Raw genomic sequence first — 55,627 nt, 5'->3', positions numbered from 1 at the left:
GGATCGCGCCCGCCAGCGCGTCGCTGTCGCCGGGCGGCACCTGAAGCGGGTGGCTCTGCCCCAGCGCCTCGAGATTGCCGCCCACCGCCGTGGCGAGCGCCGGCACGCCGGCCGCCATGGCTTCGAGCAGGGCCAGCGAGAGCCCCTCGAAGCGCGAGGGCAGGATGAAGAGGTTGGCGATGGCGAGGAGATCGGGCACGTCGTCGCGGTGGCCCAGAAGGCGAATGCTGTCGCCCAGCCCGCGGGCGGCGATCGCGGCACCCACCGCTTCGGCCTCGGACCCGCTGCCCACGAAGATGAACTTTGCCCCTTTATGGCGCGCCAGCACGCGGGGCGCCGCATCGATAAGGGCCATATGATCCTTTTGCGGGGTGAGGCGCGCAACGCTGAGCAGCACAGTGTCCGTGGGAGCAAGCCCGAGCCGTTGGCGCGTCTCCTCGGCAGGGCGCGAGGGCAGGCGCGGCGACAGGCCGTTGCGCACCACATAGTGCCGGCCCGGCCCGGTGCCCTCGTGCGACGCGGCGACCGCATCGGAAACAGCAATGCGCCGATCCACCGACATCAGCATGGCCCGATACTGGGCCTGCTGGACGGGGCTCGTCAGCAGATAGGGCAGATGCTCGGTGCGCACCACGGGCACTCCGGCGGCCTTGGCGACGCGCACGAGGTCATGCCCCTCCCAGCCGATGCCGGCATGGACATGGACGAGATCGATGGCCGCTGCCCTGATCCAGGTGCCGAAGCGGTCGAGCCGGTCCAAGTCGATGGCCTTGATGGCGAGCCCTGCCAACGCCGCCTTTCTCAGCAGCGCGCGGCCCGCTTCACCCTCCGGACAGGCAAGGGTGATGTCGAAGCCTGACAGGGCCGCGCCCAGCGTCAGCATGTGCTCGCCCATGCCCGAGGGTTGCGCGCTGTCGGTAGCCAGAACGATCCTTTTCACGCCGACACCGCGTCGGTCTGGCGGAATTCGGGCACGCTGCTCATGCGCCGATAGGTGGCGAGCGCCTGGCCCACGACCTGGTCCATGTTGTAGTAGCGATAGGTGCCCAGCCGCCCCACGAAGGTGACCTGGGGATGCTCATGGGCAAGCGCCTCGTAGCGCTTGTAGAGCGCGGCATTTTCCGGCCGGGGAATGGGGTAGTATGGGTCCCCGTCATCCTGCGGGAATTCATAGGTGATGCTGGTCTGCCGGTGCACCTGGCCGGTCAGGTGCTTATATTCGGTGATGCGCGTATAGGGCACCTCGGGGGCGGGATAATTGACCACGGCGACCGGCTGGAAGCGCCGCTGGTCGAGCGTCTCGTGCCGGAAGGCAAGGCTGCGATAAGGCAGGGCGCCGAAGCGGTGGTCGAAATACTCGTCGATCGGGCCGGTAAAGATGGTGTGGGGCGCAAGGCGCTGATTGCGCAGCTCGCGATGGTCGACGCCCAGTGCCAGCTCGATCCCGTCATGATCGATCATCTTCTCGAACATGGCGGTATAGCCATGCAGCGGCATGGCCTGGAACCGGTCGAGGAAATAGCGATCATCGGTATTGAAGCGCGTGGGCACGCGGGCGGTCACCGCCTTGTCGAGCGCGCTGGGGTCGAGCCCCCATTGCTTGCGCGTATAGCCTTCGAAAAAGGTGCGGTAGAGTTCGCTGCCGACCTGGCTCACCACCACGTCCCGGGCGCTGCTTATGGGGTCGACGGCCTCGGCGCGCCCCTGGAGGAAGGCTTCGGTTTCCGCGTCGCTCGCAAGGCCGAGGCCATAAAGCGTATTGAGCGTCGTGCGGTTGATCGGCATCGGCACCCGATGGTCTCCGACGGCCGCCAGCACGCGATGCTCATAGGGCCGCCAGGCGGTGAAGCGGGAGAGGTAGGCGACGATATCCTCGCTGTTGGTGTGGAAGATGTGCGGGCCGTATTTGTGCACGAGGATGCCGGCGCGATCGAAATGATCATAGGCATTGCCCCCGATATGGGGGCGCCGGTCGCAGAGCAGCACGCGCTTGCCGCCGTCCGAGGCCAGCCGCTCGGCCAGCACGCTGCCGGCAAAGCCGGCGCCGACGATGAGATAGTCATAGGGCCCGTCGCGCCGGGTGCGGCGGATGCGCGGCGCGGTCAGCCATTGCTGGCCATTGGCAACAGCCGCATCGAGGAGGGTTGAGATGCGGCGGAAACTCTCGTCCCAGCCCATCGACGCGATCCGTACGTCCACCGCCGGCAGATAGGCGGCGGGGTCGAGAGCGAGCGCCGCCTCGCAGGCGGCGATGAAGTCCTCGGGACTGGCCGCGATGCGCACGGCATCGATATCGCCATAGGTTTCGACCACGTCGGTGATCGGCGTCGAGACCACGGGCAGGCCGGCGGCCAGATATTCGGGCGTCTTGGTAGGGCTGATGAAGCGCGTCGCGTCATTGATCGCGAAGGGCATCAGCGCCACGTCCCATCCGGCCAGATAGTGCGGCAGATCGGCATAGGCGCGCTGCCCGAGGAAATGCAGATTGGGACGGTTCGGCAGGTCGCGCGGATCGATCTTGGCGAGGGGGCCGACCATGATCACCGACCAGTCGGGCTTCGCTTCCGCGAGCCGGTCGATGAGCCCCAGATCGATGCGCTCGTCGATGACGCCGTAATAGCCGAGCCGCTTGCCCGGCAGTTGGGCAATGTCGGCGGCCGGCGCCAGCCCTTCTCGAACCGCGCCGAAATGCCCGATATCGACGCCCGAGGGAAAGGCGTGGATGTTGTCGTGCCGGTGGCGCCGGGCTTCGAAGAGGCTCGCTCCCCCGGTGAGCACGAGGTCGGCCCGCTCCATGAGATCAGCTTCCAGCGCCTTGAGATTGGGCGGCGCGAAGCGGAAATTGGCGAGCTCGTCCATGCAGTCATAGACCACCGCGGCGGCCTCGACATGCCGGGCAAAGCCGAACATCACCGGGCTGTAGAACCACAGGATCGGCCGCACGATGCCGTTGAGCCGCAGCATCATGTCGAGAAGGCCGGCCAGCCCCGCCTCCCGCCGCGCCTCGTCCCAATGATGCGGGATGCGCGGGCGCAGCGACACGATGCCGGTGCCCTCATAGGGGTGGTATTCGAGATAGGGGGCGTGATGATCGGTGGGGATGTGCTCTTCGAAGAAATAGATCTGCCGGGTGCGTCCGAACCGGCTCATCAGATGCTGGGGCCGCTGCAATACGAAATCCCACCGAAGATGCGAAAAGCAGATCAGCGGGATATCCGGAGTGCTGGCGGCCCGGCCGGAATGGGGTGTGACATGCTCGTTCATGCTGAAATGTCCATAAGGTCCGGCTGCATGGGGACGGGGGCGGGGTGCAGGGCATCGATGGCGGCGCCGAGGTGGCGCACCGAATGCGGCCACGCCCAGTGATCGAGCACGGTCTGGCGGGGTGTGAAATCTGCGCACGCGAGCGCTTCGATGATGGCGTGCTCGAACCGGTCGGCGGGGGCAGCGAGGCCGGTTTCAGGGCGGATATAGTCGAGCCCGCAGCGCAAGGCCGCGTTGGCGACCACCGGCAGGCCCGCGAGCATATATTCGGTCAAGATGGCGGGGGCGCCGTCGTTTTCCCCGCAGACGACGCCGATTTTCGCAGTGTTCATCAGGCGGTTGACCTCGGCATGCGGGACGCCGGGCGGCCCGACGAAATCCACGGCAAGGCCGAGCGCATGTGCTTCGTGTCGCAATCGGTCTCCATCGTCGCCATAGCCCATGACGCAGAGCGCCCTCAGTGGGCGGGGCGAGCGCTGGAGGGCGGCAAAGAGGATATCGTGCCGCTTGTAGGGCTGGGCGGCAGCAACATAGATGAGGTCGTAGGGTTTGGGCCCGGGGATGGGAAAGAAGGTCTCGGGCGAGGCGAAGTCCGGCCCGATCGGCAACACGAGCGTCGGCATGTGCGGATGACGCGCGCGCACATCGGCGCTCTGCCAGTCCGCTCCGGTGATCACGAGGTCGAAATGCCGGCTGATTTCGGCCGGCACCCGCAAGGCCGGCACGTCGATGGAATTGTAGAGGATGAGGCTTTCCCCGCAGGCCTCGAGCACCGCTTCGGAGACGCCGAGCCCCAAAACGCAGAGGATGCGGGGCGCGCCATGGCGATGGATGAACTCCACCATGGCATCGGAGTGAAAGGGGGGGCCGCCGGACCCGGGAAAGGCGCGGCGCGCGAGGGCAGCGTTATCGCGGCGCGCCGTGATGGCTTCGCCCCGGTGATGGTGCCAGATTTCGGCGAAGCGGGCGCGGCCCGCCCGCACCAGCGCCAGGGGCAGGCGCTCGAGATAGCCGCCCTCGACCGATACGTCGCCAGCCGTGTTGCTTTCGAAAACCGGCTCGGAGGCCTCTGGAAAATCGGAGCGGTCCTGCACGAGGTCGCTGATCACCACGACCGCGTCGCGCAGCGGCTGGGCAGAACTGTGCATGCGGTCCTCCGGGCATGGGGTCGCGAGCCGCGGCGGGGTACGCTGCGGGCGGGGAAACAGGATTGAAGCGGCGGGGAATGGGTCTCGGTGCCGTCGGGTGTTCAGCCCGATAACTTGGCTCGATGCGGTTGGTTGCCGGGGCGCACCCCGGCCTCAGGAGGACGTCAGGGTAGGTCGCTGGCTGCCGCGATCAACTGGCTGCGCAGCCATTTGTAGCCCGGATCCTCGTGGATGCGGGGGTGCCAGGCCATCGAGACATTGTAGCTGCCGACCTCGACGGGGCTGGGCAGCACCTTGATATTGGCAAAGCTTTGATACATCCGCGCGATGGAAACGGGAAAGAAGGCGATCATGTCCGATTGCGCGACGATGAGCGGGATGGCCGAAAAATTGGTGATCCATACCCCCACCTTGCGCTCGATGCCCTGGCGGGCCAGCGCCTGATCGGCCAGCGTCTGGTAATAGGGCCGGTCCGTGGCGAGCGCGACGTGGCGGGTGGAGAGGAAGAAGGCCCGGTCGATGGTCTTTGCCGTCACCTCAGCATCGGCCCGCACGATGATGCCGATCTCGTCGTCGATGAGCTTGCGGGTGTACCAGGATTGCGGCAGCGATTGCAGCCAGCCCAGCCGCAGATCGACCCCGGCACGCTCCAGCCGGTCCGGATCGGACCCGCCGGCCTGGACCAGCGAGACGGCGAGCCGCACTTCGGGCGCGGTTTTGCTGATGCGCTCGGTGAGCCTCGGGATCAGCAGCAGGCTGGCATGATCGCTGGCGCCCAGCGCCATCATGGCGGTCGAAGCCTCGGGCGAAAACTCGGGCGGGCGTGTCATCGCCTCGATGCGGGGCGCGACATCGTTGAGCTGTTCGAGCAGGATGCGTCCGCGCGCGGTCAACGCCATGCCCGAAGGACCGCGCACCAGCAGCGCATCGGCGAAGGCGCGGCGGCAGCGCGCCAGGGCATTGCTTGCCGCCGGTTGCGACACCCCCGAGATGCGCGCGGCCGCCGTGATGCTGCCCTCGCTCAATATGGTGCGGACCAGCATCAGGGTGCCGACATCGAAGCGGCGGATATCAGCTTGTTGAATGATGGACATAATGCTCGCGTTATATCCTCTCTCCACGCAGTCTTGCTAGCGTCCGCCATGGGAAGAGGACCTGACAACGGGCCATCTCGAACGGGAGGATCACGATGCAGTTTTCAACGCGGACGTCACTGCTGGCGCTTGCCTGCACAACCTTTGCGCTGGGTGCCATGCCGGCCGGCGCGGCCGAAGGCTATGTGGTGGGCGAGGCGGCGAGCGCCATTGCCGCCGACCCCGCTGTTGCCGAGCTGGTGCCGCAGGCGATCAGGGATGCGGGCGTTCTCCGGATCTCGGTCTATGGCAACACGCCCTACACCATGACCAATGAGAGCTCGCAGCTCTTCGGCGCCGTGATCGATCTCGGGAGCGCGATTGCCGCCACCATGGGGCTCGATGCGGTGATCGAGGACAATTCCAGCGTCGCGGCCAGCCGTGTCGCCATCGAGAGCGGCCGTTACGAGCTGGGCATGGGCCCCTTCCTCGATTCGGCTGCGACAGAAGAACAGTTCAACATCATCAACTGGATCAAGGTGACGCCGGGCTTCGTCTTCCGCGCCGGCGAGACCTATAGCGATCCGCTCGATTTCTGCGGCAAGAGCCTCGCCATCGTCTCGGGCAGCGTGCCGGTCGAGCGCAACATGGAAGCGCTGAAGGCTGGCTGCGCGGCGGCCGGCAAGGCTGAGCCGATCGTCAACGCCTATGGCGACCAGAACGCCACCATCGTCGCCGTGCTGTCCGGACGCAACGACACGACCGTCATGGGCTCTGCCAGCGCGCTCTACGTCGCCAGCACCCAGAGCGATCGGCTGGCGGCCTTCAGCGCCGAAACCGACATCTTCCAGGTCGGGGTGTTCTCGGGCATGGGCATGTCCAAGCAGAACCCCGAGCTGGCCACGGCCGTGCTTGCAGCGATGGAAAAGCTCGCGGCCGACGGGGCCTATGAGGCGATCTTTGACGCCTATGGCCTTGCGGACCTCCTGGTCGAGGACTTCGCCATCAATCCGATCCGCGGCGGCCTTTGATGGCCATTGCCACTGACATGGGGGGCGCCGCCCGGCGTCCCCTGCCGGCCGACGATGCCTCCCTCGCCATCAGGCGGGACAGGATCGGGCGCATCGTGGTGGGCGCGCTGGTCTTCGGGCTCCTCGCCTGGCTGGTGCTGGCCGCGGCCGCCAATCCCCGCTTCGAATGGGATGTGGTGGCGCGCTATTTCACCGCCCAGGCAGTGATGAACGGCCTCATGACGACGCTCTATCTCACCCTCGTCATCTTCGTCTTCAGCCTCGTGATCGGCACCCTGCTGGCGCTGGCGCGCGAGAGCGCCTACCGCCCCTTCCAGATTCTCGCCTGGGTCTATAGCTGGGTGTTCCGCTCGGTGCCGGCGCTGGTGCAGCTGATCTTCTGGTTCAACCTCGCTTATATCATTCCCTCGATTTCGCTCGGGCTGCCCTTCGGACCGACCCTGTTCGAGGCGCGCGTCAACGATTTGATCTCGCCCTTCCTCGCCGCGGTGCTTGGCCTGGGGCTCGGCGAGGCGGCGTATAAATCCGAAATCATCCGGGCCGGGCTCATGTCGGTGGACAAGGGCCAGCGCGAAGCGGCCCGCGCCATCGGGCTCACCGGTCCCCAGACGTTTTTCCGCATCGTCATTCCGCAGTCGATGCGCTTCATCCTGCCGCCTTTGGGCAACCAGACCATTCTCAACCTCAAGGGCACCTCGCTGGTCAGCGTCATTGCCCTGTCCGACCTGCTCCATTCGGTGCAGTCGATCTACAACCGGACGCTCGAAGTGGTGCCCCTGCTGATGGTCGCGACGCTCTGGTACCTCATCATCGTCTCGATCATGAGCGTGATCCAGATCGGCATCGAGCGCCATTTCAGCCGGGGGCACGGCGCCAGCCGCGCCATCAAGGCGGTCGAGGGGCGGATCGAAGCATGACGGGCGACAGCATGGTTCTTTCCGCGCGCCGCGTGCGCAAGCAGTTCGGCGCGCTGGTGGCGCTCGATGACGTCGATCTCGACGTCGCCGAAGGCTCGGTGGTCGCCATCATCGGGCCGTCTGGCTCGGGCAAGTCGACGCTGGCGCGCTGCATCCACCAGCTCGAGCGCATCGATGCCGGCGCGATCTATCTCGATGGGGAACTGCTCGGCTTCGAGCACAAGAGCGGCAAACTCCTGCCGCTGCGCGATCGGGACCTCTCGAGACAGCGCGCCCAGATGGGCATGGTGTTCCAGCAGTTCAACCTCTTCAGCCACTACACCATTCTCGAAAACCTCATCGAAGGCCCGACCCGCGTTCTGGGCGTGCCCCGGAAGGAGGCCGAGGAGAAAGCTCGCGCGCTGCTCGCCCGGGTTCGCCTTAGCGACAAGGTCGATGCCTATCCGCGCCATCTCTCGGGCGGCCAGCAGCAGCGCGCGGCGATTGCGCGGGCATTGGCCAACGAACCCAGGCTGATGCTGTTCGACGAGCCGACCAGCGCGCTCGACCCCGAACTGGTGGGCGAAGTGCTCGAGGTTATGCAGGATCTCGCCGCCGGCGGAATGACCATGGTCATCGTCACCCATGAGATGAGCTTTGCCCGCGACGTGGCCGACCGCATCGTCTTCATGGAAGCGGGCCGGATCGTGAAAGAAGGGACCCCAAAGGAGATCTTCGGCGCGCCGCCCGAAAGCCGGCTTGGCCGGTTCCTCGCCACATCGGGCGTCGCCCTAACGAGCCCGGAGGCCACCCTTGCCGACTGATTCTCTTGCGCGCCTCGATGCCGGGCGCTTTGCGCTGGGCTCGTGGCACATCTTCAGCCGCCTCAGCCTTGAAGAGGGCGCAGCGCTGGTGCGGCGGGCGCTTGACCTCGGCATCACGCTGTTCGATGTGGGCGACTACTGGGACCATGAGCTGTCCAACGAGGAGCGCTTCCGCGAGATCGTCCGCTATCTGGGGTTGGGGCGCGACGACTACCGCGTCGGCATCAAGGTGTTCACCAATTCGCTCGAAAGCCGCGACGCGCTGGTCAAGCAATCGCTCCTGCGGCTCGGCATAGCGCATGCCGATTACGTGGTCTGCTCGCGCCCGGCGGTCGGGGAAGCGCTCGAAGACGCCGTCGCGGCCATGGCGGGTCTCGTCTCGTCGGGCCTGACGCGCGAGATCGCGGCATCGCTCTGGGCGCCCGAGATGTTGGGCGAGGCGATGGATTTGATGGTGGTCCGCAACCTGCCGCGGCCGCGCTTTTTGCAACTGCAATACAATGTGTGCCGGCGCTCGGTGGTGGAATCCGAGCCCTATGAAACGCTCTTTGAGAGGACCGGCATCCTGCTGCAGGCCGCCGATACGCTCGAGGGCGGCATCCTGGCCGGGCATCTGCATCGGGATCGCTACAATCCCGGCGACAGGGACAGGGGGCACTGGTTCCCCGACCGCAACATTCCGCGCGATTCGGGCGGCATCCGCCCGGCGATCCGCGCCATGGTGCCCGGGCTCGAAGCCGGCGCGGCGCGGCTGGGGGTGACCCCGGCGCAACTGGCGATGGCCTTCTGCCTCCTCCACCCCGCGCTCGACACGCTCTTGTTCGGGGCGACCCGCCCGGAGCACATCGCGGAAAATCTCGGGGCCCTCGATCTGGCGCGGGAGCGGCCCGACGACGTGCGCGAAGCCGTCGCCGCTCTCGCCGTCGCAGGCGCCGCCCCGCCGCCGATCTTCGATGTCTCGGCAGGCATGCACTGAGGCCTGAGAGGCCGGGCTCGTCTCAGGCTTGCCAGAGGGCGCCCGTCCGCGCTTCGCAATAGGCGATCGCCGCTTCCAGCCCGTCGATGAAGGGCAGGCCGAAGGCGCGGGACAGCGCCGGGCGCCGGCCTGCATAGGCGCCCGAGCCGAGCACGATGGCCCCGGCCCCCGCGGCGCGGGACGCCGAGATGGTGCGGGCCAGTGCCGCCTCTGCCTTCGGGCCGGCTTCTGCCGTCTCCGAAACCCCGATGCCCGTGGCGCGCACCGTGCACCGGTTCGCCATACCATAGGATGCAACCAGCGCCGCGATGGTGGGCACGGCAGCCTCCACGGTGGTGACGACGTCGAACCGATCATGTGCCGCCGCTGCCGCCCTGATGCCGGCCTCGGCCATGCTGATCACCGGGACGGGCACGAGCGCGCGCGCCTCGGCGATGGCGATGTCGTCGAAACAGGCAAGGACATAGCCGTCATGATCGGGGGCGCGGGCGATGAGATCGAGCACGTTGGGCACGGCCATGGCCCGGTGCTCGGGCGTTTCTATCGCCACCGGGCCGCGTTCGGGATTGACGACGACGACCTGCGTGCCCGGTGCCGCGCAGGCCTCGACCGACACGCGCACCCGCCCGGTAACCCCGCTATTGGTGTTGGGGTTGATGACCAAGAGTGTCCTCTCGGTCATCGCTGCAACTGGCACCGGCATCAGCGTCCAGCCAGCCTGTCGGGCAGCCACATGACAATGTCCGGCACGGCCATGATCAGCAGCACGAAACCGATCATCACGAAGACATAGGGCAGGGCGCCCTTCACCACGTCGTTGAAGCTGCCGCCATCGCGCCGCAGGCCATGCACGACGAAGAGATTCATGCCCACGGGCGGGGTGATGAGGGCGATCTCGCACATCAGGATGATGAAGATGCCGAACCAGATCGGATCGACGCCCACGGCCGCGACCATCGGCACCGCGATGGGCACGGTGAGCACCAGCATCGACATGGCATCCATGAACATGCCGAGCACGACGTAAAAAACAATCAGGACCAGCAGCAGCGTGAAGGCGTTGAGCTCGAAGCCCGCGACCCATTGGGTCACCACCTGCGTGGCGCCCAGCATCGAGATGGTGACATTGAGCAGCAAGGCGCAGCTCAGCACGATCACCGTCATGCCGGTGGTGCGCGCCGCCTGCATGCAGCAATTGAGCAGCAGCGCCCAGCTCAGCCGCCTCATGGCGGCGACGATGCCTAAGGCCATGACCACCCCGAGCGCGGCCGATTCCGTGGGCGTCGCGAGCCCGCCATAGATCGACCCCATCACCACCCCGAAAATCAGGAAGGGCGGAAAGAGATATTTGAGATAGCTCAGCTTGGTGCGCAAAGAGAGCCTGGACTGGCCCGCATCGCGCCCGCTGCGACCCTGGAAAACGGCGATATAGAGCGAAAAGCACAGCGCCAGAAGGATGCCGGGGATGAGCCCTGCGGCAAAGAGCTGCCCCACCGAGGCATTGGCCAGCGAGCCATAGACCAGGAGGTTGATCGATGGCGGGATCAGGATGCCCAGCGTGCCCCCTGCGGCCAGCGAGCCCAGCGAGGCGCTGATGGGGTAGTTGCGCTGGTTGAGCGCGGGAAGGGCGATGGTGCCCACCGTCGCTGCGGTGGCCACCGAGGAGCCCGAGGTGGCCGCAAACAGCGCGCTCGTGGCGATATTGGTGTGCAGCAGCCCGCCGGGAAGCCGATCGAGCCAGACCGCGAAGGCGTCGAACATCTTGTCGGCGATGCCGCCGCGCAGCAGCAGTTCGCCCAAAAGCATGAAGAGCGGGATTGCGAGGATCGAGGGCGAGTTGAAACTCGTCCACACCACGCCGCCCATCATGTCGACGAGCGGCATGCCGTAAAACACGAGCCCGCCCAGCACCCCGACGGCGACGATGGCGACGGCCACCGGGATGCCGAGAAACATCAGGGCCAGCATGATGGCAAAGCCGATGGCGACAATGGTGATGCTCATGGCTTGACCTCGTCGGACTGCATTCCGTCGCGGGCCTTAAGATCGGCGAGTTCGGCCTCGAGTTCGTCCTGCGGAGAGCCCGGCCCATAGCGGCGATCGAGCGTCTGCCAGTCGCCGCGGAAGGCCAGCATCACCGTTCGGGCCGCGATCACCAGCGTTCCGATGGCGAAGGAGGCCATTGCGACCAGCCACACCCCCTGTGGGTAGATCAGCGGGGTCGCCCATGGCGTCTGCGCGATGGAGCGGTAGGCCAGCGTGTCCTGCACCGTCTTGAAGGTGAAGTAGAGCAGGAACAGCGCGAGCAGGCTGAGCGAGACCGCAGCGACGACATTCAGCCATGCCCGCGCCCGCAGCGGCAGCTGGCCGTGCAGCACGTTGATGCGGATATGGGCCTGCTCATGGGCCGCCACGATGAAGGCGAGCGGCGCGACGATGGCGACGGCATAGCCGCCCAGTTCATCGATACCGCCCATGGAGTGGGAGAAGAATTTCCGCAGGATGGTCTCCGCGGCAATGGCAAATGACAGCACGATCATGATCGCGCCAAACGTGATGCCCGACAGCAAGGCGATGCGTTTCATCGGTCTTCTCCCACGCAGAGGGCCTCAGAGGCCGAGCTGGACGCCGACCGTCTCGCGCCACTTCGTCTCGCACTCGGCAAAGACCGCATTGCATTGCTGGGCCCAGACGGGCAGCGAAACGTCGGCGACCGCCGAGGCGACGGTGGCGACGTCTTCATCGGACACCGGAGCCTGCTTCAGCGTATAGGAGGTGGCCAGTGCGCAGGGGGTCTGGCCGCTGTTGCAGCGCATGGCGTCGGCATAGAGCTCTTCGGAATAGGCCCAGATGTCTGTGCTGAGCGCCGTGATGGCCGCCTGCAGTTTTCCCTGGTCTTCAGCCGACATGGCGTTCCATTTGTTGAGGTTGATGGCGTAGCCGTTCACCGCCATCTGCAGGGCCAAAGGCAGCACCGTGGTGGTCGCTTCCGGCCAGCCGCCCGAATTGGCAGAAGCCGGACCGGTGACGGCGCAATCGACCACGCCGCGGGCGAGCGATTGCTGCACCTCGCCAAAGGGCATGGGCACGCCGGTGGCGCCGAGCCCGGCCATGAAATTGGCCGCGCTCTGGTCACCGACGCGCACCTTCAGACCCTTGAGGTCGGCAAGGCCGCCGATTTCGGGCTTGCAGAAGATGATCTGCGGCCCCGCCGGCCATACCCCGAGCAGCTTGGCGTTGAACTGGGACTGCAGGCGGCCATCGACCGTCTCGTAAAAGGCCTCGATATGGGCGCGGCCCGCCTCGTAGCTGGTATTGAGCCCGATCAGGTCGAGCCCGAGGATCGACGGCTCGTCGCGGCTCACCTGCGGGCCGCGAATGGAGACGATGTCGAAGAGCCCGGATTTCAGCACGCGCAGCCCGTCGGAATCCGGAATGCCGGCGACATCGACCGGCAGATACTGCACCGATACGTCCATGCCGGCATTGGCGCCGAGGGCTTCGAAGAAGGGCTTCTCCTTGTTCTGGGCGATGAGGCCCGAGCCGGCCGGCTGGCCGAGCACCTTGAGCGACAGCGACTGGGCATAGGCGGCGGGAGCAAACAGCGTGGCGAGGGCCAAGGCTGTCAGGATCGAACGGGTGACCACTTCAATTGCCTTCCGTGTCAGTGCCGCATGCGCCGCAAGAGAGCGGCGGCGGCGGTTAAACTGCTGAAGCCCTGAGGGCCTGCCAAGCCACTCGGCTGACGCAATATGCAATGCAGATTTCATGCCAAGTCAATATGAAATTGTAGTTCCATATTTGGCGCAAAGACTTATCGCGATTTTCCAGATTATGGCATTCCCAGCGGAGCCGTGCTGCTGATTACAGTTTCAGCAAAAGCCGGTCGGAGGCTGCTGATTAATGGGGCAGCCCATGGCTTTCCCGGTGCTGAAAGCCCGTCGCCCGGTGCAGTGCGGCGCTCTCAGAAGCGGCTTAGAGTTCGCCGAGCCCGTCATTGGCCGCCTCGATTCGGCGCAGCCGGGCGCGTCCGGCGGCGCCCGACAGGTCGATGGCGCGGGTGACGATGAGGTGGCAGAGCGCCATCACCGAAACATGGTTGAACAGCGGACCGGTGGAGGCGGTGTGGCAGCGCATGTGCCAGCGGGCGCGGCGCTCGATCTCCACCCCTTCATCGGTGATATAGGCGAGCGCGGCCCGGCTGGCCGAGAGATAGTCGAGCACCGCATCCATCTCGGAGACGCGACGCCGCAGCCCGAAAAGCACGACGCAGTCCTCAGCCCGAACGCTGGCCAGATGCTCGCCCAGGGTTTCCCCGCCCCCGGGGATCGAAATCGCGGTCTCGACCACCTGTATCAGTTGCCACTGGAGGTAGTCGGCGAGCGGATGACTGGCCCGGAAGCCGATGATCCAGACCTTGCGGGCCCCGAGTATGGCGCCGGCCAGCGCATCGATCTCGGCCTGCGTGATGGTGGTGAAGGTCTGGTCGAGATTGGCCTTGCCCTGTGCGATGGCGGCAACGAGCGAGGCCTCGGGGTTCGCGTCCCCCGGGTGGCTGAGAAACAGCCGCGATCCCGAGCGCTGCTCCTCGCGGGCGTGGCGCCGCGCCTCCTCATAGCTTGCATAATCGAGCCGACGCACGAAGCGCGACACGGTCGCCTTCGAGACATTGGCGAGCCGCGCCAGCTCCTGCGCGTCATAGCTCGCCAGCTCGCCGGGAAAGTCGCACAGGAACTCGCCCAGCCGCCGCTCGGCCGGATGAAGCTCCGGCAGGGCCGCACGGATGCGGCCCAGGAAAGACTTCTGCGCGAGCGTTTTCATGCCACCTGCCCTGAAACTGCAGTTTCAGAGCAGCTATAGCATGACCGGGACGAAAAACAGCGGCCGCAGGGTCAGCCTGCGGCAGGGAGGGGGTTGATAAGGGCGTCCACGATCGCGGCATCGCCGCAGATCAGGCCGGTGCGCTGGTGGAGGCCCGTGGGCTGGAGGTCGAGGATGCGCCCGGTGCCCGACACCGCCTTGCCGCCGGCGCTTTCCACGATGGCGGACATCGGGCTGCACTCGTAGAGCACCCGCAGCTTGCCCTTGGGCTGGCGGCTGTCGAAGGGGTATAGGAATACCCCGCCCTGGTGCAGCATGCGGTGGATGTCGGCGATCATCGAGCCCACCCAGCGCTGGTTGTAGCCGCCTTCGGCCATCATGGTGGCGACCGTATCGCCAAGGGCAGGGTCCCATCGGCGCATGTTGGAGATGTTGCCGCCGATCATGCGCGTGCCCGTCGGCATGCGGATATCGGGATGGGTGAGCAGCAGGCGGTTGTCCGTGGGCGAAAGCGTGAACTGCACCACGCGGCCGTTGAGCGCCAGGACCAGAACCGTCTGCGGGCCATAGCCGAAATAGCCGGCGCAGAGCTGGGCGGTGCCGGGCTGGAGGAAGGCGCCGTCGCCCTCGGGCGCATCGCCGCGCGGCAGGATGGAGAAGATGGTGCCGATCGTGACGTTGACATCGATATTGCTCGACCCGTCGAGCGGATCGAAGGCGACGAGATAGCGCCCGTCGGCATGGCCGAACCAGGCGGAATGGTCTTCTTCTTCCGACGCGATGGCGGCGATGCGGGGATTGCGCGAAAGGCCATCGCGCAGCAGGTCGTTGGAGAGGACGTCGAGCTTTTTCTGCGTCTCGCCCTGCACATTGCTGGCGCCGGCTTCCCCGAGCGGGCCCGAGAGATCGCCGCCGCGCACCAGCGCGGAAATCTCGAGGCTCGCGGCCGCGATATCGGCGATCACCGAGGCGAGCTCGGGATCGGCGGCCTCAGCCAGCCAGGCGTCGAGGGAAATGCCGAGTGCGGTCATGCGATCCAGTCCTGTTCAGTGGAAAAGCGCAACACCATGCGATGATCGTAGGATGCGCCGGGGGAGAGCACCGGCGAGGGAAAGGCCGGTTCGTTGGGAGCGTTGGGAAAGGTCTGCGTTTCGAGCGCGAAGCCGGCATGGGCTCCATAGGGCGCGCCGCCCTTGCCCGTTGCGGGCGCATTGGCGAAATGATTGGCGGTATAAAACTGCACGCCGGGCTGGTTGGTGTGGAGTTCTAGGCGCCGGCCGCTGGCCCGGTCCCAGGCCACGGCGCAGCGGCGCATGCCGCTCTCGGCCGGCCTCAGGCACCAGTTATGGTCATACCCGCCGCCCGCAACCGTCGTTATATCGGCGCCGATGGCTCTGGGGCGGGAGAAGTCGAAGGCAGTGCCGGCCAGCGGGGCGATCTCGCCGGTCGGGATCTTGTCGGGATGGGTCGGGGTATAGTGATCGGCATCGAGCTGCAGGACCTGCTCGGCGATGCTGCCGCTCGCATGCCCGGCAAGGTTCCAGTAGCCGTGATGGACGAGATTGACGATCGTCCGGCGATCTGTGGTGGCGGACATCGTGATCGTCAGCGTCCCGTCTGCCGCAAGCGCGTAGCGCGTGCTCGCCTCAAGGGTGCCAGGATAGCCTGCATCGCCATCTTCGCTCAAGAGCCGGAACTCCACGGCATTGCCGTCGGGGTCGGGATAAGGCGTCCAGAAGCGCTTGCCGAAACCCTGGGCCCCGCCATGCAGGTGATGGTCGCCATTGTTGCGCGGCAGCTCGTAGACCGTGCCATCGAGGGTGAAGCGACCATTGGCGATGCGGTTGCCATAGCGCCCGCACACGGCTCCGGCATTGCCGGGGGTGCCGACATAGGCTTCAGGGTCGTCATAGCCGAGGACGATGTCGTCCACCTGTCCGTTTCGGTCAGGCCGGGTGAGCCGTCGAAGGATCGCCCCGAAGCTGATGACCTCGATACTGGTGTCTCCGCCGGATAGCCGGAAGGCCTCGACGGGCGTGCCCGCGATGCTGCCCACGACATGACGCGAGATCGTGCTGCCGATCATCGCCTGGCTCCCTCTTGCCCGGTCAGGACCGGGGCGCTGTTTTCGCTGATCCACTGCGCCGCCGCTTCTATAGCGGCCCGCAGATGCAGGCACTTGTAAAAAAGATTGACTACATGTCAAGCGAGCGGTAAGCCTCCTGCCAGAGATCAACCAGGCCGGGCCGAACCGGCGGAGGATGCATCGCGACGAGGCGCGGCCCGCGTTTCTTTTGAAGCGCGGCGGACCGGTGCCCCGATCGGCGGGCAAAGAGGACTGTGATGGCGCGCAGCCGTATCGTGACCTTGGGCAACGCCTTTCTCGACACGATCGTCTATCTGCCCGAATTGCCCTCGGCGCCGATCAAGCTGCGTGCGCTCGATGTGCGCCGGACAGGTGGCGGCATTGCCGCGACGGCGGCCTACACCATCTCGGCGCTCGGCGCCGACACCATCTATTGGGGCCGGCTCGGTCAGGACGATACCGGCGACCAGATCCTCTCACGGCTCGGGGCGGCGGGGGTCGAGACGGGCGCCGTGCGCCGCGTGCCTGGCGGGGTCAGCCCCATCGGCACCATTCTCGTCTCCCCCGATGGCGACCGCATGGCCTTCGGCTTCATCGGGCGCAATCTGGGTGACGACGCCGACTGGCTGCCGCTGCACGAACTCGACGGCGTCGATGCGGTGATGGCCGATTACAGCTGGGCCGAAGGCGCGGCGGCCGTCTTCGGTGCGGCGCGCGAGCGCGGCATCGTCTCGGTGCTCGATGCCGATGTGGGTGACATGGACGCGGTGCGCCGGCTGCTCGACCTGCCCGACCATGTGGTGTTCTCGGCGGCCTGCCTCGCGCGGCTCGCGGGAACGTCCGATATCGCGGCAGGGCTGCGGCATGCGCGCGGGCTCTGCCGCGGGGTCGTCGCCGTCACCGATGGCGAGCACGGCTTTTTCTGGCTCGAGGGCGATGAGGTGCGCAACGTGCCGGCCTTCCCGGTCAAGGCCATCGACACCAACGGGGCGGGTGACATCTTCCACGGCGCCTATACGCTGGGGCTGGCCGAGGGGCTTGACGTGGAAGGCGCGGCGCGCTTTGCCAGCGCCACGGCCGCGCTCAAATGCGCCGCCGGCAGCGGCTGGGAGAGCATTCCCGACCGCGCCGCCGTCAGCGCCCTGCTCGAGGGCGGGCGGCCATGAACATCACGCCGGGCAAGCTCTGGGGCCTGCGCCGCCTCGCCGATGACGCGGGACGCTTCAAGATGCTGGCGATGGACCAGACCGGCCCCATCGTCAATCCGATCAAGGCGGCGCGCGGGCTCGACCATGCCCCCTATGCCGATGTGGCCTCTGTCAAGCGCCTGCTCGGCAAGCATCTTTCGGCCAAGGCCTCGGCCGTGCTGATCGATCCGCCGCTGGGTTATGCGGCCGCAATCGACGGGCTCTCGCCGCGCGGCGGCCTTCTGGTCGCGACCGAATGGGCGACGTGGGAAGTGACCGAGACCGGGCGCAGATCGCGCAACATTCCGGGCTGGGACCCCGCCGTCATCCGCCGGATCGGGGGCGATGCGGTCAAGGTCAATCTCTGGTATCGCCGCGATGCGAGCCCGGAGGTCAGGGCCCATCAGATCGCCTATGTCGAAAGCGTCAAGGCCGCCTGCGCGCAAAACGACATCGCCTTCGTGCTCGAATTCCTCGTCTATCCGTTTCCAGGGGAGACGGCCGACGCCTTCGCGGCGCGCCGGGCCGACCTGGCCCTCGAGGCGCTGTCGGACCCCGATGTCATGGACCCCGAAGGCGTCGAGCTCTACAAGCTCGAACCTCCGGTGGATGTCGCCGATGTGCCCGATCCCGACGGGCCGGATGCTGCTGCGGTTCAAGCAAGGTTCGACCGGCTGGCGCGGGGCATCGGCCGGCCCTGGGTGCTGTTGAGCGGCGGCGCGGCGCCCGATGATTTCCTGCGGCTCCTGACCTATGCCTATCGCTCGGGCGCCAGCGGCTATCTTGCCGGCCGCGCCATCTGGGCCGAGGCGTTCCGGCGCTTCCCCGATCTCGCCGCCATGGAGGCCGAACTCGCTGCCAGCGCCCCGCGCATCATGGACAGGCTCAACGCCCTGACCGACCGGCTGGCACACCCCTGGCCGACGCATCCGGCCTGGGACGACGGGGTGGTGATGGTGCCCTCGGGCGAGGAATTCGCCCCCGCCTATGGCCGGCTCGCCGCAGCGGGCGTGGCACGCCCATGACCGCGCTGGCCGACATGGGCGCGGAGGCCTGCCGATGAACCCGCTCGATTTTTCGGGCGTGTTCTCGCGCGCCGACCGGCTCGTCGATGGCGTCTGGCTGACGGCGCAGATTTCGCTCGCCGCGATGGTGTTCGCGCTCGCCATCGGGGTGCTTGCCGCCGTGCTCAGCCTCAGCGGCAACCGCCTCTTGCGCCTGCCCGTCTTCGCCTATGTCGAGGTGATCCGGAACACGCCCTTCATCGTGCAGGTCTTCCTCATCTATTTCGGCCTGCCGGCCCTGGGCCTGAGGCTCGATCCGGTCAGCGCCGCCATCCTCGCCATGTCGATCTATGGCGGGGCCTATACCAGCGAGATCATCCGGGCCGGCATCCAGTCGATCAACAGGGGGCAGATCGAGGCGGGCCGGGCGCTGGGCATGTCGCCCCTCACCATCTTCCGCCATGTGGTGCTGAAGCCGGCGCTGGCTTCGGTGTTTCCTTCGCTCGTTGCCCAGTTCATCCTGCTGCTTTTGTCCTCGAGCGTCGTCTCGGCCATTTCGGTGGCCGAACTGACGAGCGTGGGCAACGACATCCAGGGCCTCACCCTGCGCAACATGGAGGTCTATCTCATCATCGCCCTCATCTATGTGGCGCTGGTGGCCGCGCTCAAGGGCGGCATGACGGTGCTGGAACGCCTGCTGTTTCCCTTCAAGTTCCTGAGGCGCTGAACCATGTTCCAGCAATTCAGCCTCAACCACGTCTACTTCATGCTCACCGGCCTCGGCTGGACCATCGGGCTCGCGGCCATCGCGCTCATCGGCGGCTCGATCGCCGGCTCGGTGCTGACGCTGATGCGCGTTTCGGCCAACCCGGTGCTGAGCCGCATCGCGCAGGTCTATATCTTCGTGGTGCAGGGCACCCCGCTGCTGGTGACGCTGTTCATCGCCTATTTCGGCTCGACCTATCTGGGGTTCACCGTGGCGCCGCTGACGGCGATCGCGGTCGCCTTCTCGTTCTATGCCGCGGCGTTCCTGGGCGATATCTGGCGCGGCGCCATCCAGTCGGTGCCCGTGGGGCAGCGCGAAGGCGCCCATGCGCTGGGGCTGAGCGGCGCCGATACCATGCGCCACATCATCATCCCGCAGGCGATCCGCATCGCGACGCCCCCGACGGTGGGGTTCTTCGTGCAGCTGATCAAGAACACCTCGCTCGCCTCGGTGGTGGGCATCGTGGAGCTGACCCGCACCGCCCAGATCGTCAGCAATGCCACCTTCAAGCCGCTCGAAGTCTATCTCACGGCGGCCCTGTTCTACTTTCTCGTCTGCTTTCCCATCACGCTCTTTAGCCGACGCCTCGAAAAGCGGCTGAGCGTCTAGCTCATCACACATGGAGGAGAACCTAAGATGATGCGTTTCGTAAAAGGCCTCGTGCTGGCCGCCGCGGCAACCGCCGCGCTCTCATCGGCCACCCTGGCCCAGGCCACCAACACGCTCGACGAGATCGTGCAGCGCGGCAAGATCGTGGTCGGCATCTCGCTCTCGACCCCGCCCTATGGCATGACCGACGCCAACCTGCAGCCGGCCGGCTTCGACGTGGCCATCGCCAACCTGATCGCCCGCGATCTGGGCGTCGAGCTCGAAATCCTCGACCAGGTCTCGCAGGCGCGCATCCCCAACCTCACCAGCAACAAGGTGGATATCGTCATCTCCTCGCTCGGCATCACCGCCGAACGCGCCAAGGCGATCATGTACACCAACGCCATCTATGTCGATGAGCAGATGATCATCGCGCCCACCAGCGCTGCCATCGCCTCTCTTGAGGACCTCGTGGGCAAGCGGGTCGGCGTGACGCGCTCGACCACCAACGACACCATCATCACCGACAAGGCCATCGAAGGCACCAACATCCAGCGCTTCGAGGATGATGCGGCCACCAACCAGGCCCTGTTCTCGGGCCAGGTCGATGCCATCGTCTCGGGCGTCGCCGCGGCCAACGCCATCAACAAGGAAACCGACCAGTTCCAGCGCAAGTTCGCCGTCCGCCAGTCCCCGATGGGCATCGGCGTGCGTCGCGGCGATTTCGACCTGCATCAGTGGCTCAACACCGAGATCATGCTGCTGTGGAACTCGGGCGAGATCCAGGCGGCCCAGCAGGAATGGCTCGGCATCGTCAACGAAGAACTGCCGCGCTTCTGATCCCTCATCGGCCCCGCGCGATGACGCGGGGTCTCCCCCTTCCGGAAGGCCTCTTTCATGTCCCGCATCACCCTCCGCCAGCTCCTCGATCACGCCGCCGAGCACCAGTATGGCGTCCCTGCCTTCAGCGTCACGAGCATGGAGCAGATGCTGGCCGTGATGGCCGCCGCCGATGCGGTGGATGCCCCGGTGATCCTGCAGGTGGGCACCAAGGCCCGGGCCTATGCCGGCGACATCATGATCGAGCACCTGTTCGCGGCGCTCGAAAAGCAGTTTCCCCATATCCCCATGGTCGTGCACCAGGACCATGGCAACAGCGAAGCCACCTGCGCCACGGCGCTCCAGCATAAATTCACCTCCGTGATGATGGATGGCTCCCTGCTCGAGGATGGCAAGAGCCCGTCCGACTATGACTACAATGTCCGCGTCACCGGCAGCGTCTCGCGCATGGCCCACTGGATGGGCGCATCGGTGGAAGGCGAGATCGGCGTCCTCGGCAAGCTCGAAAGCCGCAATGACGAGCGCATGCTGACCGATCCCGACCAGGCGGTGGACTTCGTGCGCGCCACCCATGTGGATGCGCTGGCCATCGCCATGGGCACCTCGCATGGCGCCTACAAGTTCAGCCGCAAGCCCGATGGCGACGTGCTGGCCATGGATCGGCTCGAGGAAATCCACCGCCGCCTGCCCGAGACCCATCTCGTCATGCACGGCTCGTCCTCGGTGCCCCAGGAACTCCAGGACATCATGAACCGCTATGGCGCTGACATCAAACAGACCTGGGGCGTGCCGATCGAGGAAATCCAGCGCGGCATCAAGCATGGCGTGCGCAAGGTCAATATCGATACTGACAACCGCATGGCGCTGGTCGGGCAGATCCGCCGGGTACTGCACGAGGACCCCAAGGAATTCGACATCCGCAACATGATGAAGCCGGGCATGGATGCGATCACCAGGCTCTGCCGCCAGCGGCTCGAGGAATTCGGCACCGCTGGGCACGCCGGAAAGATCAAGGTCATTCCCATGGCCGACATGGCAAAGCGCTACCAGTCGGGCGCGCTCGACCCCAAGATCCGCTGATCGCGGGCGATCCGCCCCGGGCGCAGGAGGAGACGATCATGGCCGACATCGACGATACCGTGGTCGAGGCCCGCAAGGTCTGCAAGTTCTTCGGAAAATTCCAGGCGCTCGCGGATGTGGACCTCAAGGTCAGCAAGGGCGAGACCATCGTGGTCTGCGGGCCCTCGGGCTCGGGCAAGTCGACGCTGATCCGCTGCATCAACGCGCTCGAACAGCATCAGTCGGGCGACCTCGTGGTCTGCGGCATTCCGCTCTCTGGCACGCGCGCCTCGATCGATGCGGTGCGGCGGCGCACCGGCATGGTGTTCCAGAACTTCAACCTCTTCCCGCACATGACGGTGATCGAAAACTGCATGATCGCGCCAATGAAGGTGAAGGGGATGTCGAGGGACGAGGCGCGTGCCACCGCCGAGCGGTTCTTGAAGCGCGTGCACATTCCCGAGCAGGCCGACAAATACCCCATCCAGCTCTCGGGCGGCCAGCAGCAGCGCGTCGCCATCGCCCGGGCGCTCTCGATGAGCCCCGACGTGATGCTGTTCGACGAGCCGACCTCGGCGCTCGACCCCGAAATGGTGCGCGAAGTGCTCGACACCATGGTCGAACTCGCCCAGGGCGGGGCGACGATGATCTGCGTCACCCATGAGATGAACTTCGCCCGCCAGGTGGCCGACCGGGTGATCTTCATGGATCGCGGGGCGATCATCGAGGCGGGAGAGCCGGAGGCGTTCTTTTCGGCGCCGCGCAGCGAGCGGGCGAGGGAATTCCTCGCGCAGATCCTGCACTAAGGCCGCGCGGTACAGCCTCAGCGCTGCGGGCCGCCGCCCAGCGCCTGGCTGGCTTCGAGATGCTGCGCATCGAGCAGCGCGGCGCGGGCCTGCAGCAGATGGTATTTCATGTAGCTGGCCGAGGCCTCGCCATCGCCCGCGGCAATGGCATCGAGCACGCGGGTGTGCTCCTCAATGATGCGCAGCCTGCGGCCGGCTGAGCGTCCGCGCGCCAGTTCGAGCCCGATATTCATCGTCTGGGTCACCGGCGCGCGCAGATCGTTGAGCAGCGCCCCGAAGAAATCATTGCCCGCCGCCTCGGCAATGGCCTCGTGGAAGGCGATGTCCTGCGCCTGGCCCAGCTCCCCGGCGGCGATCGCCACGCGCAATTCCTCGATGGCCGTGCGCGCCCGCTCGATATCGGCGCGGGTGCGGCGCTCGGCGGCGAGCCGGGCTGCTTCGGTCTCGAGCACGATGCGCGGCTCGAAGGCCCGGAGATACCACGAGAGTTCAGAAGAATCGGCAAGCTCTGTCAGCCGCGTCGAGGGCTTCTTGGACACGAAGGTGCCGATGCCCCGGCGCGACTGCACCAGCCCGTCGCTGCCCAGGCGCAACAGCGCCTCGCGTACCACCGGCCGCGACACCCCGAAGCGCAGCGAGAGCTCGGCCTCCGACGGCAGTTTGTCCCCGGCATTGTGCTGGCCCGAGCTGATCTCGGTGAGGATCTGCCCGTAGACGATATCCGCAAGTCGCTCTTTTCGGGCGGGCGTAAGAGCAAAGGGCGACATGGTTTCTTCCATCTTCGAGTGATGGCGCAAAACTACCATTCAACCCTCGGCTCCGCCACACTTGCCGGCCATCCGCCCTGTCGGGCGGTGTGGGGTTCAGGCGAGCCGGCGGCTGCGCAGCAGGGTCTGGCGCGGCCATTCGCCGAATGCCACGCGGTAGGCATGGGCGAAGCGGCCCAGATGGGTGAAGCCGGCTTCGAGCGCGACGCCGGTGACATCGAGGCCGGGCGCGCCGCTCAGCAGCCTCTGCCGGGCGGAACGCAGGCGGAAGCGGTGCAGCATCTGCCGGGGCGAGATGCCGCGCCGGGCCTGGAACATCATCTGCAGCAGCCGCGGGCCGATGCCCAGTTCGCCGGCAAGGGCGGTGATCGACAGCGGTTCGGCGAGCCGCTCCTCCATCATCGCCTCTACCCGGCTGACCCTCGCCTCGGCCGAAGGATCGGCGGCATGCGCTTCGTCGGGCTCCGGATCCAAGAGCAGGCCGAGAATGTCGAGCAACTGCCCTTCGACATGACCCAGCCGCCGCGAATCGATCCGTTGGGCCTCAGCCTCCATCAGCTCGCCCAGGATCAGGGGCAGGCGCGCAACGAGCCCTCCCGCCGCCATGAGCGTTGCGAACCGCCCGGCAAAGGGCACGGCCCGGTCGCTCCTGGCATGAAGGGTTTGCGCAAGGAACGGGATCGGGATCATCAGCAGCGCGGCCTCGAAGCCCTGGGCGCTGTCGGCAATCGCGGTGGTGCGTCGGGCGCCGGTGCCTACGGCCAGAAGCGTTCCGGGCCTCGTGTCCCAGAAGCGCCCGCGCGTCTCCACCGCGATCAGCCCGCGCAGGGGCAGCAAGAGGCTGAAATGATCCTGTTCGACGAGGCTGATCTCGTGGCCGGTGGACCGGACGCGGCCGAGCCGCAAGCCATGGCGCGGCAGCATGGCCGTCGTGCTCTGCATGCGCCCGCCGCCGCCGGCGAAATCGAAACCGTTGGTCTGCGAGAACAGCACCGACGAAAAGGGGCGCGGCGCCTCCCCGGTGGTGGCTTCATGGCTGCGGGTGTGGACCAGATGCGGGCTCGAGCTGCCGTGCACGGCCATCCGCTTCACGCCAGCCGCGTGAGATAGGGCACCGGGCGCGCCCCGGCGACCTTGGCCGCCAGCCGCGCGACATAGGTGGCAGAGCTGTGGGCGGCGATGTCGAGCCCGTGGTGCTGGCGCCAGATTTCGCCGATCGACAGGCGGTTGGCGTCCTGATGGGTCAGGTAGACATAGTCCGGCCCGTCATGGAGAATGACCTCCTCCCCGAAATGCTCGAAGGGGAAGGTGGGCACCATCGAGACGAAATCATCGGCATTGACCACCCGCGTGATCGGCAGGCGGGAGAGGGCCGCAACGCCGCTGGCATTGGTGACGCGGGGCTGGCCGAACGTGGTGGTGCGCACGAGGTTGTAGCCATCCTCGGCCATATAAAGCGAGAGCACGGCGGCAACGCCCGCGCCCATCGAATAGCCTATGAGATGGGTGCGGTGGGCCTTGTCGAGGCGGGGCTTGAGGTCCTCATAGACGGCAAGCGCCGCATCCTCGAAACCGCGATGCAGCGGAATGCCGTAGCGCGCCTCGGGCTTGAGGAAGATGTCGAAATCCTCGAGCCAGTCAGTGAGGGAGCGCGAACCCGGCATCGAGACATATTGGGTGCGCGCACTGTCGTTGCGCTCGAGGACATAGGTCACATCCACCGACCTGACCGTCGCCACATGTCGCGTATCGGGCCAGTTGCGCCGGATGGTGGCTTCGTCGCGCGCCGCATCGTCGGCCCGCCGCGCGGCCAGATGCAGGGGGCGAAAATCGAGGGAGGCCTGGTCGACGCGGTTGCCCAGCGCCTGCAACTCGACCCCGCTCAGCGACGCGCAGCCGGCAATCGGGGTGGCCAAAAGGCCGGCCAGGACCTGTCGTCGCCCGATGAGCCCCGGAAAAGCTGAAGACTTCGAAGACATGTAAACGCGCTCGCTGAGATGCGTTCTGCTTAGCACGGTGGCATTCAGCGAGCCATGACACGCCGACAATTTGAACGATCACTGATTTCGCATTGTGGATAGTTGCAGGCCGCGCCGCATGCGATGATGAGACCGACGACAGGCGCATCCCGGCGATCGTCGTCTTGACAGGACAAGGCCGGAGCCGGCGCATCCTTGCAGTGGAGAGCATTATGTTTGCAGGCTTTCATCCCTTGAGGGCGCTCATCGCCGCGGCGGCGCTCGCCATGGCCGTGATCGCGGCGCCCATCGGCGCCTCGGCCCAGGAACGGTCTGTCGAGGTCCGGTTTCCGCGCGGCGCCAGCGGCACGACGATCACCGACACCATCGTCGGCAACCAGGCGGTCAATTACCGCATCGGGGTTTCGGCCGGCCAGAAGATGAGCGTCAACCTCGATGTCGACAATGCCAGCGCCTATTTCAACATCACTGCGCCCGGCGCTTCGGCGGCGCTCTATAACGGCTCGATCTCGGGCAATGGCACGAGCGTCGATATCCCCTCGAGCGGCACCTATGTCATCACCGTCTATCTGATGCGCAATGCGGCCCGCCGCAACGAGCGCGCCAATTACAGCCTGACGCTCTATGTCGAAGGGAGGGCCGCGGCCGCCCCGGCCCCGCTTCCCTCCCACGCAGCCAACCCCACCGGCCCGAGCCAGTGGGTGGTGCAGGGGCTCAATGGCGGCACGCTCAATGTGCGCTCGAGCGCATCGACCACCGGCGCCGTCGTGGGCAAGCTGGTCGATGGCGACCGGGCCGACAATCTGGGCTGCCAGGCCGGCAGCGACCAGCAATGGTGCCGCATCCATACCAGCTGGGGCCTGACCGGCTGGGTCGCGGCGCGCTACCTGCACGAGGATTTCCCCCAGGCGGCCCAGCGCCCGAGCCGCCCGCCGCCGCAGCGGCCGGTGGCGCCTCCGGCCGTGACGCTCCCCTCCTACCCCCTCTATCCCCAGCAGGTGGGGCCGGCGGCGCCCGTGCGTCCGGGCATGACGACCGCCGAGATGTCGCGCTATTGCGCCGGCGAAGCCTCGGCGCGCTTCAGCGTCCGTCCGCAGGACATCACCACCAACGCCGCGTTCCAGAGCGGCGGCAACTATGTGGTGCAGGGGTGGTTCGACCGCGGCGGCAGCTCGACCTTCTTTAATTGCTGGTTCGATATCGACGGCAATTTCTCCTACATTCAGGGCTGATGCGATGGCGATGGGACGTTTCCGCAGGGCAGGTCTGCCCGGCTTGCTGGCCCTCTGGCTGGCGGTGCCGCTGGGCATGACGCCGACGGCCGGGCTCGCCCAGGCGGATCTGGGCGTGCTGAGCTTCGTTGCGGGCGCCAACAGCACGGAGATCTCGGGCACGATCGCAGGCGATGGCTATGCCAGCGTCTTCATCGATGCGGCGGCGGGGCAGGTGCTCTCGGTCTCGCTCGCCTCGCCGAGCGCCTCGGTCAATTTCAATGTCCTGCCCGAGGGCAATCCCGAGGCGATTTACATCGGATCGATCTACGGTCCCGACTATGTGGGGCGGATTGCCGAGGCGGGGCGCTATGAAATCCGCGTCTACCAGCTGGGTGCGGCGTCCTCCGAGGGGCGGGAGGCGAGCTTCTCGCTGGCGATCGGGCTCAATGCCGTAACGCTGCCTGAACAGGAGGATGCGCTGGTTGAAGGCACCGACTTTCATGCCACGGGCGCGCTGACCTGCCGCTTCGAAGCCAGCCCGGATGCGAGCGATTGCGCTTTCGGGGTCAGGCGGCTGGGCGGCGGCACGGCAAGCCTTTTCATCACGCTTCCCAGCGGGTTCGTGCGCCAGCTCGACTTTGCCAGCGATGGCGCCGTGACCGCTCCGTCGGCCGCGCTCGCCCTGTCGGCGACGCGCGATGGCGATGAAACCATCGTCACGCTGGGCGCGGACGCGGAAATCTACACTGTGCCGGACGTCGTCATCTCCGGCGACTGAAAGCCTGCGCCCGGCGCACTGAACCACCACCCAACCGCAGGGGCGCGACGCCCAAGGCTCAAGGATTTCGGCGATGGACTACGTGCATCTGATGGCCCTGATCGCGTCGCTGGCCGGCAATCCCGCCCCCACCGGCTTTGCCGAGCTGCGGGCCCTGGCCGCCGCGTCCGGTTCGGCGCTGGCCCTGCATGCCTGTGTGCAACCGATCGGCTATGACGAGATCGAAGGCGAGACTGTGCTCTGCGGCACGCTAACGGTGCCGGAAAACCACGATTTGCCGGGCGGGCGCGCCCTCGGCCTCGAATTTGCGGTGCTCAAGGCCAAGACGCGGTTTCCCGAGGCCGATCCGCTGGTTCACCTCCATGGCGGGCCCGGTGGCGGGGTGGTCGACCAGCTCGCCGGTTATGCGCAGATCTTCGATGCGTGGCGGCAGACGCGCGACATCGTGCTCTTTGACCAGCGCTCGGCCGGCCTTTCGGACAGCTCTGTCGCCTGTGCGCAAGCACTGTCCGCATATGCGCCGGCCATCATGGGCGTGCCGACGGAGGCCGGCGACGGCGAATCCAACGCCATCCGCGACTGCCTCGGCGAGCTCGAGGCTGCCGGCGTCGACCTCAAGAGCTACAACACGCTGCAGAATGCCTACGACGTCCGGACGCTGGTGCAGGGGCTGGGCTATTCGCGCTACAATCTCTACGGCATCTCCTATGGCACCAAGCTGGCGCTCGAGGTGATGCGATCGGCCTCGGAAGGCCTGCGGGCCGTCATCATCGATGGGGTGGTGCCCATGCAGGTGGCCGCCTACGACACGGTGGCCGTGCCCGCCGACGAGGCGGTGGCGCTGCTGGTGGCGCAGTGCAAGGCCGATGCGGCCTGCGACGCGGCCTATCCCGATCTCGGCGGCGTCATCACCGAGCTGCTCGACAAGGCGGTGGCCGGAACCCTGACCAAGGACGGCGCCGCGATCCCGCCCGAGGCGATCGTGCAGCCGATCATCGCGCGCAACGGCCAGCGCGGGCTCTCGAGCCTCACGCCCTATCTCCCGGCCTATGTCTACGAGATCTACCGGGGCAAGGAGACCCCGACCATCGACATGCTGTCGGCCGCCAATTTCCAGTTGCCCGCGCCCGGACCCGAGCTGCCGACGGCGGCGGCCAAGGCGCTCTCGCCCGGCCAGCAGAAACTGGCAGCGGCGGTGATCGCCGATCTCGGCGCGCAGATCGCGGCGACCGGGGCCCTGCAGCAATCGGTGTGGGACCTGGAGGCCATGGTGCGCGCCGACCGCTTCGGGCCCATCGTCGAGCTCTTTGATCGCGAGCTGAGCGCGGCGACGGTCGCGCTGCTCACGGCCGATCCGGCGACGGGGCGGGCGCAGGGCTCGGCGATGATCGTCGACTATGTCGGCCTCTTGGCCGGCGCGCCCAGTCGCGACGCATTGCTGGGCTTTGTCGACCGCCATTTCGAGGGCGAGCCGCGCGATCGGCTGCGCGCACTGGTGGAAGCCATGCGCCAGAGCGAGATCGAAGGATCGTTCGCGCTGATCGGCACGAGTTCGCGGCAGGCCGAGGCCGGGTTCCTGCGCGGCCAGCACCTGTCGATCTATGCCTGCCAGGAGGATATTCCCTTCAATTCGCCCGAAGGCGTCGCCGCCGTCAACGCGACGCTGGACTATCCCGGTCTTGCTGAGGTCTATGCCTCGGCCACGGCCGGGCTCTTTGCGATCTGCCAGTTCTACACCCCGTCGCCGCGCGCGGGCGACCATGTGGCCGTGGTCAGCGACATTCCGACCCTCGCCATCGGCAGTGCCTGGGATACGCAGACGGCCATGAGCTGGGCCGCCACGGCGGTGGAGACCCTGCCCAACGGCCAGTCCTTCGTTGTTCCCGAAGCCGGGCACGGCGCGCTGATCTACCAGCGCTGCGCCGTCGAGATGGGCGTTGCCTTCATCAACGATCCGGCGCGACGGCTCGAGGATGTGTGCGGGCCCGCCCTCAAGCCCAGCTTCTACATGGCACCCTGGGTTGAAGCGGACAGGGCGCCGGGCTCCTGATCGCCCGCGAGTTTTCACCGGTCCTTGAAACGGCACGAAGCGCCTGCGCCTTGAAGACGGCTTAGCCCGGCGCGGGCTGGCTCAGGGCCAGGCTGGTCAGCAACCCCAATGCGATCACCAGTATCGCCGATGCGATGATCGAAAGGATGGCGGTCGATACCGCGCGCAGATGCGAGGTCTTGTACTCCCTGCGGAACCACAGCGCCTGCACCACGACATACCAGCCGAGCCCGGCCAGAAGCGTCACGAGCCCCGGCATGACCTGCCGCGCTGCCAGCAGTTGCAGGCTTGCGGTTATGGCGATGACAAAGGGGATGGCCGCATAGCACTGGCCGTAAAACACCGGCCGCAGCGTCTTGCGCATCAGCCGCGCCTTCATCAGGCGCAGCTGGGCCACCGACAGCAGCAGCGGAAAGAGCCCGAAGGCGACGGCCCGGAAGACCAGCAGGTTGCGGTCATCGGCAAGCGGGCCGGGCAGAGCCGGCGCGTTCGCGCCGACGATCCAGCGCTCGGTCAGATGCAGCAGCACGAGGGTGATGAGCAGGCAGATCGGCGGGCTCAGCGCATCGTCATACTGGTCCTCGACCGCGTCGCGCAGCTCGCGCTCGGCATAGGCCATCATGTGCAAAGGCCGCAACGCGATGCGCACCACGGTCAGGGGATAGAACACCAGCCAGGTGACGATCTCGTAGAGGAGCTCCTCGATCGACTTGAGCAACCGCATGAAGTCCATGGGCTCACCTCCAGGGTGCGAGCTTTGGCGGTTTGCCGAGGCGCGTCAAGTCCTTAAGCCTGGTTGATGGGGGCGGGGAGGGGGCGGGCCAGCGCGTGGCAGACGGCCTGCCCGCGCTCAGATCGGGTGATTGAGCAGGGCCAGGGCCTCTTCGACCACCCGCACCTGTTGCAGCGGGTCGGAGACGGCGCGTTCGAGGCGACCCAGTTCGAGGGACTTTGCCACCACGAGGCTGCACCGCGGATGGCGCCGCGCCATGAAGGCCTCGAGCGCCGCGCCAAGGTCGGCATGGGCGGCAATTTCCTCGCCCAGTACGATGCCGTCCTCGATCGCCATGCCGGCCCCCGAGGCGAGCTGCGGGGTGGTGGCGTGCGCGGCATCCCCGATCAGCAGCACGTTGCCGCGGTGCCACGGCGCAGGCAGCAACAGGGTTTCGAGCGGGCGCACATTGATCTGCGCATCCGCATCGAGCGCCTCGCGCAGTTGCGCGATGGCCCCGCCATAAGGCCGCATGAGCTCGGCAAGGCGCCGCCGCGCCACGTCGGGGGCGAGCCGCCTGATCTCGGAGGCCGGCTCGAGCAGGAACATGTACATCTGCGTCTGGGAAACCGGATTGAGCCCGACCTTGGAGGGCCCGCCGAGGAAATAGGTGCGCCGGTCGATGCCCGGCAGCCGCGGCGTCGTCAGCCGCCAGCAGATCTGGCCGACGAAATGGGGCTGCGGCGCTTCGGGGAAGGCGAGGCCGCGCATCTGCGAGAAGATGCCGTCGGCGCCCACCACGAGGTCGTACTCGCCCTCGCTGCCATCGCTGAAGATGATGCGCTTGCGCTGCGTGCCGGCAATGGCCGAGACAGTGATCCCGAGCCTTAAGGCAAAGCCGAGCGCGCGGCACCGCTCTCCCATGATGGCGTGCAGCACCGGCCGCGTGATGCCGCCCGCCCCCGGAATGCCCGACAGCGCGCCCATCTGCGTGCCGATCTCGGCAAGCACCGAGCCGTGATGGTCGCAGGCCAGCAACCCGTCTGCGGCATAGCCCTGGGCCAGCACCTGATCGAGAATGCCGAGCTGCCCCATGGCGCGAAGCGTGGGGCCGGTGATGGTGATGCCCGCCCCGGCGACCTTCCATTCGGGGTCCCGGTCGATGAGGTCGACGGCGACGCCGGCCTCGGTGAGGCTGATGGCAGCCGACATGCCGGCGATACCGCCGCCGACGATCAGGGCCTTGCGGATGGCGGGCATGGTGCGGGTCCTAGACTGCGAACCGGCCGATGCCGATGCCGGTATACCAGTCGTGCACGGCCCGGTAATAGGTGCGCTCGTAGCGCGCGCCATTGGCTGCGCCCATGGCGGCCATCCACATGCGGATCTCCTCGCAGCCATTGCCGGCGGTGTGCACGAAATCGGTGGCGTATTGAATGGTGCCGTCGATTTCGCCGCTTTCGAGCAGGCCGAGGAAGGTCTGGTCGAACTCCTCGTTGACCATGCCCATGCGCGGGGTGGCGATATCGTGGCTGATGCCGCCGGTGGCGAGGATGGCGACGCGCTCCACCCCGTCGTAAGCGGCGATCGCCTCACCCAGGAACCGCCCCAGATTGTAGCTGCGCCGCATGGTGGGCATGGGCGGCTGCACGCAGTTGATCAGCACGGGCACCACCGGCATGTCGGGATCCATGCCGGCCAGTTCGAGCGGGGTCAGCGAGCCATGGTCGAGCACCATCTCCATCGAGAAGGCCGGATCGAACTCGGCCTTAAGGGCGCGCTGGAGCAGGAAGGCGCCGAAGGCCTGGTCGCCGGCAAAGGTGCGGCGCTTGGCATGCAGCCAGTGCTCGATGGGGCTCTCGTAGCTCTCGGCGCAGCCGATGCAGAAGGCCGGGAAATTGTTGAGGAAGAAATTGTGCAGGTGATCGTTGGACAGCACCACGAGCACATCGGGCTTGCCGGCCATGAAGTCGGCGCCCATGGCGGCATAGGCCGAGAAGATCTCGTCGCGCAGATGCGCCGGGATGCGATCGGGAAAGTTCAGCATCACCGGGGTGTGGCTGGCGGTATAGATGCCGGTAATCCTAGCCATTGTTGTAGTCCTTGCTGTCGAGCAGGCTGCGCAGGGCGGCGAGCGAAACGTCCTCGGGGATGCGCACGCCGATGCAATGGGCGCGCAGCAGATAGGGGTTGACCCCGCTCAGATACATCCGGGCGACGTCGTTTTCCTTGATGGTGCGGGCCAGATCCTCGGGCAGGTCGAATCGGGCGAGATAGGCGTCCGGATCGGCCTTGTAGGCCTCGAGGTGATCGGCGTTGTGGTGCAGCTGATAGAGAACCTTGTCCATCAGATAGGCTCTGGTGGATGGCATCGCTTCTTGCCAATTGGCCATTCATGCGCTCCTTGCGGCGAGGTGCCGGTGTAGCCAGCCGATGATGGTGGGGACGGTCCTGGGGCCGAAGCCCATATGACCGCCGGGAAAGAGACGGACCGATTTGGGATCGCCGTGATCGAGCAGAAGGTCGATATCGGCGTTGGGGCATTGCTGGTCGTTACGGCCATTGACCAGGAGCAGCGGCGCGCAGGGGCCATCGAGCAGGCCCTGGTCGAGCAGCGACAGGGCCCGGAAGCCTTCGCGATAGGCGTCGTCCCCGCTAACCCCAAGCATCCGGCAGCGCGTCTCGACCAGCTCCATCAGATAGCTTTCGGGAAACCGCGAGCGCTCGATCCAGCTGGGCTGGAACATGAAATGCACGCCCCCGCCCCAGTTGACCGCAGCGCAAAAGCGCGCCGGGCTCTGATGGGCGAGCTTGGTCGCCCAGTGCCCGCCAAAGGAGCGACCGATGATCGCGAGGCGGCCGGGGGCAAAGCCGCCCTCGGTTTCGATCCAGTCGAAGATCGGCAGGAACTGCCGTTCGCCATCGGGGCCGGCCTTGATGGGCGATTCTCCCGTGCCGACATTGTCGAGCGCGACCGTTGCGATGCCGGCGGCCAGAAGCTGGTCGCAGAGGATGGTCATCTCCTCTTTCCAGGCATCGACCCCGCCCCACATCGCCACCACGGGCGGGGCGCTAACCCCGGCAGGGCGCCGCACATAGGCGGTGATGCTGGTGCCTTCGCCCGGGCGGCCCGCAAAGGGGATGCGCACGACTTCGAGCGGGGAATCGCAGAGCCCGCCATAAACGATATAGACGGCGCGCGCTTTCTCGTAGCTTTCGAGCTTGCGCGGATGGTTGGGGCAGGGAAAGCGCCCCAGAAAGTAAAAGCCGTAGGCGTCGTAATAAAGTTTTCGCGCAAGGCTGCGATCGCCCGATGCAAGGGCGGCTTCGGCGTCGCGAAGGACCTTGTCGCCCTCGGCCATCCAGTGGCTGGCCCAGCGCTCGCCATCTAGCCCCGGCAGGGTGTCGATCGCCGCAGCCGTAGCCTCGGGCGGGGTCAGGGCCATGGGGTGCACGCGCTGCACGAGGCGCTGGTGCATCCAGGCTTTGGCCTCATTGAGCGTCCGGGGCCGGTTGCGCTCCTCTTCGAGGGAAGCGGTCATCTCCGCGCGTCCTCCAGTATGAGTTCGGCGGCCCTGCGGCCCAGCGCCATGGCTGGTCCGTTGGTATTGGCCGAAACGGGGGTGGGCATCACCGAGCAGTCCGCGACGCGCAGGCCATCAAGGCCATGCACGCGCAGCCGCGCATCGACGACGGCGGTTGTTGCGTCGGGGCCCATCGAACAGCTGCCCGTGCCATGCAGGCCCGGGCTCAGCATCCATTTGAGCTCTTCGGCGATGGCCTCGTCGGAAAGGGCATGGGCGCCCGGCACGGTTTCCTCGGCGACATGGGCAGCAAGGGCCGGGCTGCGCGCGAGGCGCCGGATGAGCCGGACGATGAAGATGGCCATCCTGCGATCGTAATCGTCCGTCCACCAGCCGGCATCGACTTCCGGGTCGGCGAGGGGATCGGGGCTGGTGATGGCGACGCTGCCCCGGCTCCTGGGGCGCAGGTGGAAGCTGTTGAACATGATGCCGGGCTGGTCCTCGATCAGCCCCCGCCCGGGATCGGCCTTGCGCGCCTTGCTCGAATGCATGGTGAAGGGCCCGATGCCGAACTGGATATCGGGCCAGCTCGGGTCGCCCTCGCTCGAGACCAGCGCCGTGACCGGCGGCCCGGTGAAGGCCATCAACCCCTTGAGGCCGAGGAAATAGCGCATCGCGTGCCAATAGACCCGCCAGCCGACGAATTCGCGGTTGAGGCCGGGATGGCCGGTGAGGCGGTAATTCATCGTCAGCATGGCGTGGTCGCACAGCTGCCGGCCCACCTGCGGCAGGTCGTGTTCGACCGCGAGACCCAGCGACTGCAGCAGGTGCCCCGGTCCGATGCCCGACAGCTGCAGGAGCTTGGGTGAGGAAAAGACGCCGGCCGAAACGATCACCTCGCGCCGCGCCCTTATCGTTTCCGCACCGCTGGCCGAGTGTGTCTCGATCCCGGTAGCCCGCCGGTTCGCGACGAGGATGCGCGTGACCTCGGTGTCGCGGAGAACCGTGAGGTTGGGCCGCGACAGGTTTGGCGCGATGAAGGCCCGATAGCTCGAGGCGCGGCGCCCGCGCCGGTCGACGGTGGATTGGGTGTAGCCGATACCCTCGGTATCAGGCGTGTTGATGTCGGCAAGCACGGGCCAGCCCATCTCGCCGCCCGCCGCGAGCACGGCATCGAGCACGGGGGAGCGGTAGGGCGAGGCGGTGATCTCGAGCGGCCCGTCGCGTCCCCGACCGGCATCGGCATCGGGGGCGACATAGCTCTCCATGCCCCTGAAGATGCGGGACATCTCGTCCCAGCCCCAGCCGGGATTGCCGCGCGCGACCCAGCCATCATAGTCCTTCGGCATGCCACGCAGGTACCATGTGCCATTGACGGCGCTCGATCCGCCGAGCCCGCGCCCGTAGCGCCAGGTTTCGGCGTCGCGCCCCAGTTGCGGGCGCACCGGAAAGCTGCGGAAGAACTCCTTGCGCCCGAAGATCTTGATGAAGCCGCGCGGCATCGAGACGAAGGGGTGGGCATTGGCCCCGCCCCCTTCGACGAGAAGCACGCTCACGCCCGGCCGGGCCGAAAGACCCTCGGCCAGCGCGCAGCCGGCCGAGCCGGCGCCCACCACGATGTAGTCGAATTCGCGCATCAGGGGTCTCGTTCTGGCGGCGGCCTAAGGCTCAGGAGGCAGCGAGGATGCCGCGGATCATCGCCTGGTGGCGGTCGACATCGAGAAAACCATCCTCGTCCGAGACCTGGTGGCCTTCCCATTCGCTCGAGATGAAGCCCTCATAACCACCCTCCACGAAGGTGGCGAGAATGGCGCGATAGTCGATCGAAGCCTCTTCGCCGCTGTCGTCGACCTCGTAGAACTTGCCGTGGACATGGACCACCTGCGGCATGATCTCGAGCCAGTTGCGCGGCGGCTGGCGGCTGAACAGCCCGAAGATCGTGTGGATCTCGAGCGCCCGACTGCGCTCGATGTCGTTGGCTGCGGCCCATTCGAGATAGCGCGGCCGCTTGGTGAAGGGATCGCTGTCGTCGCTCCAGAGTTCGAGCGCCGCGGTGATCGCGCGTTCGGGCACGCCATTGGCGCGGTAATACTCGATATAGCGGCGCGGCACGGCGCGGGCCGAACTGCCGAAATCCGGAATGAAGCCGAGATAGGGCGAGCCCACTTGCGCGTACATCTCGCGGAACGCCAGGATTTCGGGGTGATCGACCGTGTGCGGCGCGTGGATCTCGAGGCCGAGGCGCACATCGAGATCGCGGGCCAGGGGCGCGAGCGCCCGCAGCACCTCGGGGCCGGCAGCATATTGGCAGCGCACCACAGGAAAGCCGAGCTTTGCCGCCGAACGCAGCTGGCGGGCGTGGAAGTCCACCAATTCCTGCGTGCTGCGGCTCCGGTGCGGGGTCACATGGGTGTCGGAATTGATGCCGAGGCAGGTGAGGGTGAGCCCGGTGCTCGCCACGAGGTCGCGGAAGCGGGCGGCAGTGTCGTCCGAGACGTCGGGAAAGTCGCGAAAGCTCTGGAAGCCGACGACCTCGAGACCCGGGCCCTGCCCGCGCCGGGCGACTTCGCGCACGAGCCCTTCAAGCCCGAGGCGGCGCTGGTGGAAGGCGTTGGTATAGGCGTAAAGCGTCGCGCCGGTCCTGATGCGCGCCGAAGCGGTGGTGGTGTCCATGGTCAGGCTGCCTTCATCATGCGGGCGACGCGACCGACCCGGCGCAGACCCTTGATATAGGGGGGACGCACCTCGATCTCGGCTTCGATGCGATGCTCGCTGCCGGACGCCAGCGGGGCGCCCTTTACCGAGAGGGTAGCGGTGTCGGTGATGAACCAGGTCTCCTCGATCTCCTCGACGAGCTCTGAAAGCTGCCGCGCCCGGCCATTGAGATGGATGGTGATGGCCTCTGCCGGAACCGCGTGCCCATCGCAGGTCAACAGGTTGACCGAGATGCACGAGAGCGGCAGGGAGCGGTACCAGGGCAGGCGGACGCCGACCGAAAAGCCCTCGGGCGTAGCCCTGAGCGTGCCGTCGTCAATGACCTTGTCGAACATCATGCCAGGGCTCCTCCCGAGATCCATTCCGGCTGCAAGTGATCATGATCAATTTCTTCATGCGCTGTTTTTGTCAAGGGCCTCGACCGGGGGAGGGCGGCAGTGCGGATATAAAGCATTGAAATATGTGGTATTAATTCGTGTTTGGTGGACAAGCTTGACAAAAGCTGCCGACGACGACAGTGTAGCTTCGATTTTTGAACAAGCTCAAAAATCTCTAGGGAGGACATCATGAAGCATCAGACGCGGCTTGGCCGCATCGCATCCATTTGCCTTGCCGGTTGCGCGCTGTCAGTGCTGACAGCCGGCGCGGCCCTGGCCCAGACCCAGGTCCGGCTCCTCGCCCCCGCGAGCGGAAGCGGCGTGGGCTTTGCTGCCATCGCCGAAAAATTCAACGCCGCCCAGAGCGACGTTAAGGTCGAGATCCAGCGCGTGCCTTCGGGTGAATCCTACGCGCAGGCCATGTTCACCCAGCTCCAGGCTGGGGCCGGCGCCGACCTGATCTTCACCAATGCCGGCTATGGCGCCCCGGAATCGATGCTGCCGCTCGCCGAGGCTGGGCAGCTCGCAGACCTCACAGACCGCGCCTTTGCCGCCGAATTCCCGCCCGAGCGCGTCGCCGAGTACTGGTCGGACGGCAAGCTCTATGGCCTGCCGCTGAGCCTCACCAATGTCGGGCTGGTCTATAATGTCGATCTGCTCGCCCAGAACGGCCTGACCCCGCCCGAAACCTTCGAGGAACTGCTCGCGCTCTGCGACAAGGCCGTGTCGCTCAACAAGAGCGCCGTCGGCATCGCCGGCAGCAGCCCGTTCTATTTCTACGAGGCCGTCGCCGTCGGCACGGTGTTCGTGGAGGATCCGGACTGGTCGGAAAAGCGCACCGCAGGCGAGACCACTTTTGCCGGTACGCCCGGCTGGACGGCCGCCTTCGAGCGCGTCAAGACCATGCTTGACCGGCAGTGCTTCCCCGTCGGTGTGCAGGCGATCACCCCGCCGCAGCTGTTTGCCGATATCGCGGCGGGCAATGTGCTGATGGCGGTCGGCCCGACCACGCTGATGGGTGCCGTGGTCAACATGAACCCGGCCATCACCCTCAAGATGCGGCCGTTCCCCAATGATGCCGCCGAGCGCACGGCGGCCATGAGCGTCTATAACGACGCGCTCAGCGTCAACGCCAAGAGTGCCAACCAGGACGCCGCCTTCGCCTTCCTCGACTATCTCTCGCAGCCCGAGCAGATGGCCGAATTCGTCAAGCTGGCGGGCGGCACCGCGCCGGCCGATGCAGCGGCGGGAGCCTTCCCGCCGGCACTCGAGGACATGGTGCCCTTCTATGCCGAAGGGCGCGTGCACACCGTGCCCCATCACGCCTGGCGCGAGCCGGCCGTGCGCGGCGTGCTGATCTCGAGCGGCGGCGCATTCCTGGCGGGCAGCAAGACGGCGGCGGAGTTCGTCGCCGACCTTGACGCCGCCTGGAAGTAAGCGACCATTCTGGCAAGGCGGCGCTCCTTGAGGGCGCCCGCCTTGCCGCAGCGCACCAGGATCGTTCGCCCCGTGTCCCACTCCCTCTCTCCGCCCCGGCCTGCCGCGGGTCTTGCCGGCATCCGCCTCAGCCAGCGGGCCCCGCTCGCCTGGGCCATTCCCGGCATCGTGCTCTGCCTGCTCTTCCACTACGTCGCCGTGGTGGCAGGGGCCTGGTATGCCTTTACCGACTGGAACGGGCTTTCCGCGCCCAGCTTCATCGGCCTTGCCAATTTCGTCGAGATCCTGGGCAACCGGAACGCATTGGGGGCCCTCGTCAACACGCTGCTGCTGGCCAGCGTTTTCGTCGTCGGCTGCAATGTCGTGGGACTGGGGCTGGCGATCGGGCTGCACCGCACGCTCAGATCGCGCTTCGCGCTGCGCAGCCTGTTCTTTGCCCCGGTGGTGATGAGCCCGCTGGCAGTGGCCTATATCTGGCAGTTCATCCTCGATGCCCGCGGCCCGCTCAACGCCATGCTGGGCAATCTGGGGCTGAGAAGCCTGCAGAAGGTGTGGCTCGGCGATCCCAATATCGCGCTCTGGTCGGTCTGCCTCGTGATGATCTGGCAGTTCTCGGGCCTGTGCATGGCCTTTTACCTTGCCGGCCTGCAATCGATCCCGGTCGAGCTCGACGAGGCCGCATCGGTGGATGGGGCGACGGCCAGCCGTAGGTTCTGGCGCATCACCTTTCCGCTCCTCGCGCCGGCCGCCACGGTCAGCATCTCGATGACCACCATTCTCGGGCTGCGCGCTTTCGACCAGGTGATGGCCCTGACCCGCGGCGGCCCCGGCTTCGCTTCCGAAACGCTGGCAACCGCGATCTTCAAGGAAACCTTCGTCAATGGCCGGTTCGGCTATGGCGCGGCCTTCGCGCTCATCCTCACCGTGCTGATCCTCCTGGTCTCGGCGGTGCAACTGGCCGTGCTGCGCGCACGCGAAAAGAGGCTGTGATGGAGAGCACGCGCTATCGTCCGCTGGCGGCCGTGCGGGAGGTCCTGTTCATCCTCCTCGCCCTCGTCTGGTGCATCCCGTTCTATTATCTCGCCATCGTGGCGGTTAAGCCCGACATGGAGGTGTTCACCGCCCCCATGAGCTTCCCCTCGACCATCGTCCTGGGCAATTTTGCCGAGGCCTGGCGCGGCACGGGCGGCGTGGGGCTGGGCGAGGCCCTCCTCAACAGCGTCATCGTCACCGTGGGCACGGTCAGCCTTCTGATCTTTCTGGGCTCGCTCACGGCCTATGTGATCGCGCGGAACACCCAGCGCATCGGGGGCCTGCTCTACGTCTTCTTCGTGGTCGGCATCATCCTGCCCTACCAGATGGCCATCGTGCCGCTGTTCTCGAGCCTCAGGAGCCTCGGGCTCGTGGGCAACCAGATCGGCATGATCGTGCTCTTTACCGGGCTGCTGCTGCCGATGGCGGTCTTTCTCTATGCCGGCTTCATGCGCGCGCTGCCCCATGATTATGAGGAAGCCGCCCAGGTCGATGGCGCCGGACGCGGCAAGATCTTCTTCCGCATCGTGTTTCCGCTGCTGCGGCCGGTCACGGCGACCGTCGCCATCATGACCGGGATGATCGTCTGGAACGATTTTTTCCTGCAGCTGATCTTCCTCAACGGCAGCTCGGCCCAGACCCTGCCGGTGGCCATGTATGGCTTTGTGGGCGAATTCACCGCCCGCTGGAACATGGTGTTCGCCGCCGTCTGCATCTCGATTGCACCCATCCTCGCCTTCTACCTGTTTGCCCAGCGTCGCTTCATGCAGGGCTTCACGGGCGGCATCAAAAGCTAGATCGGAGCGGGATTCCGCCATGTCCTCGGTCGTTTACAACCAAGTCTCGAAATTCTACGCCGATGGCACCAAGGCCGTCGACGCCCTCGACCTCCAGATCGCCGAGGGCGAGTTCATGGTCATCGTCGGGCCTTCGGGCTGCGGCAAGACCACGGCGCTGCGCATGGCTGCGGGGCTCGAGGATATCTCGTCGGGCGAACTCAGCATCGGCGGCAAGGTCGTCAACGCGCTCGAGCCGCGCGACCGCGACATCGCCATGGTGTTCCAGAACTACGCACTCTACCCGCACATGTCGGTGTTCGAGAACATCGCCTTTCCGCTCGAGAACCAGAAGCTCTCGCGCGAGGAAATCCGCAAGCGGGTGGAAGGCGCCGCCGCCATACTGGGGCTCGAGGAGCATCTGGGCCGCCGCCCCAAGAACCTTTCGGGCGGGCAACGCCAGCGCGTCGCGATGGGCCGCGCCATCGTGCGCCGCCCCAAGGCCTTCCTCATGGACGAGCCGCTCTCCAACCTCGACGCCAAGCTCAGGGTGCAGATGCGGGCCGAAATCACCCGCCTGCAGCGCCAGCTGGGGGTGACGACGCTCTATGTCACCCATGATCAGGTCGAGGCGATGACGATGGGCCACCGCATCGCGGTGATGCGCAAGGGCGTGCTGCAGCAGGTGGGCACGCCGCTCGAACTCTATGAGCGGCCCAGCAACATCTTCGTGGCGGCCTTTGTCGGCTCGCCCGCCATGAACCTCTTGCCCGCGACCCTGGCCGCGACGGCCGACGGCCTCGCGCTCGTCATCGCCGGGCAGTCCCTCGCCCTGCCGGCGGCGCTCGTGATGCGGCTCGGGCTTGCGCGGTATCGCGACCGGCAGGTGATCGCCGGCATCCGCCCCGAGCATCTGGTGCCACCTGGTGAGGGGGCCGCAACGCTTCCGGCCCTGAGGCTCGAGATCGTCGGCTCCGAACTCATTCCCCCCGAACAGCTGGTGCAGCTCGAACTCTGGACCGAACCCCTGCGAACCCCCTCGGCGCTCGATATCGTGCGCGATGTCGATCCGGTTGCAGCCGCCGACCTGCCGCGCGGCAGCAGCACGCAGCCGCTGGTGGCCCGCTGCTCGAGCGATCGCGCCTTTGCCAATGGCACAGCCGACTGGGGCGTCGTGCTCGAAAAGCTGCACCTCTTTGACTTCGAGACCGGCAAGGCGCTAGGGCTTTCGGACAGCGCTTCGGCAGGCGGGCACGGGCGATGACCCTGGATGTGGCAGACGAGATGACCTCAGCAGAGGATGGCGAGAAATCGGCCCTGGACATGTCGCGCCGCGAGCGCAAGAAGGCCGACAAGCTCCAGAAGATCAAGGATGCCTCGCTCGCCCTGTTCCTCACCAAGGGCTATGACGAAGCAACCACCCGCGAGATCGCGCGGCTGGCCGGCGTCGCGCTCGGCACCCTGTTCGTCTATGCCGAGAACAAGCGCGACCTGCTGTTCCTGATCTATAATGACGACCTCGAATTCGTGCTCATCGAGGCGGAACGGGCGGTCTCGGGGCGCAAGACGATGGTCGAGAACCTCATGATCATCGCCGAACTGCACCTGATGCATTACGCGCGACGGCCCGAGATTTCGCGCTATGCCCTGCGCGAGATGTATTTTTACGATGCCGGATCGCAGTCCGTGCGCTTCCACGCCATCCGCAGCCGGCTCCTGAAGCTGATCGTCGCCATCATCCAGAAGAACATCGATGCCGGCGTGATCCGGGCCGAGGAAAGTGCCGAAACCATCGGCAACCTCGTCTTCGCGGTCTTCCAGTTCGAGGTGCGGCGATTTCTCGTCGAGCGCAGGCTCGATCTCGAAGCCTCCCTCGATTCCTTCGAGCGGCAGATGCGCGTGGTGATGAGCGGCCTTCATCCGCGCACCACGCCATGACGCCGGGGTCGCGCCGATGAGCATCATCATGGTGGCGCCCAATGGCGCGAGGCGCTTAAAGAGCGATCACCCAAACCTGCCGATGAGCATCGCCGAGACCATCGCGTGCCTCGTGGCCTGCCGCGCCGAGGGCGCCGATGCCGCCCATGTGCATGTGCGCGACGGCCTGGGCGGGCATTGGCTCGATGCCGGTGCCTATCGCGAGCTTCTGGCCGAGGCCAGAGATCGCGTGCCCGGGATGGTCGTGCAGGTGACATCCGAGGCGGCGGGGCGATATGCGCCCGAGGCGCAGATGGCGATGCTGAGGGCGCTCCTGCCGCCTTTCGCCTCATGCGCGGTGCGTGAACTGGCGCTCGACCTGCCGGCGGCCATCGGGTTTTATCGCGAGATGGCCGAGGCCGGCGTCGCGATCCAGCACATCGTTTATGGCCCCGGCGACCTCCTACGGCTCGATGCCCTGCTCGCCGGACTGCCGCCCGCCCGCCCGGCCATCCTCTGCGTTGCGGGCGCCTATGAGGGCCGCGACGCCGGCCCACGCGAACTCGTCGACTTCGTTTCGGCGCTGGGCCGCCGCGACGCCGAAATCATGCTCTGCGCGTTCGGTGCGACCGAGACGCGCCTGCTGGGAGCCGCGCTGGCATTGGGGCTGCATGTCCGGGTCGGCTTCGAGAACGGGCTCGTGATGGCCGATGGCACGCTTGCCGAGGACAATGCCGGCCGCGTTGCCGAAATCGCCGCTCTGCGGCAGCGGCTCGGGCTGGACAGCGCCGAGCGGTTCACGGCGCGCGCGCTCGGAGCCGAGGCGATCGACGCCCGTCCCTGATTGCACTCTCAGGTGCGGGGCGAGGTCAGGCTCTTTTCCATCCGCGTGACGAGGCCGTCCATCGCGTCCCGGAGTTCGGCAGGATAGCTGATCTCGAACGCCGATACAGTGTCGCGGGCGCGGTTGGACATGAACTTGGCATAAAAGATCGTGTTTCCCGCACTGCCGTCGGCATCCAGATAACCCGAAACGACGAACCAGCTGTCGCCGCCGGCCCGGTAGGTGATGACCCGCCGCGGATCGGCCGAAGCGATGCTTTCGGCGAACTGGGCGAACGACATGTCATTGCCATAGACGGCGCTGAACACATCGATCTGGACCCGTCCGTCACCGGACTGCAGCGACAACCGGTCTCCGCGATCCTCGGCGATGAAGTCGCCCGGCACGTCGATCGAAAAGCCCGATGCCGCATCGGTATGGCTTACCCACTCGGCGGCGTGCGATGCGCCGGCAGTCATCAGCCAGAGCCCGGCGAGCGCCCAGATCAATGATCGCTTCATCACGAAACCCTCCCTGCCCGTTACAAGTTCGCGGGCCTCGGGACGTTCCATGCGGGGCGGCAGGCACTTCCCCCTCGGAAGCGGCTAGAGGGCGGCTTCGGCCTTGAGGAGCGTGCGTATGGCGGCGGTGAAGGGTAGGCGATATTTGTCCTTGACGCGCGAGACCATCGGCATCTGCGGGCCCATGGCGGCGATGCCGGCCTCGGTGACGGCATCGTGCAGCACCTGCACGGGCCCCAGCATGGCGCGGATGCGCATGAGCTCGAGGACCGGTGCCATGAGGGCGGCGGCTGCATCGGGTTGGGTGGGCATGAGCCCCACGATCCTGCGCAGGAGCCTGGGGGTCAGCGCGGCGATGCCGGAACTGGTACTTGCCATGCCGCGCACATGCAGATGATCGTAAAGCGCGCCTTCGCCCGCATCCGAGACCACGCAGGCGGGCCCCATGATCTCGAGGACACGCTCGAGATAATAGTCGTCGCCCGGATTGGCGACGCTGTTGCGGTAGCGCACGGCGGTGACCGCGCCTTCATCGACGAGCTTGCGTAAGGTCACCGGCCGGAGGTGGTTGTCGCGCATAAGGTCCACCATCACCCCATGGCCGAGGCGGTGGGCGATATGGCGAATGCCATCGGCCGTGCCATGCGTATCAGCGGGCGCGATGATGGGCAGGACGAGCACCGAGCGCAGCGCGCTTTTCCCCACGATGCCGGCCTGGTCGAGCATGCGCCCCAGTTCCGGGCCGAGGCCGATCGTCACCGGGCCGGCCGCGGCGGCGGTCTCGGCGAGCTCGACGATCGCCTCGAACTGCGAGAGGCTCATCGATTGCAGGTTGGCGTTGCCCGCCACGACCAGCGACCCGATGCCGCCCAGCCGCACATGCCGGGCCAGCGCCAGGGTCTCGTGTGCATTCACCGAGAGATCGGCGTTGAGGGCGACGGGGATGTCGGCGGCGATGGCCTCAGTCGGCGCCATGGCCGAGGCTCGCAAGATATACCGGCGCACCCGTTGCGGCCGACTGGCGAAGGGCGGTGGTGAGGTAGACGCTTTCGAGGGCCTCGAGACCGCTTACCAGGGTGGTGGAGCGGCGGTCGGGGTCGGCAAGCGACCAGGCGAGATCCTGGAACACATTGAGCGGCGGGTGATCCGGCAGCGCCGGCGAAGATGCGGGGCTCTCGATGGACCAGTGCGTCACTTCATTGCCTTCCACGGTCGCGGCGCCATCGCGGCCATGGACCTGCGCCCGCTTGAGCGTGCCGCCCCCGCCATAGCGGCCGGCCGGCAGGCCGGAGGCGAAGGTGGTCGTGACGCTGAGGGTCGCGATGGAGCCATCGACGAAACGGACGACGGCACTGGCGGCGTCTTCCGCCTCGATGTCATGGGCATAGGTGCCCGAGAGCGTCATCACGCTGTCGACCCGGCCCTGATACCAGAGCATGTGGTCGATGGCGTGCACACCCTGGTTGAGCAGGCACCCCCCGCCCATCTCGGCCTTGCCGCGCCAGCCGGAGCCCTCGTCGTAGTAATCCTGCCCGCGCAGGCACTTGTTGGCATATTCGCCCTGGATCAGCGGGCCCAGCCGCCCCTCGGCGATGGCTTTGTGGATGCGATAGGGCGCGGCGAGATACCGGGTGTCGAATTCGACGACCAGCTGCACGCCGCCCGCCCGCGCCGCCCTCAGCATGGCGCGGGCCTCATCGAGGGTCACCGCCGTCGGCTTGGAGACGATCACATGCTTGCCGGCAGCGGCCGCAGCCGCGGCGATGGGGCCGTGCAGGTCGGTGGAGGTATAGACCGCCACGACATCGACGTCGTCGCGCCCGATCATCCGCTCCCAGCTGGTTTCGGCCGCCGCCCCATAGCGGGCCGCCAGCGCGCTGGTGCGGTCGGGGTCGCGTCCGCAGACGACCGTGAGACTGGCCTCGGGCGTCTCGGCGATCATCTTGCAGCGGGTTTCGCCGAACGCGGTGCCCACGATCCCGACGCGCATCACTTGACCTCGTTGGCCGCAATGAAGTCCCAGTCGATGTCCCAGCCCATGCCCGGCCCCTGCGGCACGTGGACATTGCCATCGGCATCCATGGGATCGTCGATGGTGGCGAGCCAGGGCGTACGCTTGGTGTAGTCGATCAGCGGATGCAGCAGGCCGCGCTCGTAATAGCGCCCCGGTATCTGCATGGCGCCGAGCGTGTGCAGCGTGGCGGCGCCGTTCTGGTGCAACTCGATGGACATGCCATTGGCCTCGGCCAGGTGGATGGTCTTCATCACCGGAGTGATGCCGCCCACGTCCAGCACGCCGGTGCGGAGGATGTCGCAGGCGCCGGCGCGGATCCATTCGGCGCGCGTCCAGATCTGACCGGGCGCCGTCTCTGGGCCGCAGATGTCGAGGTCGAGTTCGTTGCACAGCCACTGATAGGAGCTGACGCTGGCCTCGCGCATGGGTTCTTCCATCCACAAAAAGCCCAGTTCCTCGATGGCGCGGCCGATCCTCTTGGCCTGCTGCCGGCTGTACTGATGGTAGGGATCGAGCATGAGCTGCATGCTGTCGCCCACCCGCTTGCGCACCGCGACGCACATCTCGATATCGCGGTCCACCGAGGGCGCGCCGGGAACCGGCGGCATCCAGGGATGCATCTTGAAGGCGGTGTAGCCTTCGTCGCGGCATTGCTCGGCAAAATCGGCATAGGCCTCGGGCGAGTTGAGGCCGCCGGGGAGGTCATGGTCGCCGCACATGGTGCTGGCATAGGCCGGGATCTTGTCGCGGAAGGCGCCGATCAGCTTGTAGACCGGCTGGCCGAAGGCGCGGCCGGCGAGATCCCAGAGGGCGACGTCGACGAGCGCCATCTGCGCATCGGAAAGGGTCGAGCCGTTGCCGCGCTGCAGTTCGGAGAGCTTCTGCCAGATCTTTTCGCGATAAAGCGCATTCTCGCCGATCAGCATCGGCTTGAGCGTGCGCTCGACCAGTTCTGCCGAGAGGCCGAAGGCATAGCCCTTGGCGCCGCCGCGCGTCTCGATCTCGAACAGCGTCTGGCGGGCCTCGTTGGGCGGGGCCGGGTGGGAGTGGCCGAAGCCGCGGCGGATGAAGGACGTGTAGGTGAACGTCCTGATCCCCAGTCGCGCGATTTCCCAATCGCGGTCGGTCCGCGTCGTCTCACTCATGCTGCACCTGCCATTGTCTTGAGATCGTGATGGGACACCTCGTTGCGCAGGGCCTCGCCGCGCATGAGCCGTCCGATATTGTCGCCCACAAGGGCCAGCGCGCGCTGGCGCGTGCCGAAAGTGGTGCCCGAATAATGCGGGGTCATCAGCATGTTGAACTGATGGAACGGCAGGTCGGCGGGATAGCCGTCCCGTCCCGTCCCGTCCTCTTCCTCATGCCACCAGCAATCCATCGCAACTCCGCCGAGGTGGCCGGATCGCAGGGCTTCGAACAGAGCGGCCTGCTCGATGACGGGTGCGCGCGTTATGCAGACGAGATGGCTTCCCCGCTTCATCGTCGCGAGGCGGCGGGCGTCGAACATGGCATAGGTGGTGGCGGTGAGCGGCGCCGTCATCAGCACATAGTCGGCCTGCACGAGGGCCTTCTCGATCTCCTCGAAGCGATAGGCGAAGGCGCGCCCATGCGGCCGATCGGCATAGCTGTCGGGCGTGCGCGTCACGATGCCGACCCGCATGCCCATCGCCTCGGCGCGGCTGGCAGTGGCCTGCCCGATGCTGCCATAGCCGACGATGGCAAGGGTGGCGCCATGCAGTTCCGGCCCCCGGCGACCCTCCCAGCGGCCAAGATCGGTCAGCGTTGCGTGCGCGCGCAGCACCTGCCGCGACAGCATGATCATCGCCATGATGGCGTATTCGGCGATGGCGATATCGCCGCCATCGGCGGTGGCGAGACGGATGTTGCGCCGTGTCAGCAGGTCGGGGATGCCGTCGCGCAGCAGGAGGTCGACGCCATGCCCGGTGAGGTTCACCAGCTTGAGCTGCGTGGCGGCCTCGAGAAACGGCCGGGTCGCGGTGCGCATCAGGCCGGTATGGACATCGAGGCTCGGCGCCAGCGCCAGCTTGTTCTCCCCCGAAAGCCTGCTGCCCCCTTCGATGATCTCGAGACCGGCAGGCCAGTTGGAAAGGACGGAACGTTCTTCGGGAGGAATGTCCCAGTCGACCAGTACGCGCATGGACTTAGCGGCTTTCAACAGCGGAGGGGCCTTCGAGCGAAGGCGAGGACGACAAAAGCAGCCGCGTATAATCATGGGCGGGGGCCTCGAAGATGGCCCGCGTGTCACCCGATTCCACGATCTGGCCGCGATACATGACGATGACGCGGCTGGCGATCAGCCGGACCAGCGCCAGGTCGTGCGAGATGAACATGGCGGTGAACCCGAACTGCAGCTGCAGGGTCATCAAAAGCTTGATGACCTGGGCCTGGATCGAGACATCGAGGGCCGAGACCGGTTCATCGAGAATGAGAAAGTCCGGCGCCAGCGCCAGGGCGCGGGCAATGGCGACGCGCTGGCGTTCGCCGCCGCTGAGCCGCGCCGGATAGTAATCGGCATAGCTCTGGGGCAGCCCGACCTGATCGAGCAGTTCGGCGACGCGGCTGCGCCACTGGGGCCGCTCCACCACGCCGCGATGAACGCGCCAGGGCTCCGAAACGAGTTCGTGCACCCGCCGCCGCGGATGCAGCGAGGCATAGGGGTCCTGGAAGATCATCTGGATGTGCTGGCGGGTCTGGCGCATGCGGCGCCGATCGAGCGTCAAGAGGTTGGTGCCCCGATAGCGCACCTCGCCCGCCGTCGCGTCCAGAAGTCCCAGAATGGTGCGGGCAAGGGTGGATTTGCCCGATCCTGACTCCCCGACCACCGCCAGGATCTCGCCTTCGGCAATGTCAAAGCTGATATCGTCCAGCGCCTTCGCCTGCCCGAAATGCTTGGTCAGGCGATCGACTTCGAGCACCTTGGTGCGGCCGCGATCAGACATGGGCGACCTCCTCGGCAAAGTGGCAACGGCTCTGCCGGCCGGGCATGACGTCCCTCAACTCTGGCGCCTCGGCGCGGCATCTGGGCTCGGCGCGCGGGCAGCGTGGTGCGAAGGCGCAGCCTGTGACCTTTGTGGCCTTGTCGGGCGGGTTGCCGGCAATGGGCTGCAATTGCGACCAGTGGGCCACCGCCCCCGGATTGGAGGCGAGCAGCGCGCGGGTATAGGGATGGCTGGGCCGCGCGAAGATCTCGTCGATCTTTCCGCGCTCGACGACCCGCCCGGCATACATCACCACCAGCGAGGTCGCGACCTGCCGCGCCACGGCCAGATCGTGGGTGACAAAGAGCAGCGCCATGCCGCTCTCTTGGCGCAGTGCGTTGATCAGCCTCAGGATGCCGGCCTGGACGGTGACGTCGAGCGCGGTCGTGGGTTCATCGGCGATGAGCAGCCGCGGCTTGAGCGCAATGGCCATGGCGATGCAGATGCGCTGGCGCATGCCGCCCGAGAACTGATGCGGATAGTCGCCCAGCCGCGTTTCCGCCTCCTTGATCCCCACCTGCTCCATGAGGCGGATGGCTTCCTCACGGGCGCGCCCACGGTCCCAGCCGAGCCGGACCGTGAGGATTTCCATGATCTGGTTGCCCACCGAATAGACCGGATTGAGCGCATCGAGGGAATCCTGGAACACCATGGCGATGCCCGGTCCACGGATGGCGGCGAGGTCGCGCTCGCTGCGGCCCACGAGATTGCGGCCCTCGAAGGCCACGGTCCCCTCGACCCGGCCGGGCCGGTTGATGAGGCCCATGATGGCCTTGCCGGTGACGCTCTTGCCCGAGCCGGATTCCCCCAGCACGGCGACGGCTTCGCCCGGCATCACGCTGAGATCGATGCCGCGCACGGCCTTGGTCTGGCCGAACTGGACCTTGAGGCCGGCAATCTCGAGCAGCGGTTGGGAGGGTGCGGTCATGACCGGGCCGCCTCTTCGCGCGATGAGGTCGGCTCCATGGCGGCAGCCTGCAACGGATCGGCATTGGCCCGCATCCAGTTGGACAGGAGATTGGCGCTAAGGGCGGTGATGAGGATGGCGGTGCCGGGGAAAACGGTCGCCCACCAGGCCCGCGTCAGATATTCGCGGCCCTCGGAAACCAGCGTGCCCCAGTCGACGTCCGGACGTTGCAGGCCGACCCCGAGAAAGCTGAGGCCGGCGGCAGCCAGCATGACGCTCGCCAGTTCCAGCATGGCCACGGTCATGACCGTCGGCACGACGAGCGGGCGGATGTCGCGCCAGATGATGGCGGCGTCGCTGGTACCGAGCGCACGCGAGGATTCCACGAAGACGCGCTCGCGCAGCTCCAGGGTCTGCGCCCGTGACACGCGCAGGTAGACCGGCAGGCGGGCGATGGCGAGCACCAGCACGAGATTGACGACGCTGGGCTCGAGGACGAACAGCACGGCCAGTGCCAGCAGCAGGGACGGCACAGTGACAATGATGTCGCTGATGCGCATCAGGACGGCGTCGACAATGCCGCCGAAATAGCCGCTGACCATGCCGATGGTCATGCCGGTGATCGAAGCGACCGCGACGGTGGCCCCGGCAACGAGGAAACTGGTGCGCGCGCCCACGATCAGCTGGGCCAGGATGCTGCGGCCCAGGGCATCGGCACCCAGCACATAGCCCCAGCCATGCTCGAGCGAGAAGGGCGGGAAAAAGCGCAGGCGCAGATTCTGCGTATTGGCGAAATCGCGCAGCAGCGGCGCCCCGATCACTGCGACGAGCACCAGCGCCACGAGCACGATGGCCGAGATGAAGGCGAGCGGAGAGCGGGAGAGTTGCGCCAGTGTCTCTCCGATCCTGCCGCTCGAGCGCGCGGGCCGCGTAACGGCGAGGTCTGAAATGGCCATGTCAGGAAATCCGGATGCGGGGGTCGGCCACCGCATAGATGAGGTCGACGAGGATATTGAGCAGGATCACGGCGATACCCACCACGAACACGCCGGCCTGGATGACCGCGAAGTCGCGGTTGTAGACGGCGTCGACCAGCACCTGGCCGATGCCGGGCCAGGCAAAGACCGCCGAGACGATGACGGCGCCGTTGACCATGCCGCCGGCGCGGTCCCCGGCAATGGTTATGATGGGCAGGGCGGCGTTGCGCAGGGCATGCCGGAAGGCAAGGCGCTTCCAGGAGTATCCGCGGGCCCGTGCATTCTGCACGTAGCCGGCGTTAAGCGTCTCGAGCATGGCGCCGCGCACCACCTGGGTGATGACACCCACCGGGTGCAGCATGACCGTGGCGACCGGAAGGATCCAGGAGAGCAGGCTGCCCTGGCCCGACGTGGGCAGCCAGCCCAGATTGACCGAGAAGACCAGCACGCACACCAGGGCGAACCAGAAATCGGGAATGCTCGCGACAAACAGCGAAAAGGTCGTGATGGCGCGGTCGATCGCCGAATTGGGGCGCAAGGCGGCGAAGGTGCCGAGCGGAATGGCCAGCAGCAGGGTCAGCCCCATCGAGATCGCAGCCAGAAGGATGGTCTGCGGCATGGCTGAAAGCGCCGCGACCGATGCGGGGCGCTGCTGGGCGATGGACTGCCCGAAATCGAATCGCAGCGCATTGCTGACGAAGTTGGTGAACTGGACGAGGAGGGGCTGGTCGAGACCGTTCTGGCGATTGAAGGCCTCGACCATCGCATCGGTGGCATCAACCGGAAGATAGAGGGCCGCCGGACTGCCGGTGAGCCGTGCGAGAAAGAACACCATCACCATCACGCCGAGCAGCGCAACAAGGCTGGTGGTCAACCGCACACTGAGGAATTTCAGCATTTCTGTCTTCCGGTCGATGAGGCCGTGGCGCTGTTATTTGTGCGTCACGTCCGAGAGGTGGATCTCGATGTCGGTGAAGCCATTGGCCTCGTAGGACACCTTGCCGGAGGTCAAGAGGCGGCTCTGCAGGGCGGCGATCGGTACGATGATCTCCTGCCCATAGGCCGTTTCGGCGATGGCGCGATAGGCGGCCGTGCGCTCCTCGCCGACGAGGGTCGCGGCTTCCATCAGGCGGGCGTGCAGTTCGGCATCCGTCGACATGCTGAGGCGCGCTTCGGTGCCGAAATAGGTCGGGAACGACATCGAGGCGTCGCCCGAGATATTGTCGTGCGTCACGGTCAGCAGGTTGACCGGCTGGGTGAGGGAATCGGGCTTGCGGGCCCAGGGGCTCCAGGCGACCGAGTCCACCGAGACGAGCTTGACCGTGAAGCCGGCCGCCTCGAGCATCTGCTGGATGGCCTGGGACACCTCGCCGACGCCGCTGAACAGGTCGGTGCGCGAGATCAGCTCGATCGGAGTGTCGACGGCCACGCCATCGGCCTTGGCTTCGGCGAGCAGGGCCTTGGCCTTATCGAGATCATAGCCGAGGCCCTCGTAGTCGGGCAGGTAGCCATTGATCAGCGGGCTGACGAGCTGGGAAGCCGGCGTGGCCGAGTTCTCCATCAGCACTTCGGTCAGCAGGTCCTTGTCGATGGCCGAAACGAGCGCCTGGCGCACGCGCAGGTCATCGAAGGGCGCCTTCTGGATCATGGGGCGCAGGAAGAACACGCTGTTGGTGGAGTATTCCTGGGCGTTGGGCTGGCCCTGCGCCTCGTGATAGGGAATGTCGATGGCGATGTCGGCTTCGCCCGTCTTGACCATGGCGGCACGGATCGTCGGCTCGCCGCGCCACACATAGGTGGCCTTGGCGAAGGCGACGGGCTCGCCCCAGTAGCCGTCGATGGCCTCGAGCACGATGGACTGGCCCGGATCGCGCGACACGAACTTATAGGGGCCCGTTCCCACCGGCGTTTCGGCCTTGGCGTTGAGCGGGGTGCTGGGCGAGGGCAGGTCGATATAGGCCATGCGCGCGGGAACGATCGGATCGGGCGCCTCGGTGGTGATGCGCACGACCATCTCGCTTTCCACCGACGCCTTGGTGGGCGTGCGGATGAGCGGCAGGGTATTGCAGTTGAGCTCGGCATTCATGATGCGGTTGATGGCATAGACGGCCGCCTCGGCATCGAGCTTGGCGCCATCATGGAAGGTCACGCCATCACGCAGGGTGAACAGCCAGTTGGTGTCGTCCACCCGCGTCCATTCCGTGGCCAGCAGAGGCAGAACTTCGCCGCCGGCATCGGGATTGAGGCGGGTCAGGGCCTCGACCACATTGCCGCGCAGCACGCGCGCATTGGCGTTGGTGCTGTCGTCGCAGGCGTCGACCGAGGTCGGCGCGGAGGGCAGGGCGATCACCAGTTCGCCCTCGGCTGCGCCGGCCGATCCGGCGATGGCTGCCGTCATGGTCAGGGCAAGGATGCCGCTCGACCAGTTCTTCTTGGTACCCAAAGTCATATTACCTCCCTTTCATGACCACCAGCGCCGCAGAGCCGATCCGGGCAGATATCCCGGTTATCCCACGCATATCGCGGCCGCAGCCTGTGTCATCCCACGGTGAGACTATGGGTGGACAGCTTACATGTCAATGCTTGTAATATGAGTGAGCGAAAATCTGGCTTTCCTGTAAGATAGCCTTGCGCTAGGGTTGGTGGTCAGCGTGGAGATCGATCATGTCCCCAGTCCAGAGTGTGGAGAGCCGCGCGCGCGGCGGGCTGGTCGGGCGGGTCATCGACGAGCTGCGCAGCGACATCGCCGCGGGGCGCTTCGACATCGGGGCAAAGCTGCCCTCCCAGGCGGAACTCTCGGCCCGCTTCTCGGTCAGTCGGCCCGTGATCCGCGAAGCCGTGGCGAGCCTGCAGGCCGATGGCGTGCTCGAATCGCGCCAGGGGGCGGGTGTCTTCGTCCGCGCCCGCACAGCCGCGACGTCTTTTGCTTTCAAGGCTATCGACCAGGCGCGAATTTCATCGATGCTGGAGACACTTGAACTGCGCTCGGCGGTGGAGATCGAAGCCGCCGGGCTCGCTGCCCTGCGCCGATCACCCATGCAGGAGGAGGAGATCTTCCGGGCGCACAATGCGCTGGTGCAGCAGGTGGAGCAGGGCGTGCGTTCGGCCGATGCCGACTTCGCCTTTCACAGGGCCATCGCCGAGGCCACGAACAATCCGCGCTTTCCCGAATTTCTCGATCTTCTGGGCAAGTCGGCTATTCCGCGCCGGGCCGTGCAGGCCGAGCCGGGCACCGACGCGCCGGTGGCGCCCAATTATCTCCATTCCATCCTTGCCGAGCACCAGAGCATCGCCGAGGCGGTCTCCGCCGGCGACGATTCGGCGGCGCGTGACGCGATGCGGCAGCATCTGAGTGGCAGCCAGCAGCGATACCGGGCGCTGCTGCGGGGTGCGACCGCCTAACTTGTAAGATAACAATTGACACATGTAAGACCCAATTGTAGGTGAGAGGCAACTTACCGGTTCTGACTGTCGAGGAGCGCACGCATGGACCCCAACACACTCAAGGACGTGCTCGGATCGGGCCTGCTGTCCTTTCCCGTCACGGCCTTCTCCGCCGATGGTGCCTTCAATCCCGATGCCTATGAAAAGCATGTGAGCTGGCTCTCGGGCTACGAGGCGGCCGCGCTGTTCGCTGCCGGGGGCACGGGCGAGCTCTTCTCCCTGCGGCCCGAAGAAGTCGGCCCGATCGTGAAGTCGGCGAAGGCTGCGGCCGGCGCCACGCCGATCGTCTCGGGATGCGGCTATGGCACGGAAGTGGCCAAGGGCATTGCCCGCGATGCCGAAAAGGCCGGCGCCGACGGCATCCTGCTGCTGCCCCACTACCTGATGGATGCGCCCCAGGAGGGCCTCTTCCAGCACGTCAAGTCGGTCTGCGATGCCATCGGCATCGGCGTGATGGTGTATAACCGCGACAATTCCGTCATCCAGCCCGAGACGCTCCAGCGTCTCTGCGATGCCTGCCCCAATCTCATCGGCTTCAAGGACGGCACCGGCGATATCGGCATGGTGCGCCAGATCACCGCCACGATGGGAGATCGCCTGACCTATCTGGGGGGCATGCCCACGGCCGAGCTGTTCGCCGAATCCTACCTGGCTGCCGGCTTCACCACCTACTCCTCGGCGGTGTTCAATTTCGTGCCGCACCTGTCGGTCAGGTTCTACAAGGCCCTGCGTGCCGGACGGCGCGACGAATGCGAAACCATCCTCAAGCAGTTCTTCTATCCGTTCATGGCCATCCGCAATCGCTCCAAGGGCTATGCGGTATCGGCCGTCAAGGCCGGCGTGAGGCTGCGCGGCTTCGAGGCAGGCCCGGTGCGTCCGCCGCTGGTCGATCTCAGCCCCGAGGAAATGAGCATGATGGCCAAGCTCATCGAGAGCGTTTCGGAATGAAGATCGCCTCCGTCCACACTCACATTCTCGACCATCGACTCGATACGCCCTTCGCCAGTGCGAGCATGCGCTTTGATCGGCGGACCCATTGCCTGGTCGAGATCGTGTGTGAGGACGGAACGGTGGGCTGGGGCGAATGCCTCGGCCCGGCCCTGCCTAACGCGGCCGTAGTGGCCGCCTATGCCAATTGGCTCGTGGGTGCCGACCCCCTCGAAACCGAGAAGATCTGGCTCACCCTCTACAACGCCTTGCGCGACCAGGGCCAGCGCGGGCTGACCATTACCGCTCTCTCGGGCATCGACATCGCGCTCTGGGACATCAAGGGCAAGCATTTCGGCGTACCGGTCTCGACATTGCTGGGCGGCCGCTTCCGCGAGAGCGTACGTGCCTATGCCACGGGGTCGTTCAAGCGCGACGGGGTCGACCGCGTGTTGGACAATGCCCGCGAAATGGCGGGCCATCGCGCCGCCGGTTTCCACGCCGGCAAGATCAAGATCGGCTTTGGCGTTAAGGACGACCTCAAGGTGCTGCGCGCGGTGCGCGACGCGGTGGGCGAGGACATGCGGCTCATGGTCGATGCCAATCACGGCTATGACGTGCTCGAAGCCATCGCCTTCGGCCAGCGCGCCCATGAGCTCGGGGTGGACTGGTTTGAGGAGCCTGTGGTGCCCGAACAGCTCGATGCCTATCGCGCCGTCCGCGCCGGCCAGCCCATTCCGGTGGCCGGTGGCGAGACCTGGCATGCACGCTGGGCCATGCGCGAGCCGATCGCGACGCGCGCCATCGACATCATCCAGCCGGACCTGGCCGGAACCGGCGGCTTCACCGAAGCCCGCCGCATCTCCGACATGGCCGCCCTCCATGGGGTGCGGCTCGTTCCCCATGTGTGGGGCACGGCCGTGCACATCGCCGCCGCGCTGCAATTCATGGCGGCCTTGCCGCCCAACCCGCCGCGGGTCGATCCGATCGAGCCCATTCTCGAGTTCGACCGCACCCACAGCCCGTTTCGCCAGGCGATCGTCACCCGGCCCATCGAGGCTGTCGCGGGCGTGGTGGCCATTCCCGATGGTCCGGGCCTCGGGATTGAGATCGACCGCGAAGCGCTCGACCATTTCAGGCTCAGGGCATGATCGAGCGCAGCTTTTCGGGCGCGCCGCCGCAGACAAAAGCACCGGCCGGCACAATCGACACGCAGATGCATGTCTACATGCCCGGCTTTCCCTCGGCGCCCGGCTTCATCCCCCTGCCCGAGAATGCGCCCGGCCCCGATGCCTATCGCCAGGTGATGGCCTGGCTCGGCATCGAGCGCGTGGTGATCACGCAGGGCAATGCCCATGGTTTGGACAA

Annotated in this window: 55 protein-coding genes and 1 pseudogene (2 of these 56 cut by a window edge); 24 read left to right on the top strand and 32 right to left on the bottom strand. The window is 66.5% G+C overall.

What is annotated here, in order from left to right; translation table 11 throughout:
- The 4 genes and pseudogenes from BT183_RS21280 to BT183_RS10645 all read right to left on the bottom strand — a co-directional run.
- A pseudogene (locus tag BT183_RS21280) lies at positions 1–883 on the bottom strand (glycosyltransferase) (it extends 2,221 nt beyond the left edge of the window).
- Between the two features lie 53 nt (positions 884–936).
- Positions 937–3,150: a UDP-galactopyranose mutase gene (gene glf / locus BT183_RS10655; RefSeq protein WP_084603560.1), complete on the bottom strand. Its 2,214-nt coding sequence runs from the start codon at positions 3,148–3,150 to the stop codon at positions 937–939.
- 110 nt (positions 3,151–3,260) lie between these two features.
- Complete coding sequence (locus tag BT183_RS10650; protein WP_143145763.1) at positions 3,261–4,412, bottom strand: glycosyltransferase; 1,152 nt, start codon at positions 4,410–4,412, stop codon at positions 3,261–3,263.
- 164 nt (positions 4,413–4,576) lie between these two features.
- Entirely contained in the window at positions 4,577–5,506 is a 930-nt protein-coding gene (locus BT183_RS10645) for a LysR family transcriptional regulator (protein WP_072342578.1), read from the bottom strand.
- Positions 5,507–5,601: 95 nt separating this feature from the next.
- Here BT183_RS10645 and BT183_RS10640 point away from each other — a divergent pair, with 95 nt between their 5' ends.
- From BT183_RS10640 to BT183_RS10625, 4 genes are read left to right on the top strand one after another with little or no spacing between them, the layout of a single operon-like run.
- Entirely contained in the window at positions 5,602–6,516 is a 915-nt protein-coding gene (locus tag BT183_RS10640) for a transporter substrate-binding domain-containing protein (RefSeq protein ID WP_072342575.1), read from the top strand.
- Entirely contained in the window at positions 6,516–7,433 is a 918-nt protein-coding gene (locus BT183_RS10635; protein WP_072342572.1) for an amino acid ABC transporter permease, read from the top strand. Before BT183_RS10640 ends, BT183_RS10635 begins: the two co-directional genes overlap by 1 nt.
- Positions 7,430–8,236: an amino acid ABC transporter ATP-binding protein gene (locus BT183_RS10630; RefSeq protein WP_072342569.1), complete on the top strand. Its 807-nt coding sequence runs from the start codon at positions 7,430–7,432 to the stop codon at positions 8,234–8,236. Before BT183_RS10635 ends, BT183_RS10630 begins: the two co-directional genes overlap by 4 nt.
- Complete coding sequence (locus BT183_RS10625; protein ID WP_072342566.1) at positions 8,226–9,212, top strand: aldo/keto reductase; 987 nt, start codon at positions 8,226–8,228, stop codon at positions 9,210–9,212. The genes BT183_RS10630 and BT183_RS10625 overlap by 11 nt, the downstream gene beginning before the upstream one ends.
- Positions 9,213–9,234: 22 nt before the next feature.
- Here the strand turns inward: BT183_RS10625 and BT183_RS10620 are convergent, their stop codons facing one another.
- The 7 genes from BT183_RS10620 to BT183_RS10590 all read right to left on the bottom strand — a co-directional run bounded on the left by BT183_RS10620 (position 9,235) and on the right by BT183_RS10590 (position 16,119).
- A complete protein-coding gene (locus tag BT183_RS10620; RefSeq protein WP_244545307.1) occupies positions 9,235–9,945 on the bottom strand; it encodes an aspartate/glutamate racemase family protein in 711 nt (236 codons plus the stop codon).
- Positions 9,915–11,216, bottom strand: coding sequence for a TRAP transporter large permease (locus BT183_RS10615; protein WP_072342563.1), 1,302 nt, complete (start codon positions 11,214–11,216; stop codon positions 9,915–9,917). The genes BT183_RS10620 and BT183_RS10615 overlap by 31 nt, the downstream gene beginning before the upstream one ends.
- Positions 11,213–11,797, bottom strand: a complete 585-nt coding sequence (locus tag BT183_RS10610; RefSeq protein WP_072342560.1) for a TRAP transporter small permease subunit — start codon at positions 11,795–11,797, stop codon at positions 11,213–11,215. The genes BT183_RS10615 and BT183_RS10610 overlap by 4 nt, the downstream gene beginning before the upstream one ends.
- Before the next feature lie 24 nt (positions 11,798–11,821).
- On the bottom strand, positions 11,822–12,859 hold the full coding sequence (locus tag BT183_RS10605) for a TRAP transporter substrate-binding protein (protein WP_072342556.1): 1,038 nt from the start codon (positions 12,857–12,859) through the stop codon (positions 11,822–11,824).
- Between the two features lie 328 nt (positions 12,860–13,187).
- Entirely contained in the window at positions 13,188–14,033 is an 846-nt protein-coding gene (locus BT183_RS10600) for a MurR/RpiR family transcriptional regulator (protein ID WP_072342553.1), read from the bottom strand.
- Between the two features lie 71 nt (positions 14,034–14,104).
- Positions 14,105–15,064: a class 1 fructose-bisphosphatase gene (locus BT183_RS10595; RefSeq protein WP_072342550.1), complete on the bottom strand. Its 960-nt coding sequence runs from the start codon at positions 15,062–15,064 to the stop codon at positions 14,105–14,107.
- On the bottom strand, positions 15,061–16,119 hold the full coding sequence (locus tag BT183_RS10590) for an aldose epimerase family protein (RefSeq protein ID WP_072342547.1): 1,059 nt from the start codon (positions 16,117–16,119) through the stop codon (positions 15,061–15,063). The genes BT183_RS10595 and BT183_RS10590 overlap by 4 nt, the downstream gene beginning before the upstream one ends.
- A 257-nt stretch (positions 16,120–16,376) precedes the next feature.
- Here BT183_RS10590 and BT183_RS10585 point away from each other — a divergent pair, with 257 nt between their 5' ends.
- From BT183_RS10585 to BT183_RS10555, 7 genes are read left to right on the top strand one after another with little or no spacing between them, the layout of a single operon-like run.
- On the top strand, positions 16,377–17,285 hold the full coding sequence (locus BT183_RS10585; protein WP_072342543.1) for a PfkB family carbohydrate kinase: 909 nt from the start codon (positions 16,377–16,379) through the stop codon (positions 17,283–17,285).
- The gene (locus BT183_RS10580; RefSeq protein WP_072342540.1) at positions 17,282–18,331 is read left to right on the top strand and encodes a tagatose 1,6-diphosphate aldolase; all 1,050 of its coding nucleotides are present in this window, start codon (positions 17,282–17,284) and stop codon (positions 18,329–18,331) included. Before BT183_RS10585 ends, BT183_RS10580 begins: the two co-directional genes overlap by 4 nt.
- 34 nt (positions 18,332–18,365) lie before the next feature.
- Positions 18,366–19,037 carry an amino acid ABC transporter permease gene (locus BT183_RS10575; RefSeq protein ID WP_072344584.1) on the top strand — a complete coding sequence of 224 codons (672 nt, stop codon included), beginning with the start codon at positions 18,366–18,368 and terminating at the stop codon, positions 19,035–19,037.
- Positions 19,038–19,040: 3 nt separating this feature from the next.
- Positions 19,041–19,685 carry an amino acid ABC transporter permease gene (locus BT183_RS10570; RefSeq protein ID WP_072342537.1) on the top strand — a complete coding sequence of 215 codons (645 nt, stop codon included), beginning with the start codon at positions 19,041–19,043 and terminating at the stop codon, positions 19,683–19,685.
- A 27-nt stretch (positions 19,686–19,712) separates the two neighbouring features.
- Entirely contained in the window at positions 19,713–20,504 is a 792-nt protein-coding gene (locus BT183_RS10565) for a transporter substrate-binding domain-containing protein (RefSeq protein WP_072342534.1), read from the top strand.
- 57 nt (positions 20,505–20,561) lie between these two features.
- Positions 20,562–21,584 (top strand): class II fructose-bisphosphate aldolase, encoded by a 1,023-nt coding sequence (gene fba / locus BT183_RS10560; protein ID WP_072342531.1) that lies wholly within the window; start codon positions 20,562–20,564, stop codon positions 21,582–21,584.
- Between the two features lie 38 nt (positions 21,585–21,622).
- The gene (locus BT183_RS10555; RefSeq protein WP_072342529.1) at positions 21,623–22,369 is read left to right on the top strand and encodes an amino acid ABC transporter ATP-binding protein; all 747 of its coding nucleotides are present in this window, start codon (positions 21,623–21,625) and stop codon (positions 22,367–22,369) included.
- Between the two features lie 17 nt (positions 22,370–22,386).
- Here BT183_RS10555 and BT183_RS10550 read toward each other — a convergent pair whose 3' ends face one another.
- From BT183_RS10550 to BT183_RS10540, 3 genes are all read right to left on the bottom strand, one after another.
- The gene (locus tag BT183_RS10550) at positions 22,387–23,136 is read right to left on the bottom strand and encodes a FadR/GntR family transcriptional regulator (protein ID WP_072344583.1); all 750 of its coding nucleotides are present in this window, start codon (positions 23,134–23,136) and stop codon (positions 22,387–22,389) included.
- A 96-nt stretch (positions 23,137–23,232) separates the two neighbouring features.
- Positions 23,233–24,219: a helix-turn-helix transcriptional regulator gene (locus BT183_RS10545; RefSeq protein ID WP_072342527.1), complete on the bottom strand. Its 987-nt coding sequence runs from the start codon at positions 24,217–24,219 to the stop codon at positions 23,233–23,235.
- Between the two features lie 5 nt (positions 24,220–24,224).
- On the bottom strand, positions 24,225–25,115 hold the full coding sequence (locus tag BT183_RS10540) for a lipase family protein (RefSeq protein WP_084603446.1): 891 nt from the start codon (positions 25,113–25,115) through the stop codon (positions 24,225–24,227).
- Between the two features lie 212 nt (positions 25,116–25,327).
- On the opposite strand from BT183_RS10540, the gene BT183_RS10535 reads away from it, so the two are divergent.
- From BT183_RS10535 to BT183_RS10525, 3 genes are all read left to right on the top strand, one after another.
- The gene (locus BT183_RS10535; RefSeq protein WP_072342521.1) at positions 25,328–26,347 is read left to right on the top strand and encodes an SH3 domain-containing protein; all 1,020 of its coding nucleotides are present in this window, start codon (positions 25,328–25,330) and stop codon (positions 26,345–26,347) included.
- A gap of 4 nt (positions 26,348–26,351) precedes the next feature.
- On the top strand, positions 26,352–27,107 hold the full coding sequence (locus tag BT183_RS10530) for a hypothetical protein (RefSeq protein ID WP_072342518.1): 756 nt from the start codon (positions 26,352–26,354) through the stop codon (positions 27,105–27,107).
- Between the two features lie 73 nt (positions 27,108–27,180).
- A complete protein-coding gene (locus tag BT183_RS10525) occupies positions 27,181–29,157 on the top strand; it encodes an alpha/beta fold hydrolase (RefSeq protein WP_072342515.1) in 1,977 nt (658 codons plus the stop codon).
- A gap of 61 nt (positions 29,158–29,218) precedes the next feature.
- On the opposite strand, the gene BT183_RS10520 is transcribed toward BT183_RS10525, so the two are convergent.
- The 8 genes from BT183_RS10520 to BT183_RS10485 form a co-directional block, all read right to left on the bottom strand.
- On the bottom strand, positions 29,219–29,890 hold the full coding sequence (locus BT183_RS10520) for a hypothetical protein (protein WP_072342510.1): 672 nt from the start codon (positions 29,888–29,890) through the stop codon (positions 29,219–29,221).
- A 117-nt stretch (positions 29,891–30,007) separates the two neighbouring features.
- Positions 30,008–31,129 (bottom strand): FAD-dependent oxidoreductase, encoded by a 1,122-nt coding sequence (locus tag BT183_RS10515; RefSeq protein ID WP_072342505.1) that lies wholly within the window; start codon positions 31,127–31,129, stop codon positions 30,008–30,010.
- A gap of 10 nt (positions 31,130–31,139) precedes the next feature.
- A complete protein-coding gene (locus tag BT183_RS10510) occupies positions 31,140–31,961 on the bottom strand; it encodes a DODA-type extradiol aromatic ring-opening family dioxygenase (RefSeq protein ID WP_072342503.1) in 822 nt (273 codons plus the stop codon).
- Positions 31,954–32,262, bottom strand: coding sequence for a subunit of meta cleavage enzyme (locus BT183_RS10505; RefSeq protein ID WP_072342500.1), 309 nt, complete (start codon positions 32,260–32,262; stop codon positions 31,954–31,956). Before BT183_RS10505 ends, BT183_RS10510 begins: the two co-directional genes overlap by 8 nt.
- Positions 32,263–33,411, bottom strand: coding sequence for an alpha/beta hydrolase family protein (locus BT183_RS10500; protein ID WP_072342498.1), 1,149 nt, complete (start codon positions 33,409–33,411; stop codon positions 32,263–32,265).
- Positions 33,408–35,030, bottom strand: coding sequence for a GMC family oxidoreductase (locus tag BT183_RS10495; protein WP_072342495.1), 1,623 nt, complete (start codon positions 35,028–35,030; stop codon positions 33,408–33,410). The genes BT183_RS10500 and BT183_RS10495 overlap by 4 nt, the downstream gene beginning before the upstream one ends.
- A gap of 31 nt (positions 35,031–35,061) precedes the next feature.
- A complete protein-coding gene (locus tag BT183_RS10490) occupies positions 35,062–36,066 on the bottom strand; it encodes a sugar phosphate isomerase/epimerase family protein (protein WP_072342493.1) in 1,005 nt (334 codons plus the stop codon).
- A gap of 2 nt (positions 36,067–36,068) precedes the next feature.
- Complete coding sequence (locus BT183_RS10485; RefSeq protein WP_072342490.1) at positions 36,069–36,446, bottom strand: C-glycoside deglycosidase beta subunit domain-containing protein; 378 nt, start codon at positions 36,444–36,446, stop codon at positions 36,069–36,071.
- Positions 36,447–36,674: 228 nt separating this feature from the next.
- Here BT183_RS10485 and BT183_RS10480 point away from each other — a divergent pair, with 228 nt between their 5' ends.
- From BT183_RS10480 to BT183_RS10455, 6 genes are all read left to right on the top strand, one after another.
- Positions 36,675–37,922, top strand: coding sequence for an ABC transporter substrate-binding protein (locus BT183_RS10480; protein ID WP_072342488.1), 1,248 nt, complete (start codon positions 36,675–36,677; stop codon positions 37,920–37,922).
- Between the two features lie 72 nt (positions 37,923–37,994).
- A complete protein-coding gene (locus BT183_RS10475) occupies positions 37,995–38,912 on the top strand; it encodes a carbohydrate ABC transporter permease (RefSeq protein WP_244545306.1) in 918 nt (305 codons plus the stop codon).
- The gene (locus BT183_RS10470; RefSeq protein ID WP_072342486.1) at positions 38,912–39,751 is read left to right on the top strand and encodes a carbohydrate ABC transporter permease; all 840 of its coding nucleotides are present in this window, start codon (positions 38,912–38,914) and stop codon (positions 39,749–39,751) included. Before BT183_RS10475 ends, BT183_RS10470 begins: the two co-directional genes overlap by 1 nt.
- 19 nt (positions 39,752–39,770) lie before the next feature.
- A complete protein-coding gene (locus BT183_RS10465; RefSeq protein WP_072342483.1) occupies positions 39,771–40,994 on the top strand; it encodes an ABC transporter ATP-binding protein in 1,224 nt (407 codons plus the stop codon).
- Complete coding sequence (locus BT183_RS10460; protein WP_084603445.1) at positions 40,991–41,668, top strand: TetR/AcrR family transcriptional regulator; 678 nt, start codon at positions 40,991–40,993, stop codon at positions 41,666–41,668. Before BT183_RS10465 ends, BT183_RS10460 begins: the two co-directional genes overlap by 4 nt.
- 16 nt (positions 41,669–41,684) lie before the next feature.
- Positions 41,685–42,491 carry a 3-keto-5-aminohexanoate cleavage protein gene (locus BT183_RS10455; protein WP_072342482.1) on the top strand — a complete coding sequence of 269 codons (807 nt, stop codon included), beginning with the start codon at positions 41,685–41,687 and terminating at the stop codon, positions 42,489–42,491.
- Between the two features lie 8 nt (positions 42,492–42,499).
- On the opposite strand, the gene BT183_RS10450 is transcribed toward BT183_RS10455, so the two are convergent.
- The 10 genes from BT183_RS10450 to BT183_RS10405 form a co-directional block, all read right to left on the bottom strand.
- The gene (locus BT183_RS10450; protein WP_143145761.1) at positions 42,500–42,991 is read right to left on the bottom strand and encodes a hypothetical protein; all 492 of its coding nucleotides are present in this window, start codon (positions 42,989–42,991) and stop codon (positions 42,500–42,502) included.
- An 84-nt stretch (positions 42,992–43,075) separates the two neighbouring features.
- Entirely contained in the window at positions 43,076–43,966 is an 891-nt protein-coding gene (locus BT183_RS10445) for a hypothetical protein (protein WP_072342478.1), read from the bottom strand.
- Positions 43,953–44,981: a Gfo/Idh/MocA family protein gene (locus BT183_RS10440; protein ID WP_072342477.1), complete on the bottom strand. Its 1,029-nt coding sequence runs from the start codon at positions 44,979–44,981 to the stop codon at positions 43,953–43,955. The genes BT183_RS10445 and BT183_RS10440 overlap by 14 nt, the downstream gene beginning before the upstream one ends.
- Positions 44,981–46,150: a mandelate racemase family protein gene (locus BT183_RS10435; protein ID WP_072342474.1), complete on the bottom strand. Its 1,170-nt coding sequence runs from the start codon at positions 46,148–46,150 to the stop codon at positions 44,981–44,983. The genes BT183_RS10440 and BT183_RS10435 overlap by 1 nt, the downstream gene beginning before the upstream one ends.
- Entirely contained in the window at positions 46,147–47,163 is a 1,017-nt protein-coding gene (locus BT183_RS10430; RefSeq protein ID WP_072342472.1) for a 2-hydroxyacid dehydrogenase, read from the bottom strand. Before BT183_RS10430 ends, BT183_RS10435 begins: the two co-directional genes overlap by 4 nt.
- 4 nt (positions 47,164–47,167) lie before the next feature.
- Entirely contained in the window at positions 47,168–47,965 is a 798-nt protein-coding gene (locus BT183_RS10425) for an ATP-binding cassette domain-containing protein (protein WP_072342470.1), read from the bottom strand.
- Positions 47,958–48,932 (bottom strand): ABC transporter ATP-binding protein, encoded by a 975-nt coding sequence (locus BT183_RS10420; protein ID WP_072342468.1) that lies wholly within the window; start codon positions 48,930–48,932, stop codon positions 47,958–47,960. The genes BT183_RS10425 and BT183_RS10420 overlap by 8 nt, the downstream gene beginning before the upstream one ends.
- Positions 48,929–49,867, bottom strand: coding sequence for an ABC transporter permease (locus BT183_RS10415; protein WP_084603443.1), 939 nt, complete (start codon positions 49,865–49,867; stop codon positions 48,929–48,931). Before BT183_RS10415 ends, BT183_RS10420 begins: the two co-directional genes overlap by 4 nt.
- A gap of 1 nt (position 49,868) precedes the next feature.
- Positions 49,869–50,786 carry an ABC transporter permease gene (locus BT183_RS10410; protein ID WP_072342466.1) on the bottom strand — a complete coding sequence of 306 codons (918 nt, stop codon included), beginning with the start codon at positions 50,784–50,786 and terminating at the stop codon, positions 49,869–49,871.
- A gap of 33 nt (positions 50,787–50,819) precedes the next feature.
- Positions 50,820–52,337, bottom strand: a complete 1,518-nt coding sequence (locus BT183_RS10405) for an ABC transporter substrate-binding protein (RefSeq protein ID WP_072342463.1) — start codon at positions 52,335–52,337, stop codon at positions 50,820–50,822.
- A 215-nt stretch (positions 52,338–52,552) separates the two neighbouring features.
- Here BT183_RS10405 and BT183_RS10400 point away from each other — a divergent pair, with 215 nt between their 5' ends.
- From BT183_RS10400 to BT183_RS10385, 4 genes are all read left to right on the top strand, one after another.
- Complete coding sequence (locus BT183_RS10400) at positions 52,553–53,290, top strand: FadR/GntR family transcriptional regulator (protein ID WP_072342461.1); 738 nt, start codon at positions 52,553–52,555, stop codon at positions 53,288–53,290.
- 84 nt (positions 53,291–53,374) lie between these two features.
- A complete protein-coding gene (gene kdgD, locus BT183_RS10395; RefSeq protein ID WP_072342459.1) occupies positions 53,375–54,280 on the top strand; it encodes a 5-dehydro-4-deoxyglucarate dehydratase in 906 nt (301 codons plus the stop codon).
- The gene (locus BT183_RS10390; protein WP_072342456.1) at positions 54,277–55,410 is read left to right on the top strand and encodes a mandelate racemase/muconate lactonizing enzyme family protein; all 1,134 of its coding nucleotides are present in this window, start codon (positions 54,277–54,279) and stop codon (positions 55,408–55,410) included. The genes kdgD and BT183_RS10390 overlap by 4 nt, the downstream gene beginning before the upstream one ends.
- Positions 55,407–55,627: the 5' portion of an amidohydrolase family protein gene (locus tag BT183_RS10385; RefSeq protein WP_072342453.1), read on the top strand. It continues 637 nt past the right edge of the window; the window shows 221 of its 858 coding nt (coding positions 1–221); it begins with the start codon at positions 55,407–55,409; the stop codon falls past the right edge of the window. Before BT183_RS10390 ends, BT183_RS10385 begins: the two co-directional genes overlap by 4 nt.

It is taken from the genome of Devosia enhydra, from assembly GCF_900119845.1.
GTDB lineage: Bacteria > Pseudomonadota > Alphaproteobacteria > Rhizobiales > Devosiaceae > FPKU01.
Note: the sequence above shows the minus strand (reverse complement) of the source record. Positions and strands in the feature narration are given on the sequence as shown.

Excerpts from the sequence above, each read along its gene's own strand:
- kdgD (WP_072342459.1), top strand. The coding sequence starts at position 53,375 with ATGGACCCCAACACACTCAAGGACGTGCTCGGATCGGGCCTGCTGTCC.
- glf (WP_084603560.1), bottom strand. The coding sequence starts at position 3,150 with ATGAGCCGGTTCGGACGCACCCGGCAGATCTATTTCTTCGAAGAGCAC.
- BT183_RS10550 (WP_072344583.1), bottom strand. The coding sequence starts at position 23,136 with ATGTCGCCCTTTGCTCTTACGCCCGCCCGAAAAGAGCGACTTGCGGAT.
- BT183_RS10540 (WP_084603446.1), bottom strand. The coding sequence starts at position 25,115 with ATGTCTTCGAAGTCTTCAGCTTTTCCGGGGCTCATCGGGCGACGACAG.
- BT183_RS10510 (WP_072342503.1), bottom strand. The coding sequence starts at position 31,961 with ATGGCTAGGATTACCGGCATCTATACCGCCAGCCACACCCCGGTGATG.
- BT183_RS10590 (WP_072342547.1), bottom strand. The coding sequence starts at position 16,119 with ATGATCGGCAGCACGATCTCGCGTCATGTCGTGGGCAGCATCGCGGGC.
- BT183_RS10440 (WP_072342477.1), bottom strand. The coding sequence starts at position 44,981 with ATGCGCGTCGGGATCGTGGGCACCGCGTTCGGCGAAACCCGCTGCAAG.
- BT183_RS10465 (WP_072342483.1), top strand. The coding sequence starts at position 39,771 with ATGTCCTCGGTCGTTTACAACCAAGTCTCGAAATTCTACGCCGATGGC.
- BT183_RS10390 (WP_072342456.1), top strand. The coding sequence starts at position 54,277 with ATGAAGATCGCCTCCGTCCACACTCACATTCTCGACCATCGACTCGAT.
- BT183_RS10545 (WP_072342527.1), bottom strand. The coding sequence starts at position 24,219 with ATGGCCGTGCACGGCAGCTCGAGCCCGCATCTGGTCCACACCCGCAGC.
- BT183_RS10420 (WP_072342468.1), bottom strand. The coding sequence starts at position 48,932 with ATGACCGCACCCTCCCAACCGCTGCTCGAGATTGCCGGCCTCAAGGTC.
- BT183_RS10650 (WP_143145763.1), bottom strand. The coding sequence starts at position 4,412 with ATGCACAGTTCTGCCCAGCCGCTGCGCGACGCGGTCGTGGTGATCAGC.
- BT183_RS10585 (WP_072342543.1), top strand. The coding sequence starts at position 16,377 with ATGGCGCGCAGCCGTATCGTGACCTTGGGCAACGCCTTTCTCGACACG.
- BT183_RS10435 (WP_072342474.1), bottom strand. The coding sequence starts at position 46,150 with ATGAGTGAGACGACGCGGACCGACCGCGATTGGGAAATCGCGCGACTG.
- BT183_RS10615 (WP_072342563.1), bottom strand. The coding sequence starts at position 11,216 with ATGAGCATCACCATTGTCGCCATCGGCTTTGCCATCATGCTGGCCCTG.
- BT183_RS10455 (WP_072342482.1), top strand. The coding sequence starts at position 41,685 with ATGAGCATCATCATGGTGGCGCCCAATGGCGCGAGGCGCTTAAAGAGC.
- BT183_RS10575 (WP_072344584.1), top strand. The coding sequence starts at position 18,366 with ATGAACCCGCTCGATTTTTCGGGCGTGTTCTCGCGCGCCGACCGGCTC.
- BT183_RS10405 (WP_072342463.1), bottom strand. The coding sequence starts at position 52,337 with ATGACTTTGGGTACCAAGAAGAACTGGTCGAGCGGCATCCTTGCCCTG.
- BT183_RS10490 (WP_072342493.1), bottom strand. The coding sequence starts at position 36,066 with ATGGACACCACCACCGCTTCGGCGCGCATCAGGACCGGCGCGACGCTT.
- BT183_RS10520 (WP_072342510.1), bottom strand. The coding sequence starts at position 29,890 with ATGGACTTCATGCGGTTGCTCAAGTCGATCGAGGAGCTCCTCTACGAG.
- BT183_RS10555 (WP_072342529.1), top strand. The coding sequence starts at position 21,623 with ATGGCCGACATCGACGATACCGTGGTCGAGGCCCGCAAGGTCTGCAAG.
- BT183_RS10410 (WP_072342466.1), bottom strand. The coding sequence starts at position 50,786 with ATGCTGAAATTCCTCAGTGTGCGGTTGACCACCAGCCTTGTTGCGCTG.
- BT183_RS10480 (WP_072342488.1), top strand. The coding sequence starts at position 36,675 with ATGAAGCATCAGACGCGGCTTGGCCGCATCGCATCCATTTGCCTTGCC.
- BT183_RS10535 (WP_072342521.1), top strand. The coding sequence starts at position 25,328 with ATGTTTGCAGGCTTTCATCCCTTGAGGGCGCTCATCGCCGCGGCGGCG.
- BT183_RS10610 (WP_072342560.1), bottom strand. The coding sequence starts at position 11,797 with ATGAAACGCATCGCCTTGCTGTCGGGCATCACGTTTGGCGCGATCATG.
- BT183_RS10580 (WP_072342540.1), top strand. The coding sequence starts at position 17,282 with ATGAACATCACGCCGGGCAAGCTCTGGGGCCTGCGCCGCCTCGCCGAT.
- BT183_RS10425 (WP_072342470.1), bottom strand. The coding sequence starts at position 47,965 with ATGTCTGATCGCGGCCGCACCAAGGTGCTCGAAGTCGATCGCCTGACC.
- BT183_RS10645 (WP_072342578.1), bottom strand. The coding sequence starts at position 5,506 with ATGTCCATCATTCAACAAGCTGATATCCGCCGCTTCGATGTCGGCACC.
- BT183_RS10470 (WP_072342486.1), top strand. The coding sequence starts at position 38,912 with ATGGAGAGCACGCGCTATCGTCCGCTGGCGGCCGTGCGGGAGGTCCTG.
- BT183_RS10635 (WP_072342572.1), top strand. The coding sequence starts at position 6,516 with ATGGCCATTGCCACTGACATGGGGGGCGCCGCCCGGCGTCCCCTGCCG.
- BT183_RS10450 (WP_143145761.1), bottom strand. The coding sequence starts at position 42,991 with ATGAAGCGATCATTGATCTGGGCGCTCGCCGGGCTCTGGCTGATGACT.
- BT183_RS10430 (WP_072342472.1), bottom strand. The coding sequence starts at position 47,163 with ATGCGCGTACTGGTCGACTGGGACATTCCTCCCGAAGAACGTTCCGTC.
- BT183_RS10500 (WP_072342498.1), bottom strand. The coding sequence starts at position 33,411 with ATGACCGCTTCCCTCGAAGAGGAGCGCAACCGGCCCCGGACGCTCAAT.
- BT183_RS10515 (WP_072342505.1), bottom strand. The coding sequence starts at position 31,129 with ATGCCCGCCATCCGCAAGGCCCTGATCGTCGGCGGCGGTATCGCCGGC.
- fba (WP_072342531.1), top strand. The coding sequence starts at position 20,562 with ATGTCCCGCATCACCCTCCGCCAGCTCCTCGATCACGCCGCCGAGCAC.
- BT183_RS10565 (WP_072342534.1), top strand. The coding sequence starts at position 19,713 with ATGATGCGTTTCGTAAAAGGCCTCGTGCTGGCCGCCGCGGCAACCGCC.
- BT183_RS10485 (WP_072342490.1), bottom strand. The coding sequence starts at position 36,446 with ATGATGTTCGACAAGGTCATTGACGACGGCACGCTCAGGGCTACGCCC.
- BT183_RS10630 (WP_072342569.1), top strand. The coding sequence starts at position 7,430 with ATGACGGGCGACAGCATGGTTCTTTCCGCGCGCCGCGTGCGCAAGCAG.
- BT183_RS10525 (WP_072342515.1), top strand. The coding sequence starts at position 27,181 with ATGGACTACGTGCATCTGATGGCCCTGATCGCGTCGCTGGCCGGCAAT.
- BT183_RS10595 (WP_072342550.1), bottom strand. The coding sequence starts at position 15,064 with ATGACCGCACTCGGCATTTCCCTCGACGCCTGGCTGGCTGAGGCCGCC.
- BT183_RS10460 (WP_084603445.1), top strand. The coding sequence starts at position 40,991 with ATGACCCTGGATGTGGCAGACGAGATGACCTCAGCAGAGGATGGCGAG.
- BT183_RS10495 (WP_072342495.1), bottom strand. The coding sequence starts at position 35,030 with ATGCGCGAATTCGACTACATCGTGGTGGGCGCCGGCTCGGCCGGCTGC.
- BT183_RS10415 (WP_084603443.1), bottom strand. The coding sequence starts at position 49,867 with ATGGCCATTTCAGACCTCGCCGTTACGCGGCCCGCGCGCTCGAGCGGC.
- BT183_RS10445 (WP_072342478.1), bottom strand. The coding sequence starts at position 43,966 with ATGGCGCCGACTGAGGCCATCGCCGCCGACATCCCCGTCGCCCTCAAC.
- BT183_RS10640 (WP_072342575.1), top strand. The coding sequence starts at position 5,602 with ATGCAGTTTTCAACGCGGACGTCACTGCTGGCGCTTGCCTGCACAACC.
- BT183_RS10570 (WP_072342537.1), top strand. The coding sequence starts at position 19,041 with ATGTTCCAGCAATTCAGCCTCAACCACGTCTACTTCATGCTCACCGGC.
- BT183_RS10530 (WP_072342518.1), top strand. The coding sequence starts at position 26,352 with ATGGCGATGGGACGTTTCCGCAGGGCAGGTCTGCCCGGCTTGCTGGCC.
- BT183_RS10505 (WP_072342500.1), bottom strand. The coding sequence starts at position 32,262 with ATGGCCAATTGGCAAGAAGCGATGCCATCCACCAGAGCCTATCTGATG.
- BT183_RS10600 (WP_072342553.1), bottom strand. The coding sequence starts at position 14,033 with ATGAAAACGCTCGCGCAGAAGTCTTTCCTGGGCCGCATCCGTGCGGCC.
- BT183_RS10400 (WP_072342461.1), top strand. The coding sequence starts at position 52,553 with ATGTCCCCAGTCCAGAGTGTGGAGAGCCGCGCGCGCGGCGGGCTGGTC.